The sequence below is a fragment of the Pseudomonas marincola genome, assembly GCF_900682675.2.
GTDB lineage: Bacteria > Pseudomonadota > Gammaproteobacteria > Pseudomonadales > Pseudomonadaceae > Aquipseudomonas > Aquipseudomonas marincola.
Genome location: NZ_LR215729.2, coordinates 3,307,051 through 3,363,106, shown reverse-complemented (window position 1 = coordinate 3,363,106; position 56,056 = coordinate 3,307,051). Strand labels below are relative to the sequence as shown.

Here is a 56,056-nt window from a genome sequence, read left to right as displayed (position 1 = left end):
GCATCGGATTGCAGCTCTGGCTGGGGATTGGCGCAGTGGATTGTGGTGCTGCTCGCGGAGCGTGGTCACTCGCTTATTGCGTCGGGCTGCTGCATTCAGCGGCCTTTGGCGAGCCAAGCGCAGGCAGGTTCCGCACGCTCGCGGGCACTGATCTCTGCGCCAGTATGTGGCTAGCAAGCGCCTGCGCCCATTCGTAAATATGTCGCCCCAGCCGCGCAAAAAACTATAACCAGCGCCTTGCAGTTTTTTCCTCGCCAGCGACTACAAAAATCATAATTTCGCAAATCCCTGCCTCCGAACACAATGCGGCCAACACCTTACGAATTGCCGTAAACCAAGAACAACAAATTTCAGAGTCAGAGGAGGCAGCCATGACCGACCTGAACCAAACCGCCTTGCAGAAGTGCGCAGACATGACACTCGATCAAATGGAAATAGACACGCTTATTGTTGGCGCTGGTCAGGCTGGTGTGGCCATGAGTGAGCACCTGAGCAAACTCGGTGTGCCGCATCTGGTGCTGGAGCGTAATCGCATCGCCGAGGGCTGGCGCACAGGGCGTTGGGATTCGCTGGTGGCCAATGGGCCGGCGTGGCACGACCGCTTTCCGGGCATGGAATTCGATGACCTGTCGCCAGACGCCTTCGCCTCCAAAGACCGCGTAGCGGCCTATTTCGAAGCCTACGCCAATAAATTCAAAGCGCCGATCCGCACTGGCGTAGAAGTTAAGCGCGTGGTTCGCAACAGTGATCGGCCAGGGTTTACCGTCGAAACATCGCAAGGCGTAATCAAGGCCAACCGCGTGGTGTCGGCAACCGGCCCGTTCCAGCGTCCGGTGATCCCGCCGATTGCGCCTAAAGATGAGACGCTGATGCAGATTCACTCGGCGCATTACCGCAACCCGCAGCAGTTGCCTGAAGGTGCTGTGCTGGTGGTCGGCGCTGGCTCTTCGGGCGTGCAGATCGCCGATGAACTGCGCCGTGCCGGCAAGCAGGTTTATCTCTCGGTTGGCGCCCATGACCGTCCGCCACGGGCTTACCGCAACCGCGATTTCTGCTGGTGGTTGGGTGTTCTGGGCGAGTGGGATGCCGAAGCGGCGCAACCCGGCAAGGAACACGTAACCATTGCCGTGAGTGGCGCGCGTGGCGGCCATACTGTTGATTTCCGCCGCTTGGCCAGCGAAGGCATTACGTTGGTAGGCCTGACCAAGGCGTTCAGCGATGGCAAGGTCAGCTTCCAGCAGGACCTCGCCGACAACCTCGCTCGCGGTGATGAAAACTACCTGTCGCTGCTCGATGCGGCGGACGCCTATATCGCCCGCAATGGTCTCGACTTGCCCGAAGAGCCGGAGGCGCGCCGCGTGTTCCCGGATTCCGAATGCATCACTAATCCGCTGCGTGAGTTGGATCTGGCTGAGGCCGGTGTGACTTCGGTGATCTGGGCGACCGGATACTCGGTCGATTTCAGCTGGCTGCAAGTGAATGCCTTCGACGCCAACGGCAAACCGCAGCATCAGCGCGGCGTGTCCAGCGAACCCGGTGTCTACTTTGTTGGCCTGCCTTGGCTTTCACGGCGTGGCTCCACCTTTATCTGGGGCGTTTGGCACGATGCCAAGCACATTGCCGATCACATCGCCACGCAACGTAAATACGCCGAATACCGCGATGCTTCGCAACGCGCTGCGGATGAGCACGCGCCGGTTGAAAAACTTAGTCTCATGGGAGTTAGCTGATGCCTACACATACGCGCATTCGGATGTTCAACACGAAAGAAACCTACCCCAACCAGAATCTCGACAATGATCTGTGTCAGGCCGTGCGTGCCGGCAATACGGTGTATGTACGTGGCCAGGTCGGTACCGATTTTGAAGGTCGTCTGGTCGGTTTGGGTGATGCGCAGGCGCAAACGGCGCAGGCGATGAAGAACGTCAAGCAACTGCTCGAAGAATCAGGCAGCGACCTCAGCCACATCGTTAAGACCACCACGTACCTGATCGACCCGCGTTATCGCGAGCCGGTGTATCAGGAAGTCGGCAAGTGGCTCAAGGGCGTGTTCCCGATCTCCACCGGCCTGGTTGTGAGCGCACTCGGTCAGCCGCAGTGGTTGATGGAAATCGACGTCATTGCCGTCATCCCGGACGACTGGCAAGCGAACGCTTGATAAGGAGCACTTCATGACATTTTCCATCGTAGGGCACTGCGCAGAAACCGGTCAGCTGGGGATCGCCATCAGCTCATCCAGCATCGCCGTGGGCGCACGCTGCCCGTGGTTGCGCGCCGGCGTGGGTGCTGTAGCGACGCAGAACATCACCCTGCCATCGCTCGGCCCGCAGGTGCTGGATCTGCTTGATGCAGGGCATTCGCCAGACGCCGCGCTGGACAAAGCGCTGGGCAGTAATGGCTGGAGCCAATATCGCCAGGTCGGGGTTGTTGACAGTCAGGGACGTACTGCTCTGTACACCGGCTCCGAGGCGTTGGGCACGCACAATGCAGTTGCCGGCCAGCACTGTGTGGCGGCCGGCAATTTGCTCGCCGCGCCAGAGGTCATCAGCGCTATGGTGACGGCATTCGAGCAGGCCGAAGGCAGTTTGCCTGAGCGTTTGCTGGCTGCCATGCACGCAGCGGTAGCGGCTGGCGGTGAAGCAGGGCCGGTGCATTCGGCGGCGATGTCTGTTGTTGGCGAGTTTACCTGGCCGATTGTGGATCTGCGCGTGGACTGGGCAGATGCTGACCCGATCGGCCAACTAGATCGGTTGTGGCAGGCCTATCGCCCGCAAATGCAGGACTACCTGACCCGCGCACTCGACCCGACTGCCGCGCCGAGCTACGGCGTACCCGGCGATCAATAATCCGCGCGACGCCGTGCTGCGCAATATTGCCAGCCCGGCGTTTGCCTCAGCGTAAGCTCAAGGAGTTGATTTGATGCTCTGCAGCCGTGATTTACTGGCCAGGCTGATTTCGTTCAATACGGTCAGCCGGGAGTCCAATCTCGCCCTTATCGAGTTCATCCAAGACTACCTGCAAGGTTTGGGCGTTTCGTGTGAGCTGGACTTCAATGCCGAGCGAAGCAAAGCCAATCTGTTTGCCACAATTGGCCCGGCTGATCGCGGCGGCGTGGTGCTTTCCGGTCATACCGATGTGGTGCCGGTGGCGGGGCAGGCGTGGACGGTTGAGCCGTTCAAGCTGACCGAGCGCGACGGCAAGCTATATGGCCGTGGCGCTGCCGACATGAAGGGCTATATCGCCTCGGTGCTGGCAGCAGTGCCGCGTTTTCTGGCGCAGCCGCTGCGCATGCCGGTGCATTTGGCGTTCTCGTATGACGAGGAAGTCGGTTGTCTGGGCGTGCGTTCGCTATTGGCGACACTGGAGCAGCGCCCGCATAAGCCTGTGGCCTGCATTATCGGTGAGCCAACCGAGCTGAAACCGGTGCTCGGGCATAAGGGCAAGCTGGCCATGCGTTGCCATGTGCAGGGCGCTGCGTGTCATTCGGCTTACGCCCCGCAAGGCGTCAACGCAATCGAATATGCTGCAAAGCTGATCGGCAAACTCGGTGATATTGGCGAGCAGTTGGCGCAGCCAGCCTTGCACGACACGCGTTTTGATCCGCCTTACTCAACCGTGCAAACCGGCGTGATCGCCGGGGGCAGGGCGCTGAATATCGTGCCGGCGGAGTGCCAGTTCGACTTCGAAATCCGTGCCTTGCCCGACTTCGATGCGCAGCAGGTGGTCGATCAACTGGCTGATTACGCCGAAGGCCAGTTGTTGCCGAAGATGCGCGCGCGCCACAACGACACCTCGATTGCTTTTGAGCCGCTGTCCGCTTATCCCGGGTTAGCTACCGAGCCGCACAGCGAAGTGGCGCAGTTGCTGGCGCTGATCAGCCAATGTCGCGATTTTGGCACGGTGGCGTTTGGTACCGAGGGCGGTCTGTTCAATCAGGCTGGAATTCCCACGGTGGTCTGCGGGCCGGGCAGCATGGACCAAGGCCATAAACCCGATGAGTTCATAACTCAGGATCAACTCGATGGCTGCGACGCAATGCTCGCGCGCCTCGCTCACTGGCTGCAAACCGATGCCTAGATGAATCCGTATGGCTGGCGCCGATAGCGGATGCGCGGCCGTTAACTGACACAACCTCTCTACAACCCAATTTTGAACCCCTGGCTGAGCGTTCAGGCGCCCGGCTGCGTTACCCATTGGCAAAGATCCTTACAACAACAAAAGAGGACAACAGAATGTCGCAAGATATAAGCGTGCCGCTGCCCACTGCCACTACCGGAACACAGGCCAAGGTAGCGCGAAAATCCCTCGGTCTGGGCGCCTTGCTCGCCGTCGCCATCGGCCTGGTGGTGTCGCAAGGTGTAATGGTGATCATGCTGCAAGGCGTTGGTATCGCCGGGCTGGGCTTTATCGTGCCGCTGACGCTCGCCTATCTGCTGGCGCTGAGTTACGCCTTTTCATTCTCGGAGCTGGCGTTGATGATCCCGCGGGCCGGGAGCTTGAGTACCTATACCGAAGTTGCCATTGGCCAATTCCCGGCAATGCTGGCGACGTTCTCGGGCTATATCGTGGTGGCCATGTTTGCCTTGTCCGCCGAGTTACTGCTGCTCGACCTTATTGTCGAGAAGGTCTATCCGCATGCCTTACCCTCGATGAGTGTGGCGTTTGGGGTGCTGGCTATATTCACCATTCTCAATCTGTTCAACATCGATATTTTCGCCCGTCTGCAGTCGGTGCTGGCGTTGGTGATGGTAGTGGTTTTGCTGGTGCTCGGCTTCAGCGCTGTTAGCAGTGAAAGCGCTGCGCCGCTGAGCAGCTTGCAGATGGACGGTTGGAATCCGCTGGGCCTTGGCGTGGTCGCGCTTACCGCGTTGGCGATCTGGGGTTTTGTCGGCGTCGAGTTCGTCTGCCCGCTGGTAGAAGAGTCGCGTCGTCCGGAGCGCAATATTCCGCGCTCGATGATCCTTGGCCTCAGCGTCATCTTCATCACCATTAGCCTGTATTGCCTGGGCGCGCTGTTGATGGTGCCGCAGGAAGAACTCGCCAGTAACGGCTTGCCGCATTACTTGTTCGCCACCGCGGTATTTGGCAAAACCGGTCAGGTGCTGCTGGTGACGGCTGCCGTGACTGCCACCTGCAGCACGCTCAATACTTCGCTGGCGGCAATTCCGCGGATGCTCAGCGGCATGGCGCAGAATGGTCAGGCCTTCCCGTGCTTCAAACGGGTCAGCAAGCGCACTGGCGCCCCTTGGGTGTCGGTTTTGTTCATTGCGGCGATTACCGGCTTACCGGTGCTGTTGATGGGCGTTGATTCGATCAACCTGCTGCTGATCGCCGCTGCGCTGGCCTGGCTGTTGGCCTACATCATTGTGCACGTCGATGTGATGGTGTTGCGCCATCGCTACCCGCAGATGAAGCGCCCATTCCGCACACCGTTCTACCCATTGCCGCAGCTGTTCGGTATCGGCGGCATGCTCTTCGCCATGTGGCACGCATCGCCAGCACCGGAACTGACCGCCCAGATATTCAGCAGCGCCGGTGTGGTGCTCGGGCTGGTGGCGGTAATCGCTGTGGTTTGGATCAAGCTGGTGATGCGTAAACCCCTGTTCACGCCAGAGCCGATCGAGAGCGTATTGAAGGCGCAAGACTAACCTCGCGTTACAGCGGCAAATGAGCGGGAGAGCATCTTCACCGGTGCTCTCCCGCAGTCGTTCAGGTTGCCAGCTGATTGGCAAACTGGCCCACTGCACTCACCACCTTTTGCGCGCCATCCTGAATCTCGACGATAACCGCGCCGGCTTGTGCGGAGAGTTCCAAGCCTTGTTGGGTTTGGCGTTTGCCGTGCTCGATCACCTGCACGGCCTCTTCGGCGAGTTTCTGGTTTTTCAGCACTACGCTGACGATTTCTTCGGTCGCGGCGCTGGTGCGTGAGGCCAATTGTCGTACCTCGTCGGCTACCACCGCGAACCCGCGACCTTGCTCACCAGCACGGGCGGCTTCGATGGCGGCGTTGAGGGCGAGCAGGTTGGTTTGATCGGCGATGCTGCTGATGCTTTTGATGATTGTGCCGATCACTTGCGACTGCTTGTCGAGCGCCGCAATGCCTTCGACTGCCGCTTCCATCTGCACGGCCAGTTGGCGCATGACCTCGACCGTTTCCTGCACCACTGAACTGCCGCGCTTAGCGGTGGCGTCGGTTTGCTGCGAGGTGCTGTAGGCAATCTCGGCGGCTTCGGCGACGGCATTTTCGCGGTCTACCTGATCGGTGATTACGGTGGCGAATTTGACCACTTTGTAGAGGCGGTCATGGGCATCGTAAATCGGGTTGTAAGAGGCTTCGAGCCAAACGACCCGGCCGTGGCTGTCGACGCGCTTGAAGCGGTCGGCGATGAATTCACCACGGCGCAGTTTGTCCCAGAAGTGTTGATACTCAACAGAACTGTGTTCTTCGTGCTCGCAGAACTGGCGGTGATGCTTGCCTTTGATTTGCTCAAGCGTATAGCCCATCGACTGCAGGAAACGGTCGTTGGCAGTGAGTACTTCGCCATTGAGATTGAACTCGATAACGGCCGTCGAGCGCTGTAGCGCTTCAATCAGGTTTTCGTGTTCGCGCGAGGTTTCAATCGTGCGTGTAAGGTCGCTGGCATACACCGAGCAATGCAGAATATTGCCCTGGCTGTCGTGAACGGGCTGAACAATCGCACGTAACCACGCCTCTTCGCCGTCGCCGCGAACAATCTGCAAAGCGCCCGCCCAGTGCGCGCCCTCGCGGATGGCATTTTTCATGCGCACGAAATGTTCGGTGCTCTGCGCATGGGTTGGCACAAGTTCTGTCAGCAGGCGGCCGGTAAGCTTGTCGCCGTGGTGGGCCATCTCTTCCTGAAAATTACGGTTGATCTGAACAATTCGGCCTTGCGCGTCGAGTGTGAGCGCGAGCATTTCCTGATCAAGGCTTTCACGCACCTGTTCGAGTGACGATAGCTTCTCGGTTAGCACCTCGATTTGCTGTTTGTAGTGCTTATTGAACATCTTGATCACCGTCGCAAGGCAGAAGTGTTGGGCAGAACGATTGATGAGCACTGAAGTTGTGGCGCTACTGAGATGAAGTTTCGCGGGCGTGCTCATAAACGCAGTGCTGGCAATGACTCTTAAGTCATCGCTTCATACCCTCTATATCTACAGTTTTTCCGACAACTTTAAGTTAAAAGTCCACTTTCACAGCGCTAAGGCCCGCGCCCGCTCTGGTTCGCAGCCTCATTGAGGGTGCGTCGCGCAGATCAAACTAGGAATATGAATGGCTTTTTGGCATTATTGCGACTGCTTATTATTTGCGTTTGTCGAAAATTCCTATGCGTGCATGTAGCTCCCACATTCTGGCGATCGAGGACGATCCGGTGCTAGCGGCTCATCTTGAGCAGCACCTGCAGAGTCGCGGTTTCTCGGTAACCTTGCAGCGCGACGGCCTGTCGGGCTTAGCCCACGGCAAAGCCGAGACGTTCGATCTGGTGTTGCTGGATGTACTGTTGCCGGGGCTGGACGGCCTTAATGTGTTGGCGCAATTGCGCGACCACAGCAGCGTACCGGTCATCCTGATGTCGGCGCTGGGTGCCGAGCAGGACCGAATTGCCGGCTTCACTCAGGGTGCTGATGACTATCTGCCCAAGCCCTTCACCATGGCCGAACTTGAGGTGCGCATCGCCGCGATCATGCGCCGTGTTGCGTTTGAGCGCGGCTTCGTTGCGGCCAATCAGAATATCTCGGCGTTCGCGCTCGACGCAGAGCGCAATGATGTTTGCCATGAAGGCAATTGGGCGCAGCTGACCCAGACGGAATTTCGCATTCTGGAGTTGCTGGTGCAGCATCAGGGAGAGGTACTGAGCAAGGCGCTGTTGTATCAGCAGATTCTGCACCGGGCATACTCGCGGCACGACCGCGTGCTGGATATGCACATCAGTCATGTACGCCGCAAACTGTCGGCTATTGGTTACGCGGGTGGGCGCATCGAGACGGTTTGGGGCAGAGGATATGCCTTCCAGTCCGGCGATGACTAAGCATGGCCCGCACCTATCCATTGTTCTGGCGCTTGGCTGCATTGCAGTTGGGCGTGTGCATTTTGATCGCCTGGGGCGCCTGGTATTGGGCCGGTAAGGTCGAACAGAGTCGCTCGTTTCTGGAGCCGATAGCCAAGCGCCAGATGCACGCCTATGCCCGCCAGGCTGAGCGGGCCTGGCTGCAAGGTGGCTCGGACGGTGTCGAACACTGGCTGAAGCGGATGGCCAAACGCGAGCCGGGTGTTTGGCTGGTGGTGGTGGACAATAAATGGCGCAGCTTGACCCGCCATAAGTTGGATGCTGAAGACTACGTTCGCTTGCGCCGTGTGCGCGGCTTGGATAATCCGATGAGCAAGCGCGCCCGTGGCCAGCTGTATATCGGCATGCCCTTTGTGCACGCGCCGCAGCAGGGCCAGTTGGTGATGCAGTTGCCGCAGCGGTTTTTGCCCGAAGGGTTTAACTGGTCGACCCAGATTCTTCTGCATGGTGTGGCGCCAGGTGTTTTGGCGTTGCTGCTGTGCCTGTTTATTTACCGCTTGTTGATTTCCCCGCTTGGGCATCTGCGTGATCAAGCCAATGCGCTGCGTGGCGACCAATTGGCCACACGGGTTAGCCCGCGTGTCAGCCAGCGTCGGGATGAGTTGGGTGATCTGGGGCGCGCGTTTGACCACATGGCCGAGCGCCTGCAAAAGACCATTGCTTTTCAGCGTCAGCTGCTGCGCGACGTGTCCCATGAGTTGCGCACGCCGTTGTCACGTTTGCGGGTCGCCAGCGAATCGCAGACCGAGCTGGAAGCCTTGCGCCAGCGCGTGGATCGCGAAGTGCAGTCGATGCAGCAACTGGTTGACGCAACGCTGGAATTGGCCTGGCTGGACACCGAGCAGCCGCGGCTCGCACTTGAGCCAATCGACATTGGCGCGTTGTGGAGTGTGCTGTGTGAAGACGCCTGCTTCGAAAGCGGCTGGCAACCAGAGCAGTTGCGTTGCGACCTGCCGGATGGCTGTCGTGTGCTGGGCCATCTGAACAGCCTGGCGCAGGCGCTGGAAAATATTCTGCGCAATGCGATTCGACATTCACCGGCTGGCGGTATCGTGACGCTCAGCGGTAAACGGGAGGCGGATACCTGGCTGCTGCAAATTGAGGATCAGGGCGGCGGCGTCGCTGAGTCGGAACTTGAGAACATCTTCCGACCCTTCACCCGGCTCAGTGCCGCGCGCCCTGGCGGTGAGGGATACGGGCTCGGATTGGCCATCGCTAAAGGGGCGTTGAAGCTGCAGGACGCTTCAATTTGGGCGGAAAATACCGGGCAGGGGCTGCGGCTGTGTGTGCGTTTGCAAACTGTATAGTTTGTAAATGATCTTTATTCTCAAGTGAGAATATATATCATCACTGCCGCTGGCGCAGAGAGGAGCCGCCATCAGGCTCTCTTGATGCGCTAAAAACGCATTCAAGGAGAGAGTTGATGCAGCCCCGATTTACTTTCAACCACCTGACCCTGGCATTCCTCGCTATCAGTGCACCGCAGGTATCGTTCGGCGCAGAGGCCGACACCAATACCGTGCAGCTGCAAGATACATATGTGCTCGGGACTGCAGAGGAAGAACTCAAGCAGGCGCCGGGCGTATCGATTATCACGGCTGAAGACATCAAAAAGCAGCCGCCGGTCAATGACCTCTCCGACATCATCCGCAAGATGCCAGGCGTCAACCTGACCGGCAACAGCGCCACCGGCCAGTACGGCAACAACCGCCAGATCGACCTGCGCGGCATGGGCCCTGAAAACACCCTGATCCTGATTGATGGCAAGCCTGTGAGTTCACGCAACTCGGTGCGCATGGGCCGCAGCGGTGAGCGCAATACCCGCGGCGATACCAACTGGGTTCCGGCGCAGGCAGTCGAGCGTATTGAGGTTTTGCGCGGCCCGGCGGCAGCACGTTACGGCTCGGGCGCGGCCGGTGGTGTGATCAATATCATCACCAAAGCCCCAACGCATGAGCACAGTGGCTCGGTCACAGCCTATGCCAACCTGCCCGAAGACGATGCAGAAGGCACCACCAAGCGCATCAACTTCAACATGGCCGGCCCGCTGGTCGAGGCGTTGTCGTACCGGGTTTACGGTAACTTCAACAAGACCGATGCCGACGACTTGTCGCTCAACGGCGAGTTTGCAGCTTCGCCGACCGCCACACCGCCAGCAGGGCGTGAAGGGGTGCGCAACAAGGATATCGACGGCCTGCTGCGCTGGGATCTCGATCCGCAGCAAACCCTCGAACTGGAAGGCGGTTACAGCCGCCAGGGCAATATCTACGCCGGCGACCGGGCTGTCAGTACCAATGGCACAGACCTGCTGAACGAGTTGGCGGGCGATGGCAAGGAAACCAACATCATGTACCGCCAGTCCGCCTCGCTGACCCACCGCGGCGACTGGGATTTCGGCACCTCGCAAGTGGTTGCCTCGTATGAGAACACCCGCAATCGCCGCCTCAATGAGGGCTTGGCCGGTGGCCCGGAAGGCAGTATTACCACTGCTGATGACATGTCGACGTCCGAGCTTAAAGCGTATCGATTGGCCGGCGAGGTGAATTTGCCTCTGGAAGTCTGGGCGAGCCAGGTGCTGACACTCGGCACCGAACTGACCCGTGACGAGTTGAATGATCCCTACTCAATGACCCAAAGCACTGGCAATGGCGGCGATGTGCCGGGTGCTGAAACGGGCACCCGTTCGGGCAAGTCGGATGCGGACAACTATGCCGTGTTTGCCGAAGACAACATCGAGTTGACGGAACGCTGGATTCTCACGCCGGGGCTGCGTTTCGATCATCACAGTCAGTTCGGCAGCAATTGGAGCCCGAGCCTGAACACATCGTACAAAATCACCGATACCTTTACCGTAAAAGGCGGGGCGGCACGGGCGTTCAAAGCGCCAAACCTGTACCAGTCCAATCCCAACTATCTCTATTACACCCGCGGCAATGGCTGCCCGGTGGACTACCCGAGCCTGGGCAGCGGTTGTTATGTGCAGGGCAGCGATAACCTCGACGCCGAAACCAGCCTTAACAAAGAGATTGGTGTGGTTTTCGATGATGCAGGCTGGAACGCCGGCATCACCTACTTCCATAACGACTACAAGAACAAGATCACGGCAGGTCTTGATCCGGTCGCCACGACCACCAGCAATGGCCGCGTGTTCCAGTGGGAAAACGCACCCAAGGCTGTTGTTGCAGGCTGGGAAGGTAATCTGAATATCCCGTTGCTCGGTGATGAGGGCGACGTCCTCAGCTGGAACAACAACTTCACCTACATGATCGAGAACAACAACAAGGAAACCAATGAACCCTTGTCGGTTATTCCCGAGTACACCATTAACTCGATGCTCGACTGGACCGTTTCGGAGCGTCTGGACCTGTCTCTGAACATGAGCCATTACGGCAAGCAGGAACCCCGCAACCTCACCTCCAGAGGTGATGCGGCTACGGGTGATGAGCTGCGCACACGCGGCAGTTACAGCATCTTTGGCCTCACCGGCAACTTCCAGCTGGATGACACCTGGAGCTTCGCGACCGGTATCAACAACCTGTTCGACAAGCGCCTGTACCGCGAAGCCAACTCCGGCGGGGAAGGGGCCAACACTTACAACGAACCGGGTCGTTCCTACTTTGCCTCGGTGACCGCCAACTTCTGATACCCCGGCTCCTTTGCCCGTTTAGCGACGGGACTTCGCTCCATCAGGTTCGCCCTGATGGAGCACTTTGGTTTCGGCCTTCAACTAATACCAGCACCTGTACACGTTCGAGGATTGCCAATTGAGCGGGACACAAAAACTCGCCGAGCGCAGGCGGAGGGATACGCGATGAAAGCGTTGTTAATGCTGTTTATGGCGATGCTGGCTGGGCCAGTTCTGGCCAAGCCCGACCTCAGCCAAACCATGGGGGATACCTTGGCGCGAAGTGGCTCCGAGAGTTACAGCTTCGAGCGATTTGATCTGGCTGCAGCCGACAACCAGCGCCATTACCGGGTTTATCTGGCGGTGCCAAAACAGCCAGCACCGGCGCAAGGCTATCCGGTGATGTACATGCTCGACGGCAATGCTGCGCTGGCGTCGTTGCAGGAGTCGTGGCTGGCCGAGGCTGAGAATCCACCGTTACTGGTAATGATTGGCTACGACACCGAGCTGCGCATTGAACCGCTGGCGCGAACCTTCGATTACACCCCGTCACCCCTTACCGGCGAGCCTTTTGCCGATGAATCGTCGCAGGGCCGAATGGCCGGCGGCGCCAGCCAGTTTCTTGAACTTATCGAAACCCGGATCAAACCACAGGTTAATGCCAGGCACCGGGTCGACCGGCAGCAGCAAACACTCTGGGGGCATTCATACGGCGGCGTTTTTGTTCTCAACTGCCTGTTTGTACGCCCGGATGCATTCCAGCGATACGTGGCGGTCAGCCCGTCGTTGTGGTGGCAATCGGGCTTGCTTTTACAGGTCGAAAAGCAGCTGCCGCTCAAGGCGCGTGCTCGCGTCATGATCTTGCAGGGCGAGCAAGAAGGGCGCGCTGAAAAGGGCCGGGAAATGCCTGCCGCACGGGCGCAGGCCATGCGCGCAGTCGGCACTGATGCGCTGGCAAAAATGGTCGCCCGGCTCGCGGCTTATCCGCACATTGAGGTTGATTACCAAACGCTGAAGGGGCTTGGGCATGGCCCGATGTTCGCAGCGTCGATTCCATTAGCGATGCAGTTCGCGACTGAACAAGGTGCTCCATGAAACCCTCCCGCTCATTTAGCTGGGCCACTGTGTCGCGCATCATCGCGGCGCTGTTTGGCGGCTACCTCTACACCTACGCCTTTACTGCGGCCATTGCGCAGATGCTGCCACTTGAGCCGCGCGATGCACTGGTGGTCGCGACGTTGCCAGCCTTTGTGATTTATCCACTGACGATCCTCTGGGCTTTAGCGTGCCCGCGCCCGCGAATGGTCTGGGCCAGTGCCGGGCTTGCTTTGCCCTTATTGCTCATCGGGTTCTGGCCGCAGTTTTTGAGGGCCGTGGCATGAAACCATCATCCCTCACGCAGTCCATGTCCTGGCTGCATACATGGGGCGGGCTGATCTTCGGCTGGCTGTTGTTCGCGATTTTCCTGACCGGCACCCTGGCTGTCTTTGATAAGGAAATTGACGTCTGGATGCAGCCCGAGGCCCCGGTCAGTCACGTCGATCAAGCTCAGGCTGCCGAGCATGCAATCAGCTATCTGCAGCGGCATCACGGAGCCGAGAGCGCCTGGGATATCAGCCTGCCGACCGCTCGCTCACCGCTACTCAGCGTGTCTACCGGCGAGCGGCGGCGCAATGCTCCTCGTCAGTATCTCGACCCTAATACCGGCGAGCCGATTGATATTCGCGAGACTGCCGGCGGCCGGTTCTTCTTCCTGTTCCACTTTACTCTGCATATGCCGCGCAACATTGGTATCTGGTTGGTCGGCCTGGCCGCTGTCGGCATGCTGGTGGCGCTGTTCAGCAGCCTGATTATCCATAAAAAATTCTTCAAGGAATTCTTCACCTTTCGGCCCAACAAAGGCCAACGCTCGTGGCTTGATGCGCACAATGCAACCGGCGTGCTGGTGCTGCCGTTTCACCTGATGATTACCTACACCGGCTTGGTGATCTTCTCGTTGATCTATATGCCGGCAGCGGTTGATGCCTTGTTCGATGGCGATCGCGAGGCCGCATTTGGCCGTGGTCAGCCGGCCAAGACCGAGCAGCAGGCGGCTCAGGGAGCACGCAATGGGCGCAGTCAAAGTGAGGGTCGTGGCGAAGGATCTGGCGAACTGGTTGCGCTGACCCCGTTGCAACCGCTGTTGCTGCAAGCGGAGCAGGCTCTGGGTGAGGTGCGCAGTGTGTCCATCAGCCATCCGGGGCGCAGTGATGCACGCATTGAGATGCGCCCGGTGTTGGGCAATCGGATCGAGCTGTCGAAAGGTCTGTCCATGACCTTTGCTGGCGTCAGCGGTGAAGTGTTGAAAATGCCGGAGCAAAGCCGCTGGGCACAACTGACCCAGCGCGTATTGTCGGGCTTGCACTTCGCCCAGTTCGGCGGCTACCCGATGCGCTGGCTGTACTTTTTTTGCGGCATGGCCAGTTGCGCGATGATTGCCACCGGGCTTGTGCTGTTCACGGTAAAACGCCGGCGTCGGCCCGAGGCGGAAGGGCCAATCGCGGCGCGGCTGTACCATCTTGCCGAACGCTTGAATATCAGCGTGATTGCCGGCTTGAGCATTGCCTGTGTGGCGTATCTCTGGGGCAACCGTTTGTTGCCAGCCGAGCTGAGTCAGCGCGGTGATTGGGAAGTGCGGGTGTTCTTTGCCTGCTGGGCACTGAGCCTGCTGCATGCCTATTGCCGTGAACGTACGCAAGCCTGGCGCGAGCAATTGGTCTGTGCGGCCGTTTTGTGTGTATGCATGCCATTGCTCAGCCTGGCGACAATGACTCAGCCGTGGGCCGAGCCAATTCGTGCCTACCTTGAATTATCCACAGTGGCGTGCGGCGCCTTGTTCGCCTTCGCGGCTTGGCGCATTGGCCAGAAGAAGCCTGCGCCGACACCGCGGCGTCAGTCGCGTAACGTTTCTCAGGAATTACTGAATGCTGATTGAGTTTTTTGCCGGTCTGTTGCTGGTGTATGCCGGCATGGTCGCGTTGTGCTTGGGCCTCAAACGCCACTTCAAAAGTATCTGGCAGCGTGAGCCGAGCGCAATCTGGTGTCGCACGTTTCGTGTGTGCGGCTGGCTGCTGCTGGCACTGGGTTTCGCGGCCTGTATCGCCAGCTGGGGCTGGGCCCAAGGCCCGGTTGGCTGGATGGGGCAGGTGAGTTTGGCAGGCTTGGCGCTGGTGTTGTTGATGCCATATCGCCCGCGCTTGGCGACGCTATTGCCGCTGCTGGGCTTACCGTTTTTGCTCTCGGCCTGGCTGTTGGCTTAATGCCCGCGTTTTCGGCCGGTATTAATCGTATGGCCGAAAAAAGCCCCACCGTTACCGGGCGGGGCTTGCAGGGTTTTCTCGTGAGGCGTGGCGATCAGCTGTTTGGCTGCCAGCCGCCACCGAGGGTTTTGTAGATGGCAACGATACCGCTATATAACTCGACTTCGGCTTGCGCCTGAGAGTCTTCCGCTGCCAGCCGTTCGCGCTCTGCATCGAGCAATACCAGGAAATCCACCGTGCCTTCGCGATAACGCACGCCAGCTTGTTCGGCTGCGGCGCGGCTGGCTTCGGATTGGCGAATTAATGCGAGCAGGCGCTGCTGGCGTTTGGCGTAGTCGCTAAAGGCGTTTTCCGATTCCTCCAGTGCCAGTAATACCTGTTGCTCGTACTGCGCCAATGCACCTTGCGCTTGGGCATTGGCGCTGCGAATCCTGGCCCGGACGCTGCCCAGATCAAACGCTGCCCAACTGATGGTCGGCGATACCGCCCAGGCACGTGCTGCCGATGCACCGATTTGCGAGCCACGGCCTGCGGTGAAACCAAGGAAACCGCTGAGGCTGACCCGTGGGAACAAGTCTGCGGTGGCAACGCCAACATTGGCGGTTGCCGCTGCAAGGCTCTGCTCGGCTGAGCGAATATCCGGCCGGCGGCGCAGCAGTTCGGCCGGGTCGCCAATGGGCAATGCCTTGGCGATTGCCGGGATTGGCTGCGGCGTCAGATCAATACTCATCTGGTCGGCGCGCTGGCCGAGCAGGGTGGCGATGCGGTTTCGCGCACGCACCTGCTCGGCCTGTAGTTGCGGCACGCTGGCCTCAACCGCTGCCAGCCGTGCATCGGCGCGCAGCACATCGAGTTCACTGCCCACACCCGCGTCGCGCAGCAGTTCGGTGATGCCGCGTGACTCTTGCTGGTTCTTCAGGTTTTCGCGGGCGATATGCTCGCGTAACTGGGCCCCGCGCAAGCTGCCATACGCATCGACCAGTTCTGCGATCAGGCTCACCTGCAACTGATAGTAATCCGCTTCGGCGACTTCTATCTGTGCATCGCTGGCTTCCAGTTGGCGCTGGATACGACCGAACAGGTCCAGCTCCCAGACCATGTCCAGACCAAGGTCGTAGCGCTCGGTCTTCACTCTGTCTTCGCTGATGTCGGGTTGTTGCGCCTTGCCAATGTCGCTGCTGGCACGGCTGGTAATGGTCGGCAGGCGGTCATTGGCCACGTCATCGCGAATTGCCCTCGCGGCTTGCAGACGGGAGAAGGCCACGCGTAGTTCACGGTTGCTTTGCAACGACTGCGCAACCAACTTGTTCAGCGTCGGGTCTTCAAACTGTTGCCACCACAGCGTTTCAAAGCGCTTCTGGTCATATCGACCCGCCGCTATCTGGGAGAGCTGCGCCGGGCTGTTTTCCGGCTGCTTGAAGTCCGGGCCGACGGCACAGGCCGAGACTGCCAGCGCGAGCAGTGCGGGGGCGAATAATTTCAGTTTCATGCCTGCACCTCCTGCAAACGCAACGCGCGCCTGGCTTCGCGTTTTTCGACAAAGCCGCGCAGCAATACATAGAACACGGGCGTGAGCAGCAGACCGAAGAAGGTCACACCGAGCATGCCGCTGAACACCGCGACACCCATTGCATGGCGCATTTCGGCACCGGCACCGGAGCTGATTACCAGTGGTACAACGCCCATGATGAAGGCAAAGCTGGTCATCAGAATCGGCCGCAGACGCAGGCGGCAGGCTTCGAGTACCGCGCTGACTCGGTCCATGCCTTCTTCCTGTTTCTCCTTGGCGAACTCAACAATCAGAATCGCGTTCTTACAGGCCAGACCGACCAATACGATTAGCCCGATCTGGGTGAAGATGTTGTTGTCGCCACCCGCCAGAATCACCCCGGTAATGGCCGAAAGCAGGGTCATCGGTACAATCAGGATCACCGCCAGTGGCAGGCTCCAGCTTTCGTACTGAGCGGCCAGCACAAGAAACGCCAGCAACACACAGAGTGGGAAAACAAACAGCGCCGTATTGCCCGCCAAGATCTGCTGATAGGTCAGCTCGGTCCATTCGTAGCTCATGCCGTTTGGCAGTTGCTCAGCCAGCAAACGCTCCATCGCTGCCTGCGCTTGCCCCGAGCTATAGCCGGGTGCTGCGCCGCCGTTGATTTCAGCGGTAATGAAGCCGTTGTAATGCATGACCCGATCCGGCCCTGCGCTGTCACTGACCTTGATAAAGGTCGAGAGCGGCACCATTTCGCCACGGTTGTTGCGCACCTTCAGCTGACCGATCTGGTCGGCATCGACACGAAACTTCTGATCTGCCTGCACGTTAACCTGATAGGTGCGGCCAAAACGGTTGAAGTCATTGGCGTACAGCGAGCCCAGATACACCTGCATGGTGTCGAAGATATCGCTGATCGCCACGCCGTGGGTCTTGGCCTTGTCGCGGTCGATATCGGCATCGATCTGCGGCACATTCACCTGATAACTGGTGAACAGACCTGCCAGCTCCGGGTAGTCGTGGCTCTTGGCAATAACGTTCTGAACCTGCTTGTACAGCTCGTCATAACCGAGGCCGCCACGGTCTTGCACCTGCACGCGGAAACCGCCAATCGTACCCAAGCCCTGTACCGGCGGCGGTGGGAAAATCGCAATGTAGGCATCCTGAATATCGGCAAACTTGGCGTTAAGGTCGGCAGCAATCGCGCTGGCCGAGAGGCTCGGGTCTTTGCGTTCATCGAATGGTTTCAGCGGGGTGAACACAATTCCGCTGTTCGGGCTGTTGGTAAAACCGTTGATCGACAGACCCGGGAACGCCACGGTGTTCTCGACACCGGGATGCTCACTGGCAATTTGCGACATGCGTTTGATCACATCTTCGGTGCGATCAAGGCTGGCCGCATCCGGCAGTTGGGCAAAGGCGACCAGGTATTGCTTATCCTGCGGCGGAACGAAGCCGGTGGGCGTGGTGGCGAAACCGAAATAGGTCAGAATCATCAAGCCGCCGTAGGTCAGCATGGCAATGCTGCTACTGCGCAGTACACGGGTCACAGTGCCTACGTAACCATGGCTGGCGCGCTCGAACATACGGTTGAACGGGGTGAACAACCAGCCGCCAAAGACCCGCTCAAGCCCGCGCGAAAAGCGGTCTTTGGGCGCATCGTGGCTTTTCAGCAGAACCGCTGCCAGCGCGGGTGAGAGCGTCAGCGAGTTGAATGCCGAAATCACCGTCGAGATGGCAATGGTCAAGGCAAACTGTTGATAGAACTGGCCAGTTAAGCCGGAGATAAACGCCGTGGGCACGAACACCGCGCAGAGCACTAATGCCGTGGCGACAATTGGCCCGGTGACTTCCTTCATTGCCTGCTTGGTGGCTTCGACCGGGGATTTGCCCAGGCCAATATTGCGCTCGACGTTTTCCACCACGACGATGGCGTCATCCACCACGATACCGATCGCCAGTACCAGGCCAAATAGTGAAAGCGCGTTGAGTGAGAACCCCATTAAATGCATGACCGCGAACGTACCGATCAACGACACCGGCACAGCAGCCAGCGGAATGATCGAGGCGCGCCAGGTTTGCAGGAACAGAATGACTACCAATACCACCAGCACCAGTGCTTCCAGCAAGGTGTGCACCACGGCTTCAATGGAGCCGCGAACGAAGATGGTCGGGTCGTAAACGATCTCGTAGTCGACGCCCTGCGGGAAGCTCTTTTTCAGCTCTGCCATACGTTCGCGCACCGAATCGGAGATTTCGATGGCGTTGGAGCCGGGGCGCTGGAACACCGGAATCGCGACAGCAGGCTTGTTGTTCAGCAACGAGCGCAAAGCGTATTTGCTGGAGCCAAGTTCTACCCGGGCGATGTCCTTGAGGCGGGTGATCTCACCGTTTTCGCCGGCGCGAATAATGATGTTCTCAAACTCTTCCTCAGAGACCAGCCGGCCCTGTGTGTTGATAGACAACTGAAAACTGTTGTCGCTCGAGGTTGGCGGCGCACCCAATGAGCCGGCGGCAACCTGACGGTTCTGCTCGCGTATCGCGTTGACCACATCGGTCGCCGTGAGGTTGCGCGAGGCCACCTTGTTCGGGTCGAGCCACACACGAAGCGAATAGTTGCCCAGACCAAACAGCTGTACATCACCGACACCGTCGAGGCGCGCCAGCTCGTCTTTGACGTTTAGCGCGGCGTAGTTCGACAGGTACAGCATGTCGTAACGGTTATCCGGCGATGTCAGGTGCACCACCATGGTCAGGTCGGGCGAGGCTTTATCGACCGTCACACCCAAGCGCTGCACCTCGGTTGGCAAGGTTGGCATGGTTCGCGTTACGCGGTTTTGCACCTGAACCTGGGCGTTGTCGAGATCGGTGCCGAGGGCGAATGTCACGGTTAGCGTCAGCGCGCCATCCGAGGTGGCCTGTGACGACATATAAAGCATGCCTTCAACGCCAACAATCGCCTGTTCCAGCGGTGAGGCGACAGTTTCGCCGATTACTTTGGGGTTGGCGCCGGGGAAGCTGGTGCGCACCACAACCGTTGGCGGCACGACTTCCGGGTATTCGCTGATCGGCAGTTGAAACAGGGATATTGCGCCGGCTATCAAGATCAGCAGCGACAGAACCGCTGCGAAAATGGGCCGTTTGATAAAGAACTGAGAAAAATTCATGGGTCTCTACTCTTAACCGCGGGGTGCTGCGTTGGGTTGAGCAGGGCGCTCGGCGATGCCTTCGGCCGTGTTGACGGTCGAGTCCACTTGCTGACGAATACGGGCAAGGCTGGCCAGTGTTTCTTCATCGGCCATGGCGACTTTCTGCGGGTCTACCGTTGAGCCGGGCATGGCATGCTGCAAGCCGTTGACGACAATCTTGTCGCCTTTGGCCAGACCGCTGCGCACAACGCGCAGGCCTTCGACCTTGGGGCCCAATTCGATGGCGCGGTAATTCACGGTGTTGTCATCCGCGAGCACCAGCACGAACTTCTTGCCCAGATCGGTGCCGACGGCCTCGTCCTGAATCAGCATCGCCGAATAGGTATTGCTGCCCACCAGCTTCAGGCGTGCGTACAGGCCCGGTGTGTATTCGCCTTGGCTGTTGTCGAATACGGCGCGACCGCGAATGGTGCCGGTTTGCGGATTGACCTGGTTATCCAGAAAGTCCAGTTTGCCGAGGTGTGGGAAGTCGCTTTCATTGGACAGGCCCAGATACACCGGGCTGGCGTCGCGTGTGTTCTTACCGGCCTTTTGCGCCAGATCCACGTACTTGAGGAACGTCTGCTCGTCGGCATCGAAATAGGCGTAAACCTTGTCGGTTGAGACCACCGAGGTGAGCAGCGACTCGCTGGCCGTCACCAGATTGCCAGCGGTGATTTCCGCGCGGCTTACGCGCCCGTCAATCGGTGAAATAACGCGGGTAAAACTCAGGTTGAGACGCGCGTTATCCAGTTCGGCCTGAATACCGGCAACATTGGCCTGTGCTTCCTGGGCGCTGCTGGTTCTGGCGTCTGCCAGTTCGGCGGAAATTGCATTGCTCTTGCGCAAACGCTCGCCGCGCTGTGCTTCGCTGCGCGTACGGGCATACGCAGAGCGAGCCTGATTGAGCTGGGCTTCGAGGCGTTTGACCTCTGCATTGAAGGGGCGTGGATCGATTTGAAAGAGCAGGTCGCCTTTCTTTACCAGGCTGCCTTCGGCGAAAGCGACCTTGTCGATAAAGCCGGAAACACGCGGGCGAATTTCGACCGACTCAGGCGCTTCAAGGCGGCCGGTGAACTCATCCCATTCGTTGATTGGTTGTTCGATAACTTCAGCAACGCTGACTTTAGCGGCGTGCTGCTGTTGTGAGGTTTGTTCGGTTTTTCCGCATGCACTGAGTACGACTGCTGCAAGCACTGCAAGTGGAAGATGCCAGATCTTGGTGTTTGGCTGTTCCATGATGATCCCCGCCCGTGGGTTTATTGAATGGGCGGATTTTGCGGCGGGCTGCGGTCTTGAACGAATCGAACGGCGCGAAACTTACTATCGTTGAAAATGATTATGAGATACCCAATATTGTCACCGACCAATAGTAGGGCGAAGGCGTAATAGTTTATTAAGTTGCGCACCTTGATGGTGCGCTTTACAGGCTGTCCGGGTCGCCAACAAACATCTGAATTCGCGAGCGCAGCCAGCGTTCGGCCGGATCGTTGTCTTGTGCACCGCGCCAGGCCATGTGTAATTCGAATGTTTTACTCTCAAACGGCAGCGGTTCCGTGCGCAGGCCTCCAGCCGCCGTGAGTGCCGCTGCGGTGTAATCCGGTACGCTGGCGACAATGTCGGTGCCACTTAGCAGCGGGCCAAGCGCATTGAACTGCGGCACCGCCAGAACAACCCGGCGTTTGCGGTCGAGTTTTGCCAGTTCTTCATCAATAAAGCCGCTGAGGTCGCCTGCAAATGAAACCAGTGCGTGTGGCCGCGCGCAGTAGTCGTCGAGCGACAACGGCCCCGGCACACTGTCGGCGCGCAGCAGTTTAGGCAGGCTGCGGCGCACCACTTTGCGCTTGGCGTTGGCGGGCAGGTCTTCTGTGTAGCAAACCCCCACCGATATTTCGCCGGATGACAGCATGCCGGGCATTAACAGGTAGTTGGTGCGCCGTACGACCAGTACCACGCCCGGCGCTTCGGCGCGCAAACGTTTGATCAGCGGTGGTAGCAGGCCGAACTCCACGTCATCCGACAGGCCGATGCGAAACACCGCCGTGCTGGTGGTTGGGTCGAATTCAGACGCGCGGCTAACAGCCGTGGAAATGTAGTCGAGCGCGGGAGATAGCAGGCTGAAAATTTCCTGCGCACGCGGAGTGGGTTCCATGCTTCTGCCGGTGCGCACAAACAGCGGATCGTCGAACAGGCCGCGCAGGCGTGACAGCGATGCGCTGATCGCCGGCTGGCCGAGAAACAGTTTCTCGGCTGCGCGGGTAACGCTGCGCTCATGCATCAACGTTTCGAACACGATCAGAAGATTCAGGTCTACTCGGCGGAGATCGTTACGGTTCATCCGGCATCCATTCAGGCATTGTCTGTGCAGATTATTGCGCACTTCTGGCCATTGCGGCGCATTTCGCTTTAGCAATATAGCCGCGCAAGCGGTTAATATTGGACAGGGGTAACATCATCGCCAAGCATGATCAGTATTACTACAGGCAGATGGTGTTACTGACAAAGGCCCTATAAAGTTTGAGTCTAAAGGGGTCAACCGAAGAGGTTTTTGATGTCCCGTATCATCCGTTTCCATCAGTTTGGCGAGGCAGACGTCCTCAAAATCGAAGAGCGCTCGCGCCCTGCGCCTGCCGCTGGCGAAGTGTTGATCGGCGTCGAATCAATCGGAGTCAGCTGGCACGACGTACTGTGGCGGCAGAATCTGGCGCCAACAGCCGCACAATTGCCAGCGGGTTTGGGCTTCGAAGTCGCGGGCGTGATTCTGGCCGTCGGCGAGGGTGTAGATGATCTGGCTGTTGGCGATAAGGTCGCCAGCTTCCCGGCGCACAGCCCCAATGACTATCCGGCGTATGCGGACGAAGTGGTGTTGCCGCGTGGTTCTGTGACGCGCTACGCCGACAACCTGACTGCCGAACAGGCCAGTGTGCACTTTCTGCCATCAATGGTCGGCTGGTTTGGTCTGGTCGAGTTGGCGCGCATCAAGGCGGGTGAAACCGTATTGGTGACGGCTGCCAACAAGTGCTGGGGGCCGTACGTCGTACAAATGGCCAAAGCACTGGGCGGGCAAGTGATCGCCGCGATTGACGATGCTGAAGACCGCGATTTTGTCCGCGAGCTTGGCGCTGATCATGTAATTGTCACCGAAGAGCAGGATCTGGTGACCCGTATCAACAAGCTGACCGACAACCGTGGCGTCAATATCGTCATGGATGCCTTGGGTGGGCCGACCATGTGCCTGCTTGGCGATGCTTTGGCGCCGTGCGGGCGTCTGGTGTTGTACGGGTTGCAGGGCGGTAATGAAACACCATTCCCGGCCTGTGCAGCGTTCCAGAAGAACATTCAGTTCTTTGTTCACTGCATCGGTAACTTTACCGGTAAAAAGGAGTTGGGCATCGAGCAGGATAAAGCGGCGGTGGCCAAAGCCTTGCAAGGCATCAATCAGCTGACGGCGGACGGCTTGCTGAAACCGCTGATTGATAAAAGCTTTGCATTCAACAAGGTTGGCGCCGCGCATCAGTACATGAGCACTTGCCCGAGCCGTGGCCGTGTGGTGCTTAACGTCTGAAGCCTGGTGCTGGATTAAAAACGCCCTGACATGTTCAGGGCGTTTTTGTATGTGCATGAAAAGCTGGCGGGTTTACTTCAAACCGTTGGGCTCGATAGCGTCACTGTCGAACAGGGTTTCGAGTTCGGCGCGGGCCTCTCTGGCGGTTTGCATCAGCGCAGCCTTGTCGCCGTGCACCTTCTGCTGGGCGGCCAGCACTTCTTCATCATGACGCTGGAAGCGGCGCACCCGTGAGCTGGCTTGCTCTTCGCTGAGGCCCAGGCCGATTAGCGTCAGGCGGCTCATTTCGAGGCTGGAGAAGAAGGTTTCGCGGACCACTTGCGCCTTAAGGTCGATCAGGCGATGGACGTTATACCGGTTGCGCGCACGGGCAATGACTTTGACATGCGGGTAAAGGGTACGGACCAGCTCGACCACCTTGAAATTGGTGTCGGGATCATCACTGGCTACCACCATAAACTCAGCTTTGCCGACCTGAGCGGCGCGGAGGATTTCCGGGCGCAGCGGGTCGCCATAAAAGATTGGCATATTACCGATGCTACGTTGCAGCTCGATACTGGCGATTTCGGTGTCCAGTGCGACAAAGGGCACACGCTGGGCGCGCAATATACGCGCGACAATCTGGCCCATCCGGCCCATACCGGCAATGACCACACGTGGCTCGTCACTGTCCATGTTGCGGTATTCATCCGGCACCTCGGGCTCGCTCACTGGCTGCGGCTTGCTCAAGCGGCTGGTCAGCAGCATCAGCAGCGGTGCCATTGCCATCGACAGCGTAATGGCGAGTATCAGCAGGCTGTGTACGTTCGGGGCAAACATACCGTTGTCGTTGGCGATCTGGAACACCACGAAAGCGAATTCACCGCCACTTGCCAGCACAATGCCCAAACGCAAGGCGCCCTGACGATCCAGATCACCGGCCAGACGGCCGACCGCATAGAGCACCGGCAGCTTTAACAGCACCAACAGCGCCGTGAGCCCCAGTACCATCAGCGGATTGGAGAGCAGCAAGCCGAGGTCTGCGGTCATGCCCACGCTGATAAAGAACAGGCCAAGCAGCAGCCCCTTGAACGGCTCAATTTGCGATTCGAGTTCATGGCGGTATTCCGAGTCCGCCAGCAGCAAGCCTGCAAGGAAAGCTCCGAGTGCCATCGACACGCCTGCCAGTTCCATCAGCCAGGCCGTGCCGATTACCACCAGCAACGCGGTGGCGGTGGAGACTTCCTGCAAATTGGTCTTGGCGACGATGCGAAACACTGGCCGCAACAGATACCGCCCGCCAACGACCACTACGCCGATACTGCCGAGCACTTTCAGCACCTGGCCGGTATCGCTGGCGTGCATGCTCATGTCGCTGGTGCCGCTGAGGATGGGAACCAGCGCAATCAGCGGGATTGCGGCGATGTCCTGAAACAGCAGAATGGCGAAGGCCAGACGGCCGTGGGGTTTGTTCAGCTCCTTGCGCTCGGCGAGCATTTGCAAGCCCAGGGCGGTGGATGAAAGCGCCAGCCCCAGGCCAAGAACCACCGCGGTGTTCAGTGACTGGCCAAAGGCATACATGGCCACCAGCGCAATCAGTAATCCGGTGAGCAGCACCTGCGCCATGCCGACGCCAAACACCGCTTTGCGCATCAGCCAGAGACGCCGGGGAGAGAGTTCGAGGCCGATGATGAACAGCAATAACACCACGCCCAACTCGGAGATATGGCCGACGCTTTGCGGGTCGCTGACCAAACCGAGTACCGAAGGGCCAATGACCACGCCCGCCAGCAAATAGCCCAAAACCGCGCCCAGTTGCAGGCGTTTGGCTAATGGCACTGCAACCACGGCGGCAACTAAAAACACCACAATGATTTGCAGTACGCTTGATCCTTCATGCATGGCAATTTCCTTGGTTTTGGTGTTGCCTAAACGCCCATATGGCCGGGCTAACTAGGCACGTGTAAGGCCGATATTGCTAGCGCTGGGGCGCAGATGAGTCGCCGTGGGCACCACGCTGCGCTCTCGGCAGGTTTTGGCAGCCGAGCAGGTTTTGAGGTGTGCATAGGCGTTGCCTAGTTTAACGGCTGCTTGCGATTTGCGCTGAGCCTGGACGGTTGCCGCGCAGTTGTTAGCGTTTTTCTAACCCCAAGATCAGGCGCATGTTGGCGCACATGACCGTGCGGATTAAACGATTATCCGGGAACAGGGGCTGTGCTGCCGGGCGAGGCGCGTTATAGCGTTGAGTCAGGTGTGAGCAGTCGCTCCAATTGGGTGCGTTCCCAAACGCTGAGAAACTCGAGCGGATCAGTGCCGCGGCGCTGCCAACTTTCAAGTGAAGCGTGGCGCCCATCGGCGGCTGTGCAGTGCTGGCAGTGGGCGAGATGCCCGGCATCGACCAGCAACTTCAACTGCCAGCTATCGATCTCGACGGTAGCGAGTTGCTGGCTTGAGTCGCTCTGCGGTTCGCGCTTAATCAGACGCCAATCGCGGCTACCAATCGCGGCGTCTTTAAGCAGCTGATAAACCTCGCGGGCATTTATCGGCATGGGATTATTCACAGCAGTCTTCCTGAACGATTTACTCGGCTAAGCTTGTGATTTCATGATGCCTGCAAGGTTTTTTCAGGCTGTTTTTCTGCATGATAGCGGCGCGCTGTTCATTAGACTCTTTAATCTTGGACCCGTGGTCAGGAGCATCAGCATGCAAGCAAAACGTAAAGGCGCACGCGCATTGTTATTGGCGACGATGCTGGTGTCATCCATCGTTCAGGCCAGCGAGGCGTTGACCATTGATGTACACCGCGACGCCAACTGCGGTTGCTGTAAAAAATGGATCGAACACCTTGAGTCCAACGGTATCACCGTGGTCGATCACATCGAGCCAGACATGAGCGCCGTCAAACAACAACTTGGCGTACCGCCGCGCCTGTCGGCCTGCCACACCGGCGTTATCAACGGCAAGTTTGTAGAAGGCCATGTGCCGGCGCAACAGGTCATCGATTTGGCCAAACGCACCGATCTTGTTGGCATCGCGGTTCCGGGCATGCCGGCAGGATCACCGGGCATGGAGATGGGCGACGTACAGCAGGCTTATCAGGTCATTGGCCTGAGGAAGGACGGGGCAGAGCAGGTCGTTGCCGATTATCCCGCGCGTTGATTGCCGGTCTTAGCTTGGATGAGCTTTGTTGCTCGACACTTCTTCGACACCCTCAAATCCCAGAAACGAAAAAGCCCTGCGAGAGCAGGGCTTTAGCTTGAAAAATCTGGAGCGGGCGAAGGGAATCGAACCCTCGTTATCAGCTTGGGAAGCTGGAGTAATGCCATTATACGACGCCCGCTTTTTGCGGGAGTCTTTGTACCAGAACTCGGCCGCGAAAAGAAGCCCGCACCTCGAGTAAATATGATTTACCGGATGCGGGGTGCTCGTTTTGGCATGGGTTATACAGCCATTGCGGCGTGCTGCACGTCCATTTGCGGGTAGTGCAGGCGCTCGACGGGGCGGGTGCTTTGCAGGAATCCGAATATGGCATCACGGGTTTGCTCGCAAGCGCTCTTGTGTTCCATGTCGAGGAAGTGCCCGGCATTTTCAATGGTCGCGAAGCGGCAGTCCGGCAGGTATTCACCAAACAAGCGTGCGTCTTGCGCGGTGGTGTATTCGTCATTCTCGCCATTGATGAACAGCAGCGGGATGTCGATACGGGCCAGGTAAGGCATCTGGCAATTGGACTCCATGCGCATCACTTGTTTGATGTGCGCGTGCATTTGCCGGTATTCGTGTTCATGCAGGCTGCTGACGTGGCGATAGTTGTAGCGCTTGAACAGCGACGGCAGAAATTTGCCGATGGTGCTGTTGACCAACTCGCCGATGTTTTCGCGGTCTGCCGCTTCGAGGAAAGTCAGGCCACGGTTCATGTAGTCGAGCATGGGCTCGTTGAGAACGGGCGAGAACGAGCTGATCACCGCTTGCTCAATGCGTGCAGGGCGTTTGGCCAGTGCCAGCAAAGCCGCAACGCTGCCCCACGAGAACGACATCAGGAAGTTGGCCTTAAAGTGCTCAATCAGTTCGAGCAGGATGTTGGCTTCATCATCCTTGCTGATCAGGTGGTCGTAGTCGTTGTGCTGGCGCGAGCGGCCGGCGTAGGGGAGGTCGAACAGCACGACGTTGAATTGTGGTTGCAGGGTTTTTACCGTTTGCGCGAATGAGGCCGTGGTAGCCATAGACCCATTGACCAGGATGATGGTCTTGCGGGCTAGGGGGCTGGCATAAAACTCCGTGTGGACTTTGTAGATCCCATTTACGTCGACGACAGCGATGGCTGGCTTCATGTCGTTTCCTCCTGGCGCAATTTAGGCAAGGTCTACGGCAAGGCCGATAAACCGGGCAAAGTAGGACAGTTAGGAAAGCGCCTGGACATGACAAACGAATGTCAGGCTGATGATTTTATAATTATTTATTTTTCAATCGGTTAGGGTCGAAAAAGAGCAATCGCTCCACGCCTGTAATATGGCTGGAGTGACGTCTTGAACCGGGCAGGAACCACATTTAGCGCAGAGCGCTAGCAACCAAGAGAACGCTTAGATGGTCTTCGTGACTGGTAAGTCACATCGAGACCTTATGATTCGATTTAAGCAGCCCGACCGTTATGGCGCAAGCGCTAATTTAGCTGCGATGTTGCCGTTTATCGGTGGGTGAGCAGCTAGCCCTGAATCTCCGGTTCGGCAAAGCTTGCAACCTCAGCAGCGGACAACTGACGATACTGCCCGGGTGCCAGATTGGGATCGAGTTCGAGGCTGCCAATGTGCGTGCGATGCAGGCCGATGACCTTGTTCTGGAAGTGGCCGAACATGCGCTTGACCTGATGATAGCGGCCTTCATGCAGGCTTAGCCGGGCGCGACGCGGGGCGAGTATTTCCAGCTTGGCTGGGAGCGTGGTGAGGTCCTCGAACGCGAAGTACAGGCCGCGGGCAAAGGTCTCGATGTATTCAGGCGCAATGTCGTTTTCGGTTTCAACCAGGTAGACCTTAGCCTTGCGGCTGCCCGGGTTGGTGACGTGCCGCGACCACTGTCCATCGTTGGTAATCAACAACAGGCCACTGGTGTTGAGGTCGAGTCGTCCGGCAAGGTGCAACTCATCCTTCGCCGGTTCATCTAGCAGGTCGATCACCGTGCGATGCGCTTCATGATACGTAGCGCTGACAACGCCAACTGGCTTGTGCAGCATGAAGTAACGTGCAGGTTTGCCTGCTTGCACGAGCACATCATCCAGTTCTACGCGGTTGAATATTCTCACCTCAAAGCGTCCGTCGCGGCAGCAGTTGCCATCTACACGCACGCGACCACCGGCGATCATTTGGCGAACGGTCTGGCGATTTAAATGCGCAAGATTGCTGAGGATTCGGTCGAGACGCATGGCTAGCGCTTTGGCTCGGACACAGCCGGTTCAGGCTCTTTCGGCAAGGCCATGGCGCAGCGTGGGCAAATGCAGCTGCGGTCGATGCCGGCAGGAATCTGCTCGAGAATGCGCGGGTCGATCTTCTTCGCAAAACACCAGCATGACTCTACAGCGACGGTGGATCCCGCTTGCGCGCATTGGTTGAGTTGGCCGCACAGCGGGCAGATGTTTTGGGCGTTGGTCATGGCTGTAATGTCTGGCGTTCGGTTGCCGGTATTGCAGCAGTATAAAGCGGTTCGGGATTTACCTGGGTGACTCTCTGCAGCGATGAGCTTGATCGAGTTATGCACTGGCAGAAGCATTGCTAACGGAAATTGGCTTTCCGACGGTGTGGATGTGGGGGGCGGGCGCACAGGGCACCTTTGCCCGGCGTGAGAGTCAATATGTTATCGCCAGCCTTCGCTGGTCTGTTGTGCGTCGAGGCGCTTATGTCTTACAAATCCATGCTTATTGCGTTGTTGGGATTGTCTATGAGTGGCTGCGCCATTTACGACCAGGGCTATTACTACGACGACGCCTATTATTCTGAGCGCTATTACTCGGGCCCCGGTTATCCGGTCTATGTGCAGCCGCGCGGCTATTACTACAACGATTACCGTTACTACAGGTACCCGAACCATCCGCGCCCTCCGCATCACGGTGGTCACTACAACGGTGGTTCACATCACGGCTCGCATCATGATGGTGGCCATCATCAAGGCGGAAACCATCAGGGCGGTGATCACCAAGGCGGTAATCATCAGGGTGGCAATCACCAAGGTGGCAATCATCAGGGGCATCAGCAGGGTGGTCGCGACAAAGGCAAGCGTGAGTATCGGCAGAGCCGTCAACAGCAACAGCCGTCGCGCTCGGCCAGTCAGGGCTCGCGCCAGCGTATGCAGCAACAGTTGATCCAGTCCAATGGCAGCGCCAATCGGGCGCGCAGCAGGCGCTGATTGGGCTGGCGGGCTTCGCAGCTTGTCAGAGTTCTGGTGGCGATTTAAATTGCTTAAAAACAATAAGGAATCGCCATGCATTTACTGTCTTTCTGTAAAGGCGCACTTGCCATGTTCTGGTTAGTGGCGCTGCTCAACGTGCTGTATCCCTTTGCCGAGCCTTTGGGGCGCTGGTGTAACTGGCTGGCGTTGATTTTGCTGCTGGCGCATCTGGCCGAGGTGGCGCTGTTTCATAAACAGATCATGGCTCGCCCGAAGCCGTGGCTCGGGCGTATTCAGGTTTTGCTGTTTGGCGTGCTGCACATTCAGTCGCAATCCAAACTCAAGCCGCTCTAGTCCAACGGTTCGACGTCGCTCATCAGCATCAGGCTGCGGGCGACTGCCACAGCGATAAACATAACCCCGACTACAGCCTCCGCGCCCGCAAGCAAACGGGCGGCGGGGGCGAGTGCCTGTATGTCGCCGTAACCCACTGTGGTTAGCGTGACCAGGCTGTAGTAGACGAAATCGTGGAGTTGCAGCGGGCCATGTGCGCTGGCGAAGGCATTGCTAAATACCCCGTTGATGACATGAAAGGCCGCCGCGAATGCGAGGGCCAGCGCCAGATACAGGGCGAGTAAACCGTAGAGAAGTTCGCTGGTAACCGGGCGTTCGTGAATCACCCGGTTGAACAGGGCGTAAACCACCAGCAGGAAAAAGGCGATCAGGCCGAAGCCGTCACTCAGTGGGGCGGGCAGGTCGATTAGTTTCTCCAGAAGCACCAGACCCATGTTGGCGATGCCCAGCATGACCGCAATGCTGAGCATCACGCCTTTGTGGCGCAGGGTGTTCATGGACGCGACGATCAAAAATGCCAGCGCGGTCCATTGCAGCCAGAGGGGCGGGTGCGGCCAGCCAAAGACGATGGTCAACAGTACGCAACTGGCAAACAACAAACGAAAGCGATAGCGCAGCAAGTAAGCGGAGGTCACGGCCAATTCCCTGGGCAAAAACTCCAGTTTGGCAGCCATGACTTGCCGCTGTCGATCCTGCAGAACGTCGCAAGCGCTGACGCCCGCCTTTGGTTTTAGAACAGTCGGATTAAAGATCAGCCAGCGGGTGAGGGCCGTCCCAGGCGGGTGCAAAGTGCGCCTCCACGATGTCCGTGGAAATAGCTGATACATCTTTCCAGTGCCAGTTGGGCGACTGGTCCTTGTCGATCAGCCGGGCGCGAACGCCTTCGGCAAACTCCGGGTATTTGCAGCAGTTGAGGCTCATGGCGTACTCCATGCGGAACACGTCGGCAATCGACATCGAACGCCCCCGTTCGATTTGCTGCCATACCAAATGCGCAGTCAGCGGGCAGCCAGCCGTGAGTGTTTTCGCCGCCTTTGCCAGCAGCGGGTCGCTGTCATCCTGCAGGGTGCTTAATGCCTGCCATGCGGCGGGCAAGTCAGCTTGATCGAGCACGGCGTCTATCCGGGCGCGGCGTGGTAACCATTGGGCTTGCGGTTGTTCACTCTGCGCTTGGTTTTCCAGCGACTTGAGCAAACTGTTGAGTTGCGCGGGGGCTTGTTCCTGCCAGTTGATCTGCACCAGTCCTTCGAGCAATTCGCTTTGCTGGCTTTCCAGCAGGCAGCGGTCCGCAAGGCCCAGATCGAGCGCGTCGCGGGCATTGATCCCGCTGGCGGTCATACCGAGGAATAGCCCCAATTTGCCCGGTAACCGCGACAAGAACCAGCTGCCACCGACATCCGGGTACAGGCCGATGTTTATCTCTGGCATGCCGAGGCGACTCGATGGCGTGACGATACGAATGGCTGCACCTTGCATCAGGCCCATACCGCCGCCCAGCACATGGCCGTGAGCCCAGCAAATAAAAGGTTTCGGGTAAGTATGAATGCGGTGGTCGAGGCGGTATTCGTCAGCGAAAAAACGCCGCGCCAGGGGCGGAACTTCACCGGGATGTTCCAGGCAGTTTTTAACCAGTTGCACGACATCGCCGCCGGCGCAGAACGCTTTAGGTCCGTTCCCGCGCAGCACCACACAGGCAATTTGCGGATCATCCGCCCAGGCCTTGAGTTGCGCATCCAGCGCCTCGATCATCGGCAGGCTCAGCGCGTTTAGGCTCTTCTCGGCGTCCAGGCTGGCGATGCCAATTTGAAAACCATGCAGGCTCGGGCGTTGTTCGAAGGTTACGTTCATAAGTCTCTCGTTCAACGGAGAACCGTTGCGCAGCGCCCATAGCGTTCGGGCTGCTGCGCGTTGGCTGATCCGGTCTTGATTAAATTATCGGTGATCCGTGCGGGCGTTGACGGCTTAGCGATTACGCCATTTGGGCTCGCGTTTCTCCAGGAATGCATTGACCCCTTCGCGGGTGTCGTCGGCATCGAACAGGCTGACAAAACGCTCGCGCTCCGCCGGCAACCAGCTATTGGGTGCACGGTCACGCGCGCCTTGAATCAGCGGTTTAATGGTGCGCACAGCCACCGGACTTTGTCGGGCCACTTTGGCCGCCAGCAGCAGCGCGTGGCCGCGAGCCTCGCCTGTGTCGACTACTTGTTCGACCAAGCCGATGCGTAGCGCGGTATCGGCATCCAGACGCTCACCGCAAAGAATCATGCGCTTGGCCCAGCCTTCGCCGACCAGCCAGGACAACGCCTGGGTACCGCCAGCACAAGGCAGCAGGCCCACTGCGGCTTCAGGAAGCGCCATTACCGCCTGCCGCTCGGCAATGCGAATATCGCAGGCCAGCGCACACTCAAGTCCGCCGCCCATGGCGAAACCGTTGATGGCGGCAATCGAAACCCCGCGGAAGTCGCGCAGAGCCTCGAAGGCTTCACCAAAACGGCTGGCCATCTCACGGGCTCTGGCGCGGTCGCCGTCGGCAAACAGATTGAGGTCGGCTCCGGCCGAGAAGAACTTGCCACCTTGCCCGGTGATCACCAGCGCATACACGTCATCGTCGCGATTGAGGTGTTCAATGATTTGTTTCAGGCCGATCAGCGAATCATGATCCCAGGTGTTGGCAGGCGGATGATTGATGGTGATCAGGGCCGTGTGGCCGTGTTTCTCTACAGTGAGTTTGTGGGTCAGGTCGAAAACCCCAGGGTTGTAAGGTTCTACTGCAGTCGTCATATGCATCCTCACTTTTGCGTGTTAGCCGCGCCAGCCATTGACGGCTTAGCGCAGCCTTCCTTGATCCGACGGGGAGCGGGGCCGATCATCCGGCAGCCAAACTCAACCCGGTCGCGGCAGCGCCATGCGCTGGCGATTCAACCTATAAGATAACCCCAGAGTCGTTGCAGTTGCAGTCCGGTATGGCAATTGGCTGCAAGCAAGTGGCGCAGGCCCCTAGATACGGGCGATGGTGGCCAGACCGGTGGCGACTATTTTCTCCTGGCCATTGTGCAGCGCGAACACATCGGCACGGGTGACCACTTGGCGTTGGCCGGCCTTGATGACATCACTGCGGCAGATGAGTGTTTCACCGATGGCCGGCGCGAGGAAGTTGACCTTGTACTCACTGGTGACGACATCGCCGACCACCGACGCCGCTGCCCATGCGCAGGCGCTGTCGATCATGAAACCGACAACCGCGCCGTGGGCAAAGCCGTGGTGCTGAGTCAGCTCCGGACGGATGGCCACTTGCATCTCGATCTGGCCGGGGGCGAAGTGAGTCAGGTTGAAGCCGATGAGTTGCGCGAACGGTGAAATCTGCAGGGCTTGCTCAAGTTGTTCGCGGGTCAGCGAGGTTGGCGAATTCATGGCGATGACTCCGGTTGGTGTCGTTCGAGTGTTCGCCCAGCTTGGTTGTCCGGCAACTACTATGGCGCCAGTTGATAGTCGCTCATCAGTTGCTGCCTTGACTTGCCGCGGCCGCTTCACTAGCGTGCCTGCTCTGTTTAGCGCCCCGAGATACCTGCATGACTGATAACGACCGCATTTCCCTTGAAGCTGGCTGGAAGGCCGCGCTGCGTGAAGAATTCGCCAAGCCTTATATGCAGCAATTGAGCGAGTTTTTGCGGGCAGAGAAGGCGGCAGGCAAAGAGATTTATCCGCCACGCGAGCTGATCTTCAGTGCGCTGAACAGCACACCGCTGGCGTCGGTTAAAGTGGTGATCATCGGTCAGGACCCGTATCACGGGCCGGGTCAGGCACACGGCATGTGCTTCTCGGTGCAGCCGGGTGTTGCCGTGCCGCCGTCCTTGTTGAATATCTACAAGGAGCTCAAGCGCGACCTCAATATCGACCTTGCCACGCATGGCTACTTGCAGCATTGGGCCGAGCAAGGCGTGTTGCTGCTAAACACTTCGCTGACGGTGGAGCGCGGCATTGCCGGCTCGCATGCGAAAAAGGGCTGGCAGCACTTCACCGATAAAATCATCAGTGTGGTCAGCGAACAACCGACTCCGGTGGTGTTTCTACTCTGGGGCGCGCATGCACAGAGCAAGGAAAGCCTGATTGATCCCACCCGCCACCTGGTCCTGAAGTCCGTTCATCCGTCGCCGCTCTCGGCGTACCGCGGCTTTATTGGTAACGGCCATTTCAGCCGCACCAATAAAGAACTGATCAGCCTGGGGCGCGAGCCCATCGACTGGAAATTACCCAGCGCGGTCTAGCTGACGGTTCTGGCGCATACAAGCTGCGCCAACTCGTGTCGTAAATCGCGCAGACGCTCGGTAAAACGCTGCTTCTGTTGTGCGTCGGCACTGAGCAGCACATCGCTGATCAACTCGGCGAATGCCTGTTGCGCCTCAGGATACGCTTTGCGGTATTCGGCATCGTAGAAGTCTTCGGGGGCTTGCAGCAGGTGCGTTATGCGCGGGGCAAACTCTGCGGTATGACGCATCGCCAGGCTCTGCTCCATTTGTGCCTGCCAGAGCAAGCGGTTATTCATCCACAAGCTGTTTTGCTCGCCCAGCGCTGCGGACCAGCGATTAACGCGCTGTAGCTGGGTTTCATTGACCGAGCCGAGCCATGTTTCCAGCCGGTCTGCCATGCGCTCGGCACGCTCTTCTATCTGCACGGCCAGGCTTGGATCGACGAACTTCTTCCGGTAATCGTTATTTTTCTCCGTAAGTTCTTCGGAGAGATGCGCTACTTGTTCGTCAGTCAGCGTTTTTAGCAGGTCGACAGAGGTTGGTGTGATCTGCTTGCCGACCCGCTTAATCGCATCACCGACCATGACAAATTGCGCGGTGAGCTTGCGCGGGCTCGGGTTGGGTTCATTGACCAAACTCTGCGTGTGCTGCAACCAGTCGAGATAGCGCGGTATCTCAGTGCTGCAGTGCCAGTTGAGATTGTCCTCAATGCGTGGCTCCAGCCATTGCTGCTGGTGCGCGTTGAGATCAAGCAGGCCATTGAGGCGCCAACTGATCAGCCAGTCCAGTTTGCCGTAGGTAAAACCCACAGCGCTGCATCCGCCCAGCACAATACTGAAGGCGGTGATTATGAGCATGCTCTTGAGGTTTAACAGGCGTAGCGGCTTCATCCATTTTGCCTCGACGTGTTTGAGTACAGAGCATAAGACAGATAAAGCAGGCAGTGGGCTAGCTGGAAATATTGATTAACCATATTTCTGCCCAACCGCCTTTCAGACCGGCTCGTAAGCGCTCCAGCCCACTTCGTTGCACACAATAAGTAACGGCCTACATTCAGCAAGGCATTAGTTCGGTTGCAGGTTTGTTCAGGCTGCTGCGGGAGGGTTATTAAACTGCAGGTGCGTTTCTGTTGTAGAAACGCACCTGCATATCGGTCAGGCACTATTTAACCTGCTACAGGTCAATCAACTACTGGACGCCGAGCGCTTTTGCCAAACCCGGAACAGCGGTTCGGCCAGGAACATCACCAGAAACAAGCGCAACACTTGCAGGGCGGTGACCAGGGCGACCGACAGTTGCAGCGCTTCGGCGGTGAGGCAGAGTTCGGTAATGCCTCCCGGCATCATACCCAGCATCAGCGAGACTGAGTCCTGCCCGGCAATCCAGCCCAAGCCTGTGGCAAGCCCGGCGGCGGTGAGCATCGCCAGCACGGTGAAGAGGATAATGCGGGCGAGAAACGCCGGGGCGCTGCGAAAGAACGCGCGGTCGAAGTGACAACCCAATGCGCAGCCGATCAGCCATTGGCCAACCTGACCAAGACCTTGTGGCAAGCCGATGTGCAAGTCGAAGCTGACGCTGGCGACAGCGCACACGGTTAGCGGGCCGAGCATCCAGGGATTGGGCTGCTTCAGCTTGCCCCACACCCAAGCCAGTGCCGCTCCTGCGGGTAGCAGGATGGCCAGCCAGAAAGCGTCTGCCGGTGCAGGTGGCGGGCGCGGTGTATCCGGCAAGCTCCAGGTAAACAGGGCGGGAACGATCAGCACGACCATTAGCAGGCGCAGGCTATGTGCCGCCGCCACGCGGGCGATTTCGGCGTTATGACGCTGCGCCAGATTAACCATTTCGCTGGCACCGCCCGGCATGCTGGCAAAGAAGGCGGTGGCGCGATCTACGCCGCTGCGCATCAGTACCGCGATGCCGATCAGGCTGAGGAGCAGGGTGCCGATTGCACCGGCGAGGATGATGGGGAAGTGAGCCAGCAGTTGGCTCATGACTTCACTGGTGAAGTGCAGGCCGATGGCGCTGGCGACAATCCATTGGCCGGTTTTACGGCCGCCCGGTACTTCGCGAATGTGCCAGCCGCTGCAGCGCACCAAGATCACCGCCAGTAGCGGGCCAATAATCCACGGCAAAGGCCAGCCGATGAGGCTGGCCAGATACCCGCCGATCAGACCGATCAGCGGGGTTGCCCACCAGAAACGCCAGTGGTTATCAGGCATTGGCCATTTGGGCCTTGTTGCGCGCGCGCCACCAGCGGATGCCCGGCAGCGCCAGCATCAGTACCACCAGTGCCCACAACGCCAGTGTGATCGGGCTCGACCACAGAATGTTGAGGTCGCCTGCAGAGATCGACAGTGCGCGGCGCAAGTTGTCTTCCATCAACTCGCCCAGCACGAAGCCGAGAATCACCGCCGAGAGGGGGAAGTCGAGCTTGCGCAGGATGTAGCCGAACACGCCGAGCACGATCATCAGTACCAGATCGAATGTGGTGCTGTGAACCGCGTACACGCCGACCATGCTGATTACGGTGATGGCCGGAACCAGAACCCAGTTGGGTACGCTGAGCATGCGCGAGAACAGGCCAACCAGCGGAATGTTCATCACCAGCAAAATCACGTTACCGATGAACAGCGAGGCGATCAGACCCCAGACCACATCCGGCTGCTGTTCGAACAGCAACGGGCCGGGCGTGATGTTGTAGAGGGTGAGGGCGCCGATCATTACCGCCGTGGTGCCCGAACCCGGTACGCCGAGTGTCAGCATCGGAATCAGCGAGCCGCACGCCGAAGCGTTGTTAGCGGCTTCTGGAGCTGCCAAACCACGCAGGTCACCTTCACCGAACTTGCCCTTCGGGCCGGCCATGCGCTTTTCGGTCATGTAGGTCATGGCGCTGGCAATGGTCGCGCCGGCACCTGGCAATGTACCGATGACAAAGCCTGCAACCGAGCTGCGAATCATGGTCCAGAAGGTTTCGCAGAACTCTTTGAAGTTGAACAGCAAACGGCCGCTGGCCTTCACCGCTTTTTGGCCGCTGTGGGTTTTTTCCAGCATTAGCAGCACTTCACTGACGCTGAAGAAACCGATAACCACGATGACGAACTGAATCCCGTCGGACAGGCTGACGCTGCCAAATGTGAAGCGATAAACCCCGGTGGTCGAGTCGACACCGACGGTGGCAAGTGCCAAGCCAATCAGTGCGGCCATCAGGGTTTTAACCGGCTTGTCGCCGACCATTCCGCCGAGGCAGGCGATGGCAAAAATCATCAGCACAAAGTATTCGGCCGGGCCAAAGGCTACAGCCCACTTGGCCAGGATCGGCGCGAACAGCACCACACCGCAGGTGGCGATAATGCTGCCGACGAACGAGCTGACAGCCGACAGCGACAGGGCGATACCGGCCTTGCCCTGACGCGCCAGAGGATAGCCGTCCAGAGTGGTCATTACAGCAGCAGCGTCGCCTGGCACGTTGAGCAGAATGGCGGAAATACGGCCGCCGTATTCACAGCCCAGATACACCGCCGCCAGCAAGATCAGCGCCGTTTCTGGCGGCAGACCCAGGGCGAAAGCCAGTGGCAGCAACAGCGCCACGCCATTGATCGGGCCAAGGCCGGGCAGTAAGCCAACAACGGTGCCGACAAACGCACCAAACAGGGCAACCAGCAGGTTGACGGGACGCGTGGCAACGTCGAAGCCCTGCATCAAATAATTCAGCGTATCCATATCAGCTCTCCACGAACGCTTCTAAGACGCCGAGCGGCAAAGGCACGTCCAGCAGATAATCAAACAGCACGAACAACAGCACGCCCATCAGCACGGCGCTGATGATGCAAGGCACGAGTCGGCCAGTGAACAGCAGGCCCAGCACAAATACTGCGAGTGCCGTGCTCAAAATGAAGCCCAGTGGTTCGAACGTTACGGCGTAGGCCAGCAACGCCACGACACACAGCACTGAGCGTTTAACGGTCGGTATGTGCAGCTGCTGCTCCATCAATCCCGGTTTGAATATCAACCAGAGCGAGCCGGCTCCCATCAACGCAAGCAGTAACAGGGGATAGGCGCGCGGGCCGACCGGGTCATAGGCGAAGGGAGCTTCAAAGCCCCACGCAACGAATGCGAGCCAGACACACAGCAGCAGCCAGATCGCGGAGAACAGGCGAACATACATGGCAGATTTCTCTTGAAAACAAAGGTGGACGTGAATGCGTCCGGTGCCGTCGTTTGGTAGTTGGGCGACACCGGACGGAGTGACTTACTGGATCAGGCCAAACTCACCCGCCAGAGTCTTGTACTCGTTGACCTGCTTCATGACGAAGGCATTCAACTCGTCGCCGGTCATCGACAGTGGCAGCAAGTCGCGCTGTTCACGCAGCTTGGCGAAGTCTTCGCTTGCGAGCATGGTGTCGAACTGCTGCTTCCACCAGTGGTACTGCTCATCCGAGACTTTCGGGCCCACGTAGAAGCCACGGATAACCGGCCAGGTGATGTCGAAGCCTTGCTCTTTGGCCGTCGGGATATCAGCCAGTTTGCCTGGCAGACGCTCGTCCGAGAGTACCGCGAGAATGCGGATTTTCTTAGCGGCAATTTGCGGCGTGACTTCACCCAAGCCGCTGCTGGTCACTTGCACGTGGCCACCGAGCATGGCGGTTACGGTTTCGCCGCCGCCTTCAAATGCTACGTAACGCAGGTTTTTCGGGTCGATGCCGGCTGCACGGGCGATCAGTGCAGTTTGCATCCAGTCCTGACCGCCGATGGTGGCGCCCGCACCGAAGACAATGCTCGACGGGTCTTTTTTAAGTGCTTCGATCAGGTCACTGAGTGAGTGGTACGGCGAGTCTTCACGCACGGTGATAGCGCCGTAGTCGGTGCCTACCGCTGCCAGCCAGCGCACGGCGTGTTCGTCGTAGCGGCCGAATTTACCTTGGGCCAGGTTCAGCAAAGAGCCGCTGGAGAACGCGACGATGGTGCCCGGATCATCTGCGCGCTGCGCCACGACAGCGTTATACGCCACGGCGCCCACGCCGCCTGGCATGTAGGTCACGCGCATTGGTTTTTTCAGCAGGCCGCCATCTTTCAGGCCGCTTTGCGCCAGTTTGCAGGTCAGGTCGAAACCGCCGCCCGGCTTGGCCGGAGCGATACATTCAGGGCGCTTGGGGTCAGCCGCGAGCAGTTGACCCGCGAATGCCAGGCAAGCTGTTGCCAGGGCGATACGAGTGAAAGCAGATTTCATAATTGAATCCTCACAGGTTTTTTATTGTGCTTACCAGATGGCTAATGAATAGCCGATCACGATGCGGTTTTCGTCGGCATTGCGGGCAAAATCAGAACGGAACGAGGCATTACGCAGGCGTACGTAAAGGTCTTTCATCGGACCACTCTGGACCACATATTTCAGTTCGATATCGCGCTCCCACTCATCGCCAGTTTCGGTTGAGCCGGTGATCTGCGCATCGCTGCCGCTGATGTAGCGGGTCAGGAAGCTCAAGCCGGGTACACCAACCTTGCTGAAGTCATAATCGTAGCGTGCTTGCCATGAGCGCTCATCGGCGTTGGCGAAGTCATTAATCTGCACGAAGTTGACCAAAAACGGGTCGGAGCCGTCGACATAGGCAAAGCCGGTGTCGCCATACATGCGCTGATAAGCGAGGCTGACCTTGTGGCCGCTCAGGGCGTAGCTGAACAGGCCATTGAGCGCCTGGTTATCGACATTGCCGGCGTTGGCTGAGCCTTGATCGTTGCTCACAGAAAGGCGCATGTCGGCGGCAAACACACCGGCGCCCAGCGGCTGGCTGGCGGCAAGGCCAAAGAAGTGCTGGCTGTAGATGTCCTGCAGTTTGGCGTAGTGATAGCGGCCAGTGATGCGATCGGTAAATTTATAGTCGGCACCGGCCAGGTCGATGTGATCGGCTGTGGCGGCGCTGGCGAAACGGCGATTCTTGTTATTGATCGCCAGGTCTTCGTTGTCGCTGGAGTCGCGCTGCTTGGTTTCCTCTATGCGGCCACCGAGCAGGGTCAGGTTGCTGATTTCCTTCGAGGTCAGCAAACCGCCTTCAAAGGTTTGCGGCAGGATGCGACTGTCGTTGCTTTTAAGCGTTGGCAGTTCCGGCATCAGCGTGCCGATTTTCAGCTCGCTGGCGGAGATTTTCATTTTGCCGGTGATGCCCAGATGTGAATATTCATCGGCGGCGCGGCCGTCATCGTGGGTTGGCAGCAAGCCGGTACCAGTGCGGTCCGGGCTGGAGTCGAGTTTGATACCCAGCAAGCCCAAGGCATCAACGCCAAAGCCTACGGTGCCTTCGGTGTAGCCGGATTGAATATCGAAGATGAAGCCTTGTGCCCATTCCTCACGCTTGTTCTGGCCAGTGCCTTCACGGAAATCGCGGTTGAGGTAGATGTTGTTGGCTGTCAGGGTTCCCGAGCTGTCTTTGATGAACTCGGCATGAGCGGCAGGTGACAGAAGTGCTGCGCTAACAGCTAGGCTAAGCAGGTGTGCAGGCAAATTCGCCTGACGAGATGCTGAGGGCATCGTGTGGTCTCCATTGTTGTTTTTGTAACGGCCGCACGCCACTGTGCGGTCGTTTTAGTCAGTGGATCGAGCCACTTACAGCGATGCTAAAAGCCCAAGCTTTCACCAACCTTTCATTGCAGAAATATTTATGCGGATACGTTTCGGTGCAATCTGCGATTTACTGCAAGGCGCTGCGCGCTAAACTGCGCGGCTAATATTCAGGGCATAGGCCTTGGCCAGAGTCGGAGGTTCGAGTGCGAATTCTGTTGGTGGAAGACCATCTACAACTCGCTGAAAGCATCGCCCAAGCGCTTAAGGGCGCGGGCTGGAGCGTGGATGTTTTGCACGATGGAGTTGCCGCCGATCTGGCGCTGAGTACCGAGGAATACGCCTTGGCGATTCTTGATGTAGGGCTGCCGCGCCTTGATGGTTTCGAGGTGTTGGCGCGCCTTCGGGATCGCGCCAACACCACACCGGTACTGATGCTGACTGCCCGCAGCGAGGTCAAGGACCGCGTGCATGGTTTGAATCTGGGCGCCGATGACTACCTGGCCAAACCCTTTGAACTGACCGAACTTGAAGCGCGGGTTAAAGCCCTGCTGCGCCGCTCCGTGCTGGGCGGCGAGAAACAGCAGCGTTGCGGCGAGTTGGTTTACGAACTGGCAACCCGGCGCTTCATCTTGCAAGGCAATGCGCTCACATTGACTTCACGCGAGCAGGCCGTGCTCGAAGCCATGATTGCGCGGCCGGGGAGGGTGATGAGCAAGGAGCAGTTGGCTTCGCACGTGTTTGGGCTGGACGAAGAGGCCAGCGCCGACGCCATCGAGATTTATGTGCATCGGCTGCGCAAGAAACTGGAAAATCGCGGGGTGCGAATCGTCACCTTCCGTGGCCTCGGCTACTTGCTGGAGGAGGTGAGTGAATAGTCGCGGCAGCCTGCGCGGGCGGTTATTGACCCGGCTGGCCCTGTTGCTGGCGATTGTTGTACTGGTGAGCAGTTTCAGCGCCTATTTCAGTGCGCGGCGCGCCGCCGATACGGCTTACGACCGCACTTTGCTGGCCTCGGCGCGGGCGATTGCGGCAGGTCTTTACACTAAAGAAGGCCGGCTGCTTTCGAATGTGCCGTATGTAGCGCTCGACACCTTTGCCTATGACAGCGCGGGGCGCATTTACTATCAAGTGATCGACCTCGACGGCAGCCTGGTCTCGGGTTACGAAGACTTGCCCGCCGCCCCCAAAGGCACCAAACGGACCGATGATTATCCGGCGTTGGCGCATTTTTACGATGCGCAATATCGCGGTCAGGGCGTGCGCGTGGTGAGCTTGTGGCAGCCGGTGAGTGAGCCGCAGGTTAATGGTATTGCGGAAATTCGCGTGGCTGAGACTCAGGGCGCGCGCGAACGCATGGCGCGTGATTTGTTGCTCGGCACACTCTTACGCATCGGGCTGATGTCGTTGATTGCGCTCGGGCTGGTCTGGCTGGCCGTGAGTGCAACCTTGCGCCCGCTTAACAGCCTGCGCCAGGCGGTTGCTGCGCGGGCCAGTGATGATTTGAAACCGTTGCCCGATACCGAGCTGCCGCTGGAGTTGAAACCTTTGGTGGGAGCGATCAATCAGTTCAATGATCGCCTGCGCGGTTTGTTCGAGCGTCAGTCGCAGTTTATTGCCGATGCCTCGCATGAGTTACGCACGCCGCTGGCGGCGCTTAAAGCGCGGGTCGAGTTGGGCCTGCGTGCGCAAGACCCTGAAACCTGGCGCTCGACATTGGCGCAGGCTGCGCAGAGCGCCGAAAAACTCACCCATCTGGCTAATCAGTTACTGTCACTGGCGCGGATCGAAAGTGGCGCGCGTGCGCTGACCGAAGGCGGTGCCCTGCGCCTCGACCTCAGTCAGTTAGCGCGTGAGCTGGGCATGGCGCTGGCGCCGCTTGCCCATGCCCGCGGCGTGGCGTTGGCGCTGGAGGCCGACGCGCCGGTGTGGCTGCGCGGTGAGCCGACTTTGCTTAACGAGTTGCTGAGCAATCTGGTAGATAACGCCATTGCCCACTCGCCGCCTGGCAGCACGGTTATCTTGCGGGTCAAGCCCGATGGCGTGCTTGAGGTCGAGGATGATGGCCCGGGAATTCCCGAAGCCGAGCGCGAGCAGGTGTTCAAGCGCTTTTATCGCAGCCGTAACGAAGGCTTGGGCGCCGGTTTGGGCTTGGCTATTGTCGGCGAGATATGTTCAGCGCATCAGGCGCGAATCAGCCTGCAGCAGGTCGTGCCGCACGGCTTGTTAGTGCGCGTTGAGTTTAGTCAGCTGGCGTCAGAGCACGGGCCATGATGCAGCTTCGCGTCATGGCCCGTTTATCCGATATTACTGAAGCATGCTCATGGCAGCTTCCATCGATGCGCTGAGGTCTTCGTCATCCTGCATGTCCACTTGCGGGTCCAGCCCGAGCTTGTGGAATGAGCTGATGTCTGACCAGTCCATTTGGGCAAATGGATGATCGGTGCCGATGTAGCTTTGCAGCATGGCGACCTGCACGATGTCGGTGTAGTCGGTTTTCGCGCTGTTGCGTGAGAAGTTGAGTAACTGACCTGGCACAGTGGCGATTTGTTCGGGGAATTGCCAGGCGCGCAAAATCTTCTCGCCCAACACCGGGTGAATCGCATTGATTACGGCGTCCAGCGTTTGCGGGTCGGCCAGCAGTTCTTCGTGTTCTTCTGCGAAGGTCAGAATCGGCAGAATACCAATTTGATGGACCAGACCCGCCAGAGTCGCCTGATCCGGCATCAGGCGCGTGTAATGACGGCACAGAACGTGGCTGATACCGGCAATTTCAGTGCTTTTGTTCCAGACTTCGCGCATTTTCTGGTCGATGATGTCGGTGGTGGCCTGAAACATCTGCTCCATTGCCAAGCCTGTCGCCAGATTGCAGGTGTAGTTGATGCCCAAACGTGAGACGGCCATTTGCAGGTCGGTGATGACCCCGGCGGCGCGCAGCAGCGGGCTATTCACCACCTTGATCAAACGTGCGCTGATGGCCGCGTCGTTAGCCAGCACCTTGGCGATGTCAGCCGCACCAACATCCGGATCTTCAGCCGCTTCGCGCACGCGCAGCGCAACTTCGGGCAGTGTCGGCAGGGTCAGCGCATCATTGTCGATGGCTTGAATCAGTTGCGCTTGGACTTTTTCTGCGAGGGTACTGCTCATGACGATTCTCTATAGGGCTTCAGCCAGCCGCAGTGTAATTAATTCTGCCAAATTCAAACATTTAGATGGCTGGTTTTGTGAGCCAGTGATCAGCAATGGCTTTTTCTAGCGCTGGATTTCCAGGTCCGAATTCAGCGTGTAAGGCAGATCAAGCAGTGTCAGCGCCTCGCCGTCCGGTGCGCCAAGCAAGATGCGGCCATCGCTGATGGCGTCTTCCTGTACCACGGCGAGCAATTCGATGGCTGTCTCGCTGCGTGCCGCCATGACCACTTCGCCCACGGCCGAAGTTCGTTCAGGAGAGAACAGTGCCGTTGCAGGTTCTGGTAGTTCACTCGCCTCAACACTCAGGCGATACATGCGGCGTTTGAGTTTGCCCAGATACTGCATGCGCGCCACGATTTCTTGGCCGGTGTAGCAGCCCTTTTTGAAGCTGACGCCGCCGACGGCCTGCAAGTTGATCATCTGTGGGATAAACAGCTCGAACGCCGGCCCAAAGACCTGGCCGATACCGGCGCGAATCTGCCCCAGTAGCCAGTCATTAACGGGGGCTTCAGGCAGTTGAGCGCTCAGGCGCAGCTTTATTTCGTCGGCTTCGCTTGCCGGAACCCAGAGCTCGACACGTTCATTGCCCAGGTGCACGGCCATTAAGTTGTGCGCGCTGCTCACGCTGCCCGGCGTCGGGTTTAGCTCAAAGCCCAGCGCGAGCAGGGCGCCGTCACCTTTATACAGACCAAAACGGGTCCATTCGGCGCTTTCGTCGAGCAGCTTCGACTTGGAGAAGACGGCGTATTTCTTAAGGTCCGCCAGTTGCTTTTCGAGCAATTCACTGGCCATCGCCAGCAGATAGCCATCGTCTACCGCCAGCACGCGAAAGCTTGAGAGCATGCGCCCTTTGGGGTTGCATCGCGCGCCAAGGCTGGAAACCGTCGGGTTTAAGTAATTGAGGTTGCAGGTGATCTGGCCCTGCAGGAATTTATTGGCATCGGCGCCGCGAACGGACATGACGCCTTCGTGGCTGAGGGTGCAAAAAAACGCGGTATCGGCCATGGGAAACTGCTTATCACTGAATGAAAAGAGAGGGCGTAATGATAGTGCGCCTATAGGGTAATTGTCAGTGCGGATGTCGATCGCGGCACTGCTAAATTCTGCTCGTCGTCTGCGCGGGTCAACAGCGGGCCATTTCGCCGTTATACTGGCCGGCTTAATCAATGTCTGCTTTATCAAGGATTCATCAGATGGTCGACTCGACTGAACTCAATCGCCTGTTTTGGCACAGCCGTCGCGGCATGCTGGAACTGGATGTACTGCTGGTGCCTTTCGTCAAAGAGGTTTACCCCTCGCTGGATGCGGACGATCAGGCGCGTTATCGCAGGCTGCTTGAGTGCGAAGATCAGGATATGTTTGGCTGGTTCATGCAGCGCGGCGAATCCGATGATCCGGATATTCAGCGCATGGTGCGGATGATTCTGGACCGTGTCCAACCGAAGTAATCGCTTCGAATGCCACTGGCAGCCTTCGCGGCGTTTGCTGGTGGCGTACCTGACTTTGCTGCTGGTGACGGTCGTGGTCCTGTTAAGGCTCGACCTTGCGCTCTGGTTGCGACTCACGGGCTGCGGGTTGTGCTTAGCGCATGCGCTGTGGACGCTGCCGCGCTCGATACTGCTTAGCTCGGAACATGCCGTGAGTCGTTTGCGCGCTGACTCCGATGGCTGGTATCTGCACTCGCGGGCCGCTGGCTGGCAGCCAATCGAGTTGCGTCGTGATTGCCTGGCGCTGCCTTATTGCGTGATTTTGCGTTATCGGTTGCCGGGCCGCTGGTGGGTCAGCGGCCTGTGCATTGTTCACGACTCCCTTTCGTTTACCGATCATCGGCGTTTGCGCGTGCGCCTGAAGTTCAGTTGGCACCCAAGCGCGGCTGCAGGATAGTGTCCTTGGCCTCGGCGAGCTGCTCCGGATAGTCCAGTGTGTAGTGCAGGCCGCGAGATTCCTTGCGCTGCATGGCCGAGATAATCATCAGCTCAGCCACTTGCGCCAGGTTACGTAACTCAATCAAATCCCGGCTGACCCGATAATTACTGTAGAACTCGTCGATTTCGTCGAGTAGCAGGCGTACGCGGTGTTGCGCGCGCTGCAGGCGCTTGTTGGTGCGCACAATGCCCACGTAGTCCCACATGAATCGGCGCAGCTCGTCCCAGTTGTGGGCGATGATGACGTCTTCATCCGAGTCAGTTACCTGGCTGGCATCCCATGTTGGCAAGCGGCCGGGCATGCTGATCTGTTCGAGTTGCGCGGTGATGTCTGCTGCCGCCGAGCGTGCATAGACGAAGCACTCAAGCAGCGAGTTACTGGCCATGCGGTTGGCACCATGCAGGCCGGTAAAGCTGGTTTCGCCAATGGCGTACAGGCCCGGCACATCGGTATGACCGTGCTGATCAACCACGACCCCGCCGCAGGTGTAGTGCGCAGCCGGTACCACAGGAATCGGCTCGCGGGTTATGTCGATGCCGAACTCAAGGCAACGCTCATAAACGGTCGGGAAGTGACTTTTGATGAAGTTGGCGTCTTTATGGCTGATGTCGAGATAAACGCAATCAACCCCAAGGCGCTTCATTTCGTGGTCGATGGCGCGAGCGACGATATCGCGCGGCGCCAGTTCTGCGCGGGCGTCGAAGCGTTGCATGAAGCGATCGCCATTGGGCAGGCGCAGTAACGCGCCTTCGCCACGCAGCGCTTCAGTGACCAGAAAACTCTTCGCCTTTGGGTGATAAAGGCAAGTTGGGTGGAACTGGTTGAACTCCAGATTGCCGACCCGACAGCCCGCGCGCCAGGCCATGGCAATGCCATCGCCACAGGCGCCGTCCGGATTGCTGGTGTAAAGATAAACTTTGGCCGCGCCGCCGGTCGCCAAAATCACGAAGCGGGCGGCGTAGGTGTCGACTTCACCGGTGTTGCGGTTCAGCACATAAGCGCCGAGGCAGCGCTGACCGGACTGTCCAAGCTTGCGTTCGGTTATCAGATCAACGGCAACGCGCTGTTCGAGTAATTCAATATTGTGCCGCGCTCTGGCTTGATCCAGCAGCGCCTTGAATATAGCCGCCCCGGTTGCATCAGCAGCATGAATGATGCGCCGGTGACTGTGGCCGCCTTCTCGGGTCAGGTGAAACTCGAAGCCGCCGTCTTCGCGAGCGGTTTCATCGTCCCGGGTAAACGGCACGCCTTGTTCGATCAGCCACTGAATGGCCTCGCGGCTGTGCTCGACCGTGAAGCGCACGGCGTCTTCGCGGCACAGTCCGGCGCCTGAGTTGAGCGTGTCCTCGACGTGAGATTCCACCGTGTCGGTGTCATCGAGCACTGCTGCTACACCGCCTTGCGCCCAAAAAGTTGAGCCGTTGGCGAGGTTGCCCTTGCTCAATACGCCTATTCTCAGGTGCTCTGGCAGTGTCAGTGCAAGGGTCAGGCCCGCAGCACCGCTGCCTATTACTAGTACATCGTGTTGATAATGCTGGCTCATTAGCTGAATCCGCGTGAATCCTGCCCCTAGTATATAGAGGGGTGGGGCGGCACAATAGCAGGCTTATGACTGGCTATGGTGTTTGGGAACTTTCTTAGCAGATTGTGTTCCATAACTAGTCACCCGAAGAGGGACAATGTCTGTGAAACGTGATCGTCTATCAAACATGCTGCTGGTTTGATGCGGTTCTACAGATGATTAAAGACTTAATTGCACAGCAAGGGCTACGGGTTGCTGTGTTGTTCCGTGCAAAATTCAAAATTGTTTTGCAGGAAGCTTGGTTGGAGGGGAGAACTTTTGCGCAATGTTCGAGTCTATTTTTGCAGGTCGGTTATTTGGCTAGCGCAAGGCTCCTCAAAAGTTAACGAGGAGTGTTCATGCTAACCCAGGAAGAGGATCAGCAGCTGGTCGAGCGCGTGCAGCGTGGCGATAAGCGAGCTTTTGATCTGTTGGTGCTGAAGTATCAGCACAAGATTCTCGGGTTGATCGTGCGTTTTGTGCACGACACCCATGAAGCACAGGATGTGGCCCAGGAAGCTTTTGTTAAGGCCTACCGGGCTTTAGGTAATTTCAGGGGTGAAAGCGCGTTCTACACATGGTTGTATCGAATCGCGATCAACACCGCAAAAAATCACCTGGTGTCACGCGGTAGAAGGCCGCCGGACAGTGATGTAAGTGCTGAAGATGCCGAGTTCTACGATGGCGATCACGCCCTCAAGGATATCGAGTCGCCAGAGCGTTCATTACTGCGCGACGAAATTGAAAACACCGTGCACAAGTGCATTCAGCAATTACCAGAAGATTTACGCACCGCCCTAACATTGCGTGAATTTGATGGTCTCAGTTATGAAGACATTGCCAGCGTCATGCAGTGTCCGGTGGGAACGGTGCGCTCACGGATATTCCGGGCGCGTGAAGCAATTGACAAGATCCTGCAGCCGTTGCTGCAGGATAGCTAAGGAGTCTTGGAGAAGGGTGCGAGTATCAAGCTACAAAGCGCAAAAGTTCGAGCCGTACAGCTTACAGGTCGTAAGTGTGCAGATTGAGCTGCTTTCAAGTCTTGTCATACCCGCGCAGTGCTTTTCAAAGACCCCACAAGACAGCGGCGACAGCCAAGAGAGGAACCGTCATGAGTCGTGAAGCCCTGCAGGAATCGCTGTCCGCGGTGATGGATAACGAAGCGGATGAAATGGAGCTTAGACGCGTACTGGGTGCAAGCGGCGATGCTGATTTGCGAGCTACCTGGTCGCGTTATCAGATTGCGCGTGCAGCCATGCACAAGGAGTTCATTGAACCGCGTCTGAATCTGGATATTGCCTCAGCAGTTTCTGCTGCTCTGGCGGATGAACCGCAGCCGGTTGTCGTTTCCGACAAAGTGGTCAAAGGCCCTTGGCGCACGGTCGGTCGAATCGCCGTGGCAGCATCGGTCACCGCAGCCGTTCTGGTAGGTGTACGTATGTACAACCAGAATGATGCGCTGAGCACTCAGTTGGCGCAGCAGAGCAACCAGCCTTCGCTGGTGATGCCACAGTCGCACGGCCCGGCAATGCTGGCAGGCTTCAACCTGTCGAGTGATGATCCGGCCAGTGTCGAGATTGACCCGAGCAAAGTTCAGCAAGGCTGGCACGAACAGCGTCTGCCTTCCTACTTGCGTCAGCATGCTCAGCAAGCCGCTATGAGCGTGACCGAAAGTGCGTTGCCTTATGCACGCGCAGCAAGTCTGGAAAGCCGTTAAGGAGGCGCATGCGCTTTATTCCTGTTGCTGTCCTATTGTTGGGCAGCTTTACTGTTCTGCCTGCCTTTGCTGCAGATGCAAAGGCTTGGCTGGATCGTTTGGCAAGTGCTGAACACACGCAAAGCTACCGTGGTCGCTTCGTTTACGAGCGTAACGGTAGCTTTTCTACGCATAGCATCTGGCATCAGGTGGCGGCGGAGGGTGCTGTTCAAGAGCGCTTGTTGCAGCTCGACGGCGACGCTCAGGAAGTCGTCCGCAGTAATGGCGTCACTCGCTGCGCCAGTGGCGAGTTGGCAGACCCGGTGGTTGCAGGTCAGGCGTGGTCCGAGCGTGGGCTGAATCCAGAACAGCTGGCTAAATCCTACGAGCTGCGGCTAATGGGTGAATCCCGCATGGCGGGGCGCAGTGCAGTCATTCTTGGCCTTGCACCGCGCGATCAGCACCGTTTCGGGGTTGAGTTGCATCTTGATAGCGAAACGGCGATCCCGTTGAAGTCCCTGTTGGTCAATGACCGCGGGCAAATGCTCGAACGCTTCCAGTTCACTGATTTCACCACCGATGCCGCTGCTGTCACTGCAGGCCTTGCGCCGAGTGACAACTGCAAGCCTGTCGACGCGCTTGAAAGCGATAAAGTCGTCACGCAGTCCTGGCATTCGGATTGGCTTCCTACAGGTTTCAACCTCACCAGCGTTACGCGCCGGCGCAGTCCTGTATCCGATGATACGGTCGAATGCCTGGTGTATGACGACGGACTGGCACGCTTCTCGGTCTTTCTTGAGGCCTTGCATGGTGCGACGGTCGAAGATGCCCGCAGCCAGCTTGGGCCAACCGTTGCGGTGTCGCGCAAGCTGGTCACCAGCGATGGCGGCATGATGGTCACCGTGGTCGGTGAAATACCCCTCGGTACAGCAGAGCGGGTCGCCTTGTCGGTGCGTCCCGGCGCGGAGAAAGCTGTTCAATGATTGAAGAGACGGGGCGGGTGATTGCAGTTGAATCCGGCGCTGTCTGGGTTGAAACACTGCGAAAAAGTACCTGCTCCAGTTGCTCTGCCCAAGCCGGTTGCGGCCAGGGTTTGATGGACAAGCTTGGTGTCGACAGCCGCCGCGGTTTGGTGCGCGCGCTAAGCGATCTGCAGTTGAATGTTGGAGACTCGGTAGTAATCGGGGTACGCGAAGACTTACTTGTTCGCGGCTCGCTACTGGTTTACCTGATCCCATTATTAGGATTGTTTGCGGCCGCGCTGTTGGCTGATGCAATGTCCTTGAGTGAATCGCTGGTCATTCTTTCGGGTCTATTCGGGTTGGTGGCATCCTGGTTTGGGGTGCGCTGGCGCAGTAGGCGTGTGTCTGATGATCCTGCGTTGCAGCCCGTAGTATTGCGTGCCTTGTTGGTAGGTGCTGCGGGGGTTTAAGCCGTGTCTTTAGTATTTCTGGATGGGAGAGTTGTATGTCGATGCCTAGCCTGAAGCTATGTTGGTCTGCACTGTTGTCAGTGCTGCTCCTGGGGCAAGCGGTTACCGCGCATGCGGAACTGCCTGACTTCACCGAGCTGGTCAAGGAAGCTTCGCCCGCTGTGGTCAATATCAGTACCCGACAAAAAATACCGGACAATGTCGCCGCCAACTCGGGTGGCATGTCTGTGCCGGATCTGGAAGGGCTGCCGCCCATGTTCCGCGAGTTCTTTGAGCGCAGCATTCCGCGTCAACCGAGTGCGCCTAAAGGTCATCAGCGTGAGGCTCAGTCGCTTGGCTCCGGTTTCATCATTTCCTCCGATGGCTACATCATGACCAACAATCACGTGATCGCGGATGCCGACGAAGTTGTCGTGCGCCTGTCTGATCGCAGTGAGTTGGAAGCCAAGGTGGTGGGCGCCGATCCGCGTAGCGACGTAGCGCTGCTCAAGGTCGATGCCAAAGACCTGCCGACAGTACGTCTGGGCAAGTCGGAAGACTTGCAGGTGGGTGAGTGGGTGTTGGCCATCGGTTCGCCATTTGGCTTCGATCACTCGGTAACTGCCGGTATCGTCAGCGCCAAGGGCCGCAGCCTGCCAAATGAGAGCTATGTGCCGTTCATTCAGACCGACGTGGCGATCAACCCGGGTAACTCCGGCGGCCCGTTGTTCAACCTGCAGGGCGAGGTTGTGGGTATCAACTCACAGATTTTCACCCGTTCCGGCGGTTTCATGGGCCTATCTTTCGCCATTCCGATGAGTGTTGCGATGGATGTGGCTGACCAGTTGAAGAACAGCGGCAAGGTCAGTCGAGGCTGGCTTGGCGTGGTGATTCAGGAGGTCAATAAGGATCTGGCTGAATCGTTTGGTCTGGAGAAGCCAGCGGGCGCTCTGGTCGCGCAAATTCTTGACGACGGCCCGGCTGCCAAAGGCGGTCTGCAAGTCGGCGATGTGATTCTCTCGCTCAATGGCAAGCCGATTGATATGTCGGCAGACCTGCCGCATCTGGTTGGCGCGCTGAAGCCTGGCGAAAAAGCTGAGATGGATGTGGTGCGCGAAGGCGATCACAAGAAGCTGACGCTGACCATTGGTTCGCTCCCGGAAGATTCTGAAGCGCTGGCGAGTGCCACTGGCCAGTCTGCCGAAAGCCACAGCAATCGCCTTGGGGTGAAAGTGGTCGAGCTGAGCGCAGAGCAGAAGAAAGGCCTGGATCTCAAAGGTGGCGTTGTCATCAGCGAAGTCCTTGACGGTCCGGCAGCTTTGATTGGTCTGCGTCCGGGTGATGTGATTACACACCTGAACAATGAGCCGATTCTGAAAGCCTCGACTTTCGAGAAGGTCGCCAAGGCGCTGCCAAAAGATCGTTCGGTATCGATGCGAGTGCTGCGTAAAGGCCGCGCAAGCTTCATTACCTTCAAGCTTTCCGAGTAATTTCGGCAGCAAGAAAAGGGGCGATTTGATCGCCCCTTTTTTGTGCCTGCTGTCTGCACCGCTATAACTGAAGGTGGCTGCAATGCGCTTTGATGACCGCAGAGCGCTTTATTGGCCTGAGTATCGGCCTGCCGCCCTGCGCCCGAGCTACGATTGAGGGACCTTAGATCACAGCTTGTGGCGCTATTGATGACTTGGCGGGGCAAAATCGAGTACACTCCGCGGCTATTTTCGGCGGGCAGTCGCCTGCGAACTTTTTTGAGTGTTGTCTTGTGAGTGACCTGAGCCACATACGTAATTTCAGCATTATTGCCCATATTGACCACGGCAAGTCCACGCTCGCCGACCGCTTCATTCAAATGTGCGGCGGGTTGACTGAGCGTGAAATGGAGGCCCAGGTACTGGACTCCATGGATCTGGAGCGTGAGCGTGGGATCACCATCAAGGCGCACAGCGTTACCTTGTATTACACCGCGCGTGATGGCAAAACCTATCAGTTGAACTTCATTGATACGCCAGGCCACGTTGACTTCACCTACGAAGTCAGCCGTTCGCTGGCGGCCTGTGAAGGTGCATTGCTGGTGGTTGACGCCGGTCAGGGCGTCGAAGCGCAGTCGGTAGCCAACTGCTACACGGCGATTGAGCAGGGCCTTGAGGTCATGCCGGTGCTGAACAAGATGGACCTGCCGCAGGCTGAGCCTGAGCGGGTTAAAGAAGAGATCGAACACATCATCGGTATCGATGCCACCGACGCTGTGGCCTGTAGTGCCAAGAGCGGCATGGGCGTTGACGAGGTGCTTGAGCGTCTGGTGGCGACCATTCCGGCGCCGACCGGTGACATCGACGCGCCGTTGCAGGCGCTGATCATCGACTCCTGGTTTGATAACTACCTGGGCGTAGTGTCCCTGGTGCGTGTGCGTCACGGCCGCATCAAGAAGGGCGACAAGGTCCTGGTTAAATCGACCGGCAAGATGCACCAGGTCGATAGCGTGGGCGTGTTCAATCCTAAGCACACGGCCACCGCTGACCTTAAAGCCGGTGAAGTGGGCTTTATCATCGCCGGCATCAAAGACATTCACGGCGCGCCAGTGGGCGACACCCTGACCCTGTCGACCACGCCGGACGTAGACATGCTGCCAGGTTTCCAGCGCGTTAAACCTCAGGTTTACGCTGGCCTGTTCCCGGTGAGTTCGGACGACTTCGAAGACTTCCGTGAAGCCCTGCAAAAGCTGACATTGAACGATGCCGCCCTGCAATACGAGCCGGAAAGCTCGGATGCACTGGGTTTTGGCTTCCGCATCGGCTTCCTCGGCATGCTCCACATGGAGATCATTCAGGAGCGTCTGGAGCGTGAATACGATCTCGACCTGATCACCACAGCGCCAACCGTAGTGTTTGAGGTTGTGCTGAAGACCGGTGAGACGATTTACGTTGATAACCCATCCAAATTGCCGGACATCTCGACCATCGAAGACATGCGCGAACCCATCGTGCGTGCCAACATTCTGGTGCCGCAAGAACACCTGGGTAACGTCATTACCCTGTGTATCGAAAAGCGCGGTGTGCAGCGTGACATGCAATACCTGAGCAGTCAGGTGCAGGTCTCTTATGACTTGCCGATGAACGAAGTGGTACTCGACTTCTTCGACCGCTTGAAGTCCGTAAGCCGTGGTTATGCCTCGCTGGATTACAGTTTCGATCGCTTCCAGTCGGCCAATCTGGTCAAGCTGGATGTGCTGATCAACGGTGAGAAGGTTGATGCTCTGGCATTGATCGTTCACCGCGACAAGGCTCACTACAAGGGCCGTCAGTTGACCGAAAAAATGAAGGAACTGATCCCGCGTCAGATGTTCGACGTCGCGATTCAGGCTGCGATTGGGGGGCAGATTGTTGCTCGCACCACGGTCAAGGCACTCAGGAAGAACGTACTGGCCAAGTGCTACGGTGGTGACGTTAGCCGTAAGCGCAAGCTGCTTGAAAAGCAGAAGGCCGGTAAGAAAAGGATGAAGCAGGTGGGCAACGTGGAGATTCCACAAGAAGCCTTCCTTGCAGTTCTCAAGGTGGATAGTTAGGGCCTATGTCGATCAATTTCCCGCTTGTGCTTGTACTGGCCGTCGCTGTTTGCGGCGTGCTGGCGCTGTTCGATTTATTGGTGTTGGCCCCGCGTCGCCGCGCGGCCATCAGCCACTATCATGGTCAGGTCAGCGAGCCTGATGAAGCGGTAATTGAGCGACTCAACAAAGAGCCGATGCTGGTGGAGTACGGTAAGTCGTTCTTCCCGGTGTTGGCGATTGTGCTGGTCTTGCGCTCGTTTCTGGTGGAACCGTTCCAGATTCCATCGGGCTCGATGCGTCCGACCCTTGAGGTTGGCGACTTCATTCTGGTCAACAAGTTTGCCTACGGCATCCGCCTGCCGGTGATCGACACCAAGATTATCCAGATTGATGACCCGCAGCGCGGCGATGTCATGGTGTTCCGTTACCCGAGCGACCCTTCTATCAACTACATCAAGCGTGTAGTCGGTGTGCCGGGCGACGTGGTGCGGTACACGCCAGACAAGCATTTGTTTGTTAACGGCAAGCCAGTTGCTCAGGAATTGCTCGGTGAAGAGGCCGGCAGCCTGGGAAGCGTTATGCTTTATGACGAGAAGCTGGGTGAGGTTGAACACCTGATCCGCAAGGAAATGAAGCGTTATCACGCCGTTCCGGGCGGTGAGTGGACGGTGCCTGCCGGCCATTACTTCATGATGGGCGATAACCGTGACAACTCCAATGACAGCCGTTACTGGAACGATCCGAATATCCCCAAGCCCTTGCTGGGCATGGTGCCTGACCAGAATATCGTCGGTAAGGCATTTGCGGTCTGGATGAGCTGGCCTGACCCGAAGTCGAAAAATCTGCCGAATTTCAGCCGTGTCGGCCTTATTCATTAATTTGAATAATTGTGGCGCTGTTCAAGTCAGCGCCGCTAGCTATATATAGTCTTGTGTTTAGCCATTCTGGCTTTCTAAAAACTCTAAGATTTGGGGACTAAAATGACATACACCCGTTCACAGAAAGGGATGTCGATTATTGGTTGGCTCTTCGTTCTGGCGCTGGTGGCTTTTTTCGCCAGTACTGCGTTCAAGATGCTGCCGCACTACATGGACTACATGTCCCTGGAAAAGATCATTACCTCGGTTGAAACCGAGAAAGGTCGCGAAATCACCACGGTGGGTGATTTTTACAGTTATGTGAACAGTGGCATGACCGTAAACAGCATTCGCGACGTTAAGCTGGAAGACATACTAAAAGTGAAAATCGAGAACAACGAATTTCACGCTCATCTGAAATACGAGAAGCGTGAACCACTGATCGAGAACCTCGATCTGGTGGCTAATTTTGACAAAGAATTCCGTGTGCGTATGCCGTGACTGCTTCGTTAGCCCGCCTCGAGCGCCAGCTCGGTTATCAGTTCAAAGACCAGGACCTTATGGTTCTGGCATTGACCCATCGTAGTTTCGCTGGGCGCAATAACGAACGCCTTGAATTCCTCGGTGATGCAATCCTTAACTTTGTCGCCGGGGAAGCGTTGTTCGAGCGCTTTCCGCAGGCGCGTGAAGGCCAGCTGTCACGCCTGCGCGCGCGTCTGGTTAAAGGCGAGACCCTGGCCGTACTGGCGCGTGGTTTCGACCTTGGCGAGTATTTGCGACTAGGCTCAGGTGAGTTGAAGAGTGGCGGTTTTCGCCGCGAGTCGATTCTGGCCGATGCGCTGGAAGGCCTGATTGGTGCCATTTACCTTGATGCCGGCATGGAAGTCGCCCGCGACCGCGTGCTGGCATGGCTGGCCAATGAGTTCGAAAGCCTGACGTTGGTCGATACCAACAAAGATCCGAAAACGCGGCTGCAAGAGTTTCTGCAATCGCGCGCCTGTGAATTGCCACGCTATGAAGTCGTGGATATTCAGGGCGAGCCGCATTGCCGGACATTCATTGTTGAATGTCAGGTGACTTTATTGAATGAAAAAACCCTCGGACAAGGCGC

At 58.0% G+C, this 56,056-nt stretch carries 52 protein-coding genes, 1 tRNA gene and 2 pseudogenes (1 of these 55 cut by a window edge); 30 read left to right on the top strand and 25 right to left on the bottom strand.

Annotated features, from left to right (window positions below):
* Positions 1 to 371 precede the first annotated feature (371 nt).
* The 5 genes from PMYSY11_RS15710 (at position 372) to PMYSY11_RS15690 (ending at position 5,648) form a co-directional block, all read left to right on the top strand.
* Positions 372 to 1,730, top strand: coding sequence for a flavin-containing monooxygenase (locus PMYSY11_RS15710; RefSeq protein WP_150547383.1), 1,359 nt, complete (start codon positions 372 to 374; stop codon positions 1,728 to 1,730).
* Positions 1,730 to 2,158 carry a RidA family protein gene (locus PMYSY11_RS15705; protein ID WP_069899450.1) on the top strand — a complete coding sequence of 143 codons (429 nt, stop codon included), beginning with the start codon at positions 1,730 to 1,732 and terminating at the stop codon, positions 2,156 to 2,158. The genes PMYSY11_RS15710 and PMYSY11_RS15705 overlap by 1 nt, the downstream gene beginning before the upstream one ends.
* Before the next feature lie 13 nt (positions 2,159 to 2,171).
* Positions 2,172 to 2,846 carry a DUF1028 domain-containing protein gene (locus PMYSY11_RS15700; RefSeq protein ID WP_150547382.1) on the top strand — a complete coding sequence of 225 codons (675 nt, stop codon included), beginning with the start codon at positions 2,172 to 2,174 and terminating at the stop codon, positions 2,844 to 2,846.
* A 73-nt stretch (positions 2,847 to 2,919) separates the two neighbouring features.
* Positions 2,920 to 4,077 carry an acetylornithine deacetylase gene (gene argE, locus PMYSY11_RS15695; protein ID WP_150547381.1) on the top strand — a complete coding sequence of 386 codons (1,158 nt, stop codon included), beginning with the start codon at positions 2,920 to 2,922 and terminating at the stop codon, positions 4,075 to 4,077.
* 155 nt (positions 4,078 to 4,232) lie between these two features.
* A complete protein-coding gene (locus PMYSY11_RS15690) occupies positions 4,233 to 5,648 on the top strand; it encodes an APC family permease (RefSeq protein ID WP_150547380.1) in 1,416 nt (471 codons plus the stop codon).
* A 61-nt stretch (positions 5,649 to 5,709) separates the two neighbouring features.
* Here the strand turns inward: PMYSY11_RS15690 and PMYSY11_RS22150 are convergent.
* A pseudogene (locus PMYSY11_RS22150) lies at positions 5,710 to 6,144 on the bottom strand (methyl-accepting chemotaxis protein); the annotation flags it as partial.
* A 105-nt stretch (positions 6,145 to 6,249) separates the two neighbouring features.
* Positions 6,250 to 6,936 (bottom strand): annotated as a pseudogene (locus PMYSY11_RS22145) (PAS domain-containing protein); the annotation flags it as partial.
* Positions 6,937 to 7,346: 410 nt separating this feature from the next.
* On the opposite strand from PMYSY11_RS22145, the gene PMYSY11_RS15680 reads away from it, so the two are divergent.
* The 7 genes from PMYSY11_RS15680 (at position 7,347) to PMYSY11_RS15650 (ending at position 15,011) form a co-directional block, all read left to right on the top strand.
* Entirely contained in the window at positions 7,347 to 8,048 is a 702-nt protein-coding gene (locus PMYSY11_RS15680; RefSeq protein ID WP_150547378.1) for a response regulator transcription factor, read from the top strand.
* 2 nt (positions 8,049 to 8,050) lie between these two features.
* Positions 8,051 to 9,394 (top strand): HAMP domain-containing sensor histidine kinase, encoded by a 1,344-nt coding sequence (locus PMYSY11_RS15675; protein ID WP_150547377.1) that lies wholly within the window; start codon positions 8,051 to 8,053, stop codon positions 9,392 to 9,394.
* Between the two features lie 116 nt (positions 9,395 to 9,510).
* Entirely contained in the window at positions 9,511 to 11,730 is a 2,220-nt protein-coding gene (locus PMYSY11_RS15670) for a TonB-dependent siderophore receptor (protein ID WP_150547376.1), read from the top strand.
* Between the two features lie 168 nt (positions 11,731 to 11,898).
* A complete protein-coding gene (locus PMYSY11_RS15665; protein WP_172970625.1) occupies positions 11,899 to 12,807 on the top strand; it encodes an alpha/beta hydrolase in 909 nt (302 codons plus the stop codon).
* Positions 12,804 to 13,094 carry an iron transporter gene (locus tag PMYSY11_RS15660; RefSeq protein ID WP_150547374.1) on the top strand — a complete coding sequence of 97 codons (291 nt, stop codon included), beginning with the start codon at positions 12,804 to 12,806 and terminating at the stop codon, positions 13,092 to 13,094. The genes PMYSY11_RS15665 and PMYSY11_RS15660 overlap by 4 nt, the downstream gene beginning before the upstream one ends.
* Positions 13,091 to 14,686, top strand: coding sequence for a PepSY-associated TM helix domain-containing protein (locus PMYSY11_RS15655; RefSeq protein ID WP_150547373.1), 1,596 nt, complete (start codon positions 13,091 to 13,093; stop codon positions 14,684 to 14,686). The genes PMYSY11_RS15660 and PMYSY11_RS15655 overlap by 4 nt, the downstream gene beginning before the upstream one ends.
* Positions 14,676 to 15,011 carry a DUF3325 domain-containing protein gene (locus PMYSY11_RS15650; protein WP_150547372.1) on the top strand — a complete coding sequence of 112 codons (336 nt, stop codon included), beginning with the start codon at positions 14,676 to 14,678 and terminating at the stop codon, positions 15,009 to 15,011. The genes PMYSY11_RS15655 and PMYSY11_RS15650 overlap by 11 nt, the downstream gene beginning before the upstream one ends.
* Before the next feature lie 94 nt (positions 15,012 to 15,105).
* Here the strand turns inward: PMYSY11_RS15650 and PMYSY11_RS15645 are convergent, their stop codons facing one another.
* The 4 genes from PMYSY11_RS15645 to PMYSY11_RS15630 form a co-directional block, all read right to left on the bottom strand.
* A complete protein-coding gene (locus tag PMYSY11_RS15645; RefSeq protein ID WP_150547371.1) occupies positions 15,106 to 16,500 on the bottom strand; it encodes an efflux transporter outer membrane subunit in 1,395 nt (464 codons plus the stop codon).
* Positions 16,497 to 19,670 carry an efflux RND transporter permease subunit gene (locus PMYSY11_RS15640; protein ID WP_069899440.1) on the bottom strand — a complete coding sequence of 1,058 codons (3,174 nt, stop codon included), beginning with the start codon at positions 19,668 to 19,670 and terminating at the stop codon, positions 16,497 to 16,499. The genes PMYSY11_RS15645 and PMYSY11_RS15640 overlap by 4 nt, the downstream gene beginning before the upstream one ends.
* 12 nt (positions 19,671 to 19,682) lie before the next feature.
* On the bottom strand, positions 19,683 to 20,930 hold the full coding sequence (mexE, locus tag PMYSY11_RS15635; protein WP_069899439.1) for a multidrug efflux RND transporter periplasmic adaptor subunit MexE: 1,248 nt from the start codon (positions 20,928 to 20,930) through the stop codon (positions 19,683 to 19,685).
* 184 nt (positions 20,931 to 21,114) lie between these two features.
* Entirely contained in the window at positions 21,115 to 22,029 is a 915-nt protein-coding gene (locus tag PMYSY11_RS15630) for a LysR family transcriptional regulator (protein WP_090508868.1), read from the bottom strand.
* A 213-nt stretch (positions 22,030 to 22,242) separates the two neighbouring features.
* On the opposite strand from PMYSY11_RS15630, the gene PMYSY11_RS15625 reads away from it, so the two are divergent.
* Positions 22,243 to 23,256 (top strand): zinc-dependent alcohol dehydrogenase family protein, encoded by a 1,014-nt coding sequence (locus PMYSY11_RS15625; protein ID WP_090508867.1) that lies wholly within the window; start codon positions 22,243 to 22,245, stop codon positions 23,254 to 23,256.
* Between the two features lie 72 nt (positions 23,257 to 23,328).
* On the opposite strand, the gene PMYSY11_RS15620 is transcribed toward PMYSY11_RS15625, so the two are convergent.
* A complete protein-coding gene (locus PMYSY11_RS15620) occupies positions 23,329 to 25,137 on the bottom strand; it encodes a monovalent cation:proton antiporter-2 (CPA2) family protein (protein WP_150547370.1) in 1,809 nt (602 codons plus the stop codon).
* Between the two features lie 332 nt (positions 25,138 to 25,469).
* On the bottom strand, positions 25,470 to 25,784 hold the full coding sequence (locus PMYSY11_RS15615; RefSeq protein ID WP_150549595.1) for a DUF7693 family protein: 315 nt from the start codon (positions 25,782 to 25,784) through the stop codon (positions 25,470 to 25,472).
* A gap of 154 nt (positions 25,785 to 25,938) precedes the next feature.
* On the opposite strand from PMYSY11_RS15615, the gene PMYSY11_RS15610 reads away from it, so the two are divergent.
* The gene (locus PMYSY11_RS15610; protein WP_150547369.1) at positions 25,939 to 26,394 is read left to right on the top strand and encodes a DUF411 domain-containing protein; all 456 of its coding nucleotides are present in this window, start codon (positions 25,939 to 25,941) and stop codon (positions 26,392 to 26,394) included.
* 107 nt (positions 26,395 to 26,501) lie between these two features.
* Here the strand turns inward: PMYSY11_RS15610 and PMYSY11_RS15605 are convergent.
* From PMYSY11_RS15605 to PMYSY11_RS15590, 4 genes are all read right to left on the bottom strand, one after another.
* Positions 26,502 to 26,575 (bottom strand) — tRNA-Gly (locus PMYSY11_RS15605).
* Between the two features lie 100 nt (positions 26,576 to 26,675).
* A complete protein-coding gene (locus tag PMYSY11_RS15600; protein WP_150547368.1) occupies positions 26,676 to 27,563 on the bottom strand; it encodes an alpha/beta fold hydrolase in 888 nt (295 codons plus the stop codon).
* A 371-nt stretch (positions 27,564 to 27,934) separates the two neighbouring features.
* Positions 27,935 to 28,648 (bottom strand): pseudouridine synthase, encoded by a 714-nt coding sequence (locus PMYSY11_RS15595; RefSeq protein ID WP_150547367.1) that lies wholly within the window; start codon positions 28,646 to 28,648, stop codon positions 27,935 to 27,937.
* A gap of 2 nt (positions 28,649 to 28,650) precedes the next feature.
* The gene (locus tag PMYSY11_RS15590; RefSeq protein WP_150547366.1) at positions 28,651 to 28,875 is read right to left on the bottom strand and encodes a cysteine-rich CWC family protein; all 225 of its coding nucleotides are present in this window, start codon (positions 28,873 to 28,875) and stop codon (positions 28,651 to 28,653) included.
* A gap of 243 nt (positions 28,876 to 29,118) precedes the next feature.
* On the opposite strand from PMYSY11_RS15590, the gene PMYSY11_RS15585 reads away from it, so the two are divergent.
* A complete protein-coding gene (locus PMYSY11_RS15585) occupies positions 29,119 to 29,625 on the top strand; it encodes a hypothetical protein (RefSeq protein WP_197737957.1) in 507 nt (168 codons plus the stop codon).
* A gap of 75 nt (positions 29,626 to 29,700) precedes the next feature.
* Positions 29,701 to 29,961 (top strand): DUF1145 domain-containing protein, encoded by a 261-nt coding sequence (locus PMYSY11_RS15580; protein WP_069899430.1) that lies wholly within the window; start codon positions 29,701 to 29,703, stop codon positions 29,959 to 29,961.
* Here PMYSY11_RS15580 and PMYSY11_RS15575 read toward each other — a convergent pair.
* From PMYSY11_RS15575 to PMYSY11_RS15560, 4 genes are all read right to left on the bottom strand, one after another.
* Positions 29,958 to 30,635 carry an ion channel gene (locus PMYSY11_RS15575; protein ID WP_069899429.1) on the bottom strand — a complete coding sequence of 226 codons (678 nt, stop codon included), beginning with the start codon at positions 30,633 to 30,635 and terminating at the stop codon, positions 29,958 to 29,960. The two genes, PMYSY11_RS15580 and PMYSY11_RS15575, sit on opposite strands and share 4 nt — an antisense overlap.
* 70 nt (positions 30,636 to 30,705) lie before the next feature.
* A complete protein-coding gene (locus PMYSY11_RS15570) occupies positions 30,706 to 31,809 on the bottom strand; it encodes an enoyl-CoA hydratase/isomerase family protein (protein ID WP_150547365.1) in 1,104 nt (367 codons plus the stop codon).
* A 114-nt stretch (positions 31,810 to 31,923) separates the two neighbouring features.
* Positions 31,924 to 32,742 carry an enoyl-CoA hydratase gene (locus PMYSY11_RS15565; protein ID WP_150547364.1) on the bottom strand — a complete coding sequence of 273 codons (819 nt, stop codon included), beginning with the start codon at positions 32,740 to 32,742 and terminating at the stop codon, positions 31,924 to 31,926.
* Positions 32,743 to 32,958: 216 nt separating this feature from the next.
* Complete coding sequence (locus tag PMYSY11_RS15560; protein WP_150547363.1) at positions 32,959 to 33,372, bottom strand: PaaI family thioesterase; 414 nt, start codon at positions 33,370 to 33,372, stop codon at positions 32,959 to 32,961.
* Between the two features lie 158 nt (positions 33,373 to 33,530).
* Here PMYSY11_RS15560 and ung point away from each other — a divergent pair, with 158 nt between their 5' ends.
* Positions 33,531 to 34,226, top strand: coding sequence for a uracil-DNA glycosylase (gene ung, locus PMYSY11_RS15555; RefSeq protein ID WP_069899425.1), 696 nt, complete (start codon positions 33,531 to 33,533; stop codon positions 34,224 to 34,226).
* On the opposite strand, the gene PMYSY11_RS15550 is transcribed toward ung, so the two are convergent.
* The 6 genes from PMYSY11_RS15550 to PMYSY11_RS15525 form a co-directional block, all read right to left on the bottom strand.
* Positions 34,223 to 35,098, bottom strand: a complete 876-nt coding sequence (locus PMYSY11_RS15550) for a DUF6279 family lipoprotein (protein WP_150547362.1) — start codon at positions 35,096 to 35,098, stop codon at positions 34,223 to 34,225. The two genes, ung and PMYSY11_RS15550, sit on opposite strands and share 4 nt — an antisense overlap.
* A gap of 294 nt (positions 35,099 to 35,392) precedes the next feature.
* On the bottom strand, positions 35,393 to 36,427 hold the full coding sequence (locus tag PMYSY11_RS15545; RefSeq protein WP_150547361.1) for an AbrB family transcriptional regulator: 1,035 nt from the start codon (positions 36,425 to 36,427) through the stop codon (positions 35,393 to 35,395).
* Entirely contained in the window at positions 36,420 to 37,928 is a 1,509-nt protein-coding gene (locus PMYSY11_RS15540) for a tripartite tricarboxylate transporter permease (protein ID WP_069899417.1), read from the bottom strand. Before PMYSY11_RS15540 ends, PMYSY11_RS15545 begins: the two co-directional genes overlap by 8 nt.
* A gap of 1 nt (position 37,929) precedes the next feature.
* Positions 37,930 to 38,373, bottom strand: a complete 444-nt coding sequence (locus PMYSY11_RS15535) for a tripartite tricarboxylate transporter TctB family protein (protein WP_150547360.1) — start codon at positions 38,371 to 38,373, stop codon at positions 37,930 to 37,932.
* Between the two features lie 84 nt (positions 38,374 to 38,457).
* Entirely contained in the window at positions 38,458 to 39,435 is a 978-nt protein-coding gene (locus tag PMYSY11_RS15530) for a Bug family tripartite tricarboxylate transporter substrate binding protein (RefSeq protein ID WP_204881715.1), read from the bottom strand.
* Positions 39,436 to 39,465: 30 nt separating this feature from the next.
* Entirely contained in the window at positions 39,466 to 40,731 is a 1,266-nt protein-coding gene (locus PMYSY11_RS15525; protein ID WP_150547359.1) for an OprD family porin, read from the bottom strand.
* A 236-nt stretch (positions 40,732 to 40,967) separates the two neighbouring features.
* Here PMYSY11_RS15525 and PMYSY11_RS15520 point away from each other — a divergent pair, with 236 nt between their 5' ends.
* Both PMYSY11_RS15520 and PMYSY11_RS15515 read left to right on the top strand, forming a co-directional pair.
* On the top strand, positions 40,968 to 41,639 hold the full coding sequence (locus PMYSY11_RS15520) for a response regulator (RefSeq protein WP_069899413.1): 672 nt from the start codon (positions 40,968 to 40,970) through the stop codon (positions 41,637 to 41,639).
* On the top strand, positions 41,632 to 43,035 hold the full coding sequence (locus PMYSY11_RS15515; RefSeq protein ID WP_150547358.1) for a sensor histidine kinase: 1,404 nt from the start codon (positions 41,632 to 41,634) through the stop codon (positions 43,033 to 43,035). Before PMYSY11_RS15520 ends, PMYSY11_RS15515 begins: the two co-directional genes overlap by 8 nt.
* A gap of 33 nt (positions 43,036 to 43,068) precedes the next feature.
* Here PMYSY11_RS15515 and PMYSY11_RS15510 read toward each other — a convergent pair whose 3' ends face one another.
* Both PMYSY11_RS15510 and ygfZ read right to left on the bottom strand, forming a co-directional pair.
* Positions 43,069 to 43,908, bottom strand: coding sequence for an HDOD domain-containing protein (locus tag PMYSY11_RS15510; RefSeq protein WP_069899411.1), 840 nt, complete (start codon positions 43,906 to 43,908; stop codon positions 43,069 to 43,071).
* A gap of 105 nt (positions 43,909 to 44,013) precedes the next feature.
* Entirely contained in the window at positions 44,014 to 44,955 is a 942-nt protein-coding gene (gene ygfZ / locus PMYSY11_RS15505) for a CAF17-like 4Fe-4S cluster assembly/insertion protein YgfZ (protein WP_150547357.1), read from the bottom strand.
* 188 nt (positions 44,956 to 45,143) lie between these two features.
* Between ygfZ and PMYSY11_RS15500 the strand changes: the two genes are divergently transcribed.
* Both PMYSY11_RS15500 and PMYSY11_RS15495 read left to right on the top strand, forming a co-directional pair.
* Positions 45,144 to 45,398 carry an FAD assembly factor SdhE gene (locus tag PMYSY11_RS15500; protein ID WP_150547356.1) on the top strand — a complete coding sequence of 85 codons (255 nt, stop codon included), beginning with the start codon at positions 45,144 to 45,146 and terminating at the stop codon, positions 45,396 to 45,398.
* Positions 45,382 to 45,834, top strand: a complete 453-nt coding sequence (locus PMYSY11_RS15495) for a protein YgfX (protein WP_150547355.1) — start codon at positions 45,382 to 45,384, stop codon at positions 45,832 to 45,834. Before PMYSY11_RS15500 ends, PMYSY11_RS15495 begins: the two co-directional genes overlap by 17 nt.
* Here the strand turns inward: PMYSY11_RS15495 and nadB are convergent.
* Positions 45,803 to 47,419: an L-aspartate oxidase gene (gene nadB / locus PMYSY11_RS15490; RefSeq protein WP_069899407.1), complete on the bottom strand. Its 1,617-nt coding sequence runs from the start codon at positions 47,417 to 47,419 to the stop codon at positions 45,803 to 45,805. The genes PMYSY11_RS15495 and nadB overlap by 32 nt on opposite strands.
* Before the next feature lie 377 nt (positions 47,420 to 47,796).
* On the opposite strand from nadB, the gene rpoE reads away from it, so the two are divergent.
* The 9 genes from rpoE to rnc form a co-directional block, all read left to right on the top strand.
* Positions 47,797 to 48,378, top strand: coding sequence for an RNA polymerase sigma factor RpoE/AlgU (gene rpoE / locus PMYSY11_RS15485; protein WP_069899406.1), 582 nt, complete (start codon positions 47,797 to 47,799; stop codon positions 48,376 to 48,378).
* A gap of 170 nt (positions 48,379 to 48,548) precedes the next feature.
* The gene (locus PMYSY11_RS15480; RefSeq protein ID WP_069899405.1) at positions 48,549 to 49,154 is read left to right on the top strand and encodes a sigma-E factor negative regulatory protein; all 606 of its coding nucleotides are present in this window, start codon (positions 48,549 to 48,551) and stop codon (positions 49,152 to 49,154) included.
* Positions 49,155 to 49,162: 8 nt separating this feature from the next.
* Positions 49,163 to 50,116 (top strand): MucB/RseB C-terminal domain-containing protein, encoded by a 954-nt coding sequence (locus PMYSY11_RS15475; RefSeq protein ID WP_150547354.1) that lies wholly within the window; start codon positions 49,163 to 49,165, stop codon positions 50,114 to 50,116.
* Positions 50,113 to 50,565, top strand: a complete 453-nt coding sequence (locus PMYSY11_RS15470; RefSeq protein WP_069899403.1) for a SoxR reducing system RseC family protein — start codon at positions 50,113 to 50,115, stop codon at positions 50,563 to 50,565. The genes PMYSY11_RS15475 and PMYSY11_RS15470 overlap by 4 nt, the downstream gene beginning before the upstream one ends.
* Before the next feature lie 41 nt (positions 50,566 to 50,606).
* Positions 50,607 to 52,034 (top strand): DegQ family serine endoprotease, encoded by a 1,428-nt coding sequence (locus tag PMYSY11_RS15465; protein ID WP_172970696.1) that lies wholly within the window; start codon positions 50,607 to 50,609, stop codon positions 52,032 to 52,034.
* Between the two features lie 272 nt (positions 52,035 to 52,306).
* A complete protein-coding gene (gene lepA / locus PMYSY11_RS15460) occupies positions 52,307 to 54,106 on the top strand; it encodes a translation elongation factor 4 (protein ID WP_069899402.1) in 1,800 nt (599 codons plus the stop codon).
* A gap of 5 nt (positions 54,107 to 54,111) precedes the next feature.
* Positions 54,112 to 54,966: a signal peptidase I gene (lepB, locus tag PMYSY11_RS15455; protein WP_069899401.1), complete on the top strand. Its 855-nt coding sequence runs from the start codon at positions 54,112 to 54,114 to the stop codon at positions 54,964 to 54,966.
* A 102-nt stretch (positions 54,967 to 55,068) separates the two neighbouring features.
* Positions 55,069 to 55,446, top strand: a complete 378-nt coding sequence (locus tag PMYSY11_RS15450; RefSeq protein ID WP_069899400.1) for a DUF4845 domain-containing protein — start codon at positions 55,069 to 55,071, stop codon at positions 55,444 to 55,446.
* Positions 55,443 to 56,056, top strand: partial view of a ribonuclease III gene (gene rnc, locus PMYSY11_RS15445; RefSeq protein WP_069899399.1) — the 5' portion only. Its footprint extends 76 nt past the window's final position; 614 of the gene's 690 nt are visible here — the first part of the coding sequence; its start codon is at positions 55,443 to 55,445; its stop codon lies beyond the right edge, outside the window. The genes PMYSY11_RS15450 and rnc overlap by 4 nt, the downstream gene beginning before the upstream one ends.

Excerpts from the sequence above, each read along its gene's own strand:
- ygfZ (WP_150547357.1), bottom strand. The coding sequence starts at position 44,955 with ATGGCCGATACCGCGTTTTTTTGCACCCTCAGCCACGAAGGCGTCATG.
- PMYSY11_RS15475 (WP_150547354.1), top strand. The coding sequence starts at position 49,163 with ATGCGCTTTATTCCTGTTGCTGTCCTATTGTTGGGCAGCTTTACTGTT.
- PMYSY11_RS15585 (WP_197737957.1), top strand. The coding sequence starts at position 29,119 with ATGTCTTACAAATCCATGCTTATTGCGTTGTTGGGATTGTCTATGAGT.
- PMYSY11_RS15710 (WP_150547383.1), top strand. The coding sequence starts at position 372 with ATGACCGACCTGAACCAAACCGCCTTGCAGAAGTGCGCAGACATGACA.
- PMYSY11_RS15480 (WP_069899405.1), top strand. The coding sequence starts at position 48,549 with ATGAGTCGTGAAGCCCTGCAGGAATCGCTGTCCGCGGTGATGGATAAC.
- PMYSY11_RS15625 (WP_090508867.1), top strand. The coding sequence starts at position 22,243 with ATGTCCCGTATCATCCGTTTCCATCAGTTTGGCGAGGCAGACGTCCTC.
- PMYSY11_RS15450 (WP_069899400.1), top strand. The coding sequence starts at position 55,069 with ATGACATACACCCGTTCACAGAAAGGGATGTCGATTATTGGTTGGCTC.
- PMYSY11_RS15565 (WP_150547364.1), bottom strand. The coding sequence starts at position 32,742 with ATGACGACTGCAGTAGAACCTTACAACCCTGGGGTTTTCGACCTGACC.
- PMYSY11_RS15600 (WP_150547368.1), bottom strand. The coding sequence starts at position 27,563 with ATGAAGCCAGCCATCGCTGTCGTCGACGTAAATGGGATCTACAAAGTC.
- PMYSY11_RS15675 (WP_150547377.1), top strand. The coding sequence starts at position 8,051 with ATGGCCCGCACCTATCCATTGTTCTGGCGCTTGGCTGCATTGCAGTTG.
- PMYSY11_RS15540 (WP_069899417.1), bottom strand. The coding sequence starts at position 37,928 with ATGGATACGCTGAATTATTTGATGCAGGGCTTCGACGTTGCCACGCGT.
- PMYSY11_RS15650 (WP_150547372.1), top strand. The coding sequence starts at position 14,676 with ATGCTGATTGAGTTTTTTGCCGGTCTGTTGCTGGTGTATGCCGGCATG.
- nadB (WP_069899407.1), bottom strand. The coding sequence starts at position 47,419 with ATGAGCCAGCATTATCAACACGATGTACTAGTAATAGGCAGCGGTGCT.
- PMYSY11_RS15510 (WP_069899411.1), bottom strand. The coding sequence starts at position 43,908 with ATGAGCAGTACCCTCGCAGAAAAAGTCCAAGCGCAACTGATTCAAGCC.
- PMYSY11_RS15570 (WP_150547365.1), bottom strand. The coding sequence starts at position 31,809 with ATGAACGTAACCTTCGAACAACGCCCGAGCCTGCATGGTTTTCAAATT.
- PMYSY11_RS15690 (WP_150547380.1), top strand. The coding sequence starts at position 4,233 with ATGTCGCAAGATATAAGCGTGCCGCTGCCCACTGCCACTACCGGAACA.
- PMYSY11_RS15620 (WP_150547370.1), bottom strand. The coding sequence starts at position 25,137 with ATGCATGAAGGATCAAGCGTACTGCAAATCATTGTGGTGTTTTTAGTT.
- PMYSY11_RS15595 (WP_150547367.1), bottom strand. The coding sequence starts at position 28,648 with ATGCGTCTCGACCGAATCCTCAGCAATCTTGCGCATTTAAATCGCCAG.
- PMYSY11_RS15500 (WP_150547356.1), top strand. The coding sequence starts at position 45,144 with ATGGTCGACTCGACTGAACTCAATCGCCTGTTTTGGCACAGCCGTCGC.
- argE (WP_150547381.1), top strand. The coding sequence starts at position 2,920 with ATGCTCTGCAGCCGTGATTTACTGGCCAGGCTGATTTCGTTCAATACG.
- PMYSY11_RS15575 (WP_069899429.1), bottom strand. The coding sequence starts at position 30,635 with ATGGCTGCCAAACTGGAGTTTTTGCCCAGGGAATTGGCCGTGACCTCC.
- PMYSY11_RS15590 (WP_150547366.1), bottom strand. The coding sequence starts at position 28,875 with ATGACCAACGCCCAAAACATCTGCCCGCTGTGCGGCCAACTCAACCAA.
- PMYSY11_RS15700 (WP_150547382.1), top strand. The coding sequence starts at position 2,172 with ATGACATTTTCCATCGTAGGGCACTGCGCAGAAACCGGTCAGCTGGGG.
- PMYSY11_RS15530 (WP_204881715.1), bottom strand. The coding sequence starts at position 39,435 with ATGAAATCTGCTTTCACTCGTATCGCCCTGGCAACAGCTTGCCTGGCA.
- PMYSY11_RS15525 (WP_150547359.1), bottom strand. The coding sequence starts at position 40,731 with ATGCCCTCAGCATCTCGTCAGGCGAATTTGCCTGCACACCTGCTTAGC.
- ung (WP_069899425.1), top strand. The coding sequence starts at position 33,531 with ATGACTGATAACGACCGCATTTCCCTTGAAGCTGGCTGGAAGGCCGCG.
- PMYSY11_RS15640 (WP_069899440.1), bottom strand. The coding sequence starts at position 19,670 with ATGAATTTTTCTCAGTTCTTTATCAAACGGCCCATTTTCGCAGCGGTT.
- PMYSY11_RS15580 (WP_069899430.1), top strand. The coding sequence starts at position 29,701 with ATGCATTTACTGTCTTTCTGTAAAGGCGCACTTGCCATGTTCTGGTTA.
- PMYSY11_RS15465 (WP_172970696.1), top strand. The coding sequence starts at position 50,607 with ATGCCTAGCCTGAAGCTATGTTGGTCTGCACTGTTGTCAGTGCTGCTC.
- PMYSY11_RS15545 (WP_150547361.1), bottom strand. The coding sequence starts at position 36,427 with ATGCCTGATAACCACTGGCGTTTCTGGTGGGCAACCCCGCTGATCGGT.
- PMYSY11_RS15535 (WP_150547360.1), bottom strand. The coding sequence starts at position 38,373 with ATGTATGTTCGCCTGTTCTCCGCGATCTGGCTGCTGCTGTGTGTCTGG.
- PMYSY11_RS15655 (WP_150547373.1), top strand. The coding sequence starts at position 13,091 with ATGAAACCATCATCCCTCACGCAGTCCATGTCCTGGCTGCATACATGG.
- rpoE (WP_069899406.1), top strand. The coding sequence starts at position 47,797 with ATGCTAACCCAGGAAGAGGATCAGCAGCTGGTCGAGCGCGTGCAGCGT.
- PMYSY11_RS15610 (WP_150547369.1), top strand. The coding sequence starts at position 25,939 with ATGCAAGCAAAACGTAAAGGCGCACGCGCATTGTTATTGGCGACGATG.
- PMYSY11_RS15665 (WP_172970625.1), top strand. The coding sequence starts at position 11,899 with ATGAAAGCGTTGTTAATGCTGTTTATGGCGATGCTGGCTGGGCCAGTT.
- PMYSY11_RS15670 (WP_150547376.1), top strand. The coding sequence starts at position 9,511 with ATGCAGCCCCGATTTACTTTCAACCACCTGACCCTGGCATTCCTCGCT.
- PMYSY11_RS15630 (WP_090508868.1), bottom strand. The coding sequence starts at position 22,029 with ATGAACCGTAACGATCTCCGCCGAGTAGACCTGAATCTTCTGATCGTG.
- PMYSY11_RS15680 (WP_150547378.1), top strand. The coding sequence starts at position 7,347 with ATGCGTGCATGTAGCTCCCACATTCTGGCGATCGAGGACGATCCGGTG.
- PMYSY11_RS15660 (WP_150547374.1), top strand. The coding sequence starts at position 12,804 with ATGAAACCCTCCCGCTCATTTAGCTGGGCCACTGTGTCGCGCATCATC.
- lepB (WP_069899401.1), top strand. The coding sequence starts at position 54,112 with ATGTCGATCAATTTCCCGCTTGTGCTTGTACTGGCCGTCGCTGTTTGC.
- PMYSY11_RS15645 (WP_150547371.1), bottom strand. The coding sequence starts at position 16,500 with ATGAAACTGAAATTATTCGCCCCCGCACTGCTCGCGCTGGCAGTCTCG.
- PMYSY11_RS15560 (WP_150547363.1), bottom strand. The coding sequence starts at position 33,372 with ATGAATTCGCCAACCTCGCTGACCCGCGAACAACTTGAGCAAGCCCTG.
- PMYSY11_RS15550 (WP_150547362.1), bottom strand. The coding sequence starts at position 35,098 with ATGAAGCCGCTACGCCTGTTAAACCTCAAGAGCATGCTCATAATCACC.
- mexE (WP_069899439.1), bottom strand. The coding sequence starts at position 20,930 with ATGGAACAGCCAAACACCAAGATCTGGCATCTTCCACTTGCAGTGCTT.
- PMYSY11_RS15470 (WP_069899403.1), top strand. The coding sequence starts at position 50,113 with ATGATTGAAGAGACGGGGCGGGTGATTGCAGTTGAATCCGGCGCTGTC.
- PMYSY11_RS15705 (WP_069899450.1), top strand. The coding sequence starts at position 1,730 with ATGCCTACACATACGCGCATTCGGATGTTCAACACGAAAGAAACCTAC.
- PMYSY11_RS15615 (WP_150549595.1), bottom strand. The coding sequence starts at position 25,784 with ATGCCGATAAATGCCCGCGAGGTTTATCAGCTGCTTAAAGACGCCGCG.